Source organism: Pseudactinotalea terrae (genome assembly GCF_009733845.1).
In the GTDB taxonomy this organism is placed as follows: Bacteria; Actinomycetota; Actinomycetes; order Actinomycetales; family Beutenbergiaceae; genus Pseudactinotalea; species Pseudactinotalea terrae.
In genome coordinates, this window is record NZ_WNXZ01000001.1 from 282,261 (window position 1) to 339,931 (window position 57,671).

The following is a 57,671-nucleotide window of genomic DNA, read 5'->3' on the forward strand; positions in this document are numbered from 1 at the left end:
ACCGCCGTCGTCAACACCCTCGCAGCCCGGCGTGCGGCCGGGGGTGAGGTCGTCCTGGTGTCCTCCGGTGCGATCGCCGCGGCGCTGCCGGTGCTCAAGCTGGCGAGGCGCCCGAAGGATCTCGCGACCCAGCAGGCCGCTGCGAGCGTGGGGCAGGGGTTGCTCGTCGCGCACTACACGCGGGCCTTCGCCGCGCACGGGCTCCGGGTCGGGCAGGTGCTGCTGACCGCTGAGGACGTGATCCGGCGCGGGCACTACCGCAACGCCCACCGCTCCCTCACCCGGCTGCTGGAGCTCGGCGTCGTCCCGATCATCAACGAGAACGACGCCGTCGCCACCCGCGAGATCCGCTTCGGTGACAACGACCGGCTCGCTGCGCTCGTCAGCCACCTCGTGCATGCCGACGCCATGGTGCTGCTGACCGACGTCGACGCGCTCTACACCGCACCCCCCACGCGGCCCGGGTCGCAGCGGATCGCCGTGGTCGACGACATCGAGGCGCTGGCCGACCTGGAGATCACCGCGAGCGGCTCCCACGTGGGCACCGGTGGCATGGTCACCAAGGTCGACGCCGCCGCGATCGCCTCCGGTGCCGGCGTCCCGGTCGTGCTCACGCACGCCGACACCCTCGGCACCGCGCTCGCCGGCGAGGATGTGGGCACCTGGTTCTCGCCGGCCGGCAAGCGGGTCACCTCGCGACGCCTGTGGCTGGCGCACGCTGCCGACACGCAGGGGCGGGTCGTCGTCGACGCCGGCGCGGTCCGCGCGATCACCCACGGCAAGAAGTCGCTGCTCGCCGCCGGTGCGATCGCCGTCGAGGGCACGTTCGAGGCCGGGGACCCGATCGAGATCGCCGGTCCCGACGGCACCGTCGTCGCCCGTGGCCTGGTCTCCTACTCCTCCGACGAGCTGCCGGCGCACCTGGGCCGATCCTCGGCCGAGCTGCGCGAGACCCTCGGCGAGGGCCATGACCGCGAGGTCGTCCACCGCGACGACATGGTGATCACCCGCCGCTGACCCGCCCCGCCGCCGACCTGCCCGTCGCCGAGTTCGTCGCAGAACGCCGAGTTCGGTGGGTGCTCCCAGCGAACTCGACGTCCTGGAACGAACTCGGCGCGCTCGGCAGCCGGGCACGGCATGACCACCTCCCCTACGCTGCCGCAGAGACGAGGTCGGGACAGGGAGGGCACGTCGATGATCGTGGGCGTCACCGGGCACCGCTTCTACGATGCGCCCACCGCCGCGTGGCTGCGTTCCCGCGTGCGCGAGATCTTGGCGAGCTGGGCCGATGACGGCGACGTCCGCCTGGTGAGCTCGCTCGCCGAGGGGGCGGACCAGCTCGTGGCGCGGGTCGCCGTCGACCTCGGGCTCCCGCTCGAGGTCGTCATCCCGGCGACGGGCTACCGGGACAGCCTCCAGGAGGCATTCCGGTTCGGGCTAGACGAGCTGCTCGCGGCCGCCGAGAGCGTGAGGACGCTCGATCACGACGCACCGGGCGAGGCGGCCTACCTCGAGGCCGGGCTCGAGGTGGTGAGCAGGAGTGACAGGCTGATCGCCGTCTGGGATGGTGAGCCCGCACGGGGGACCGGAGGGACCGCAGAGATCGTCGAGGCTGCCCGCGACAGGGGAGTGGCCGTCGTCGTGCTCTGGCCCGACGGCTACGAAAGGAGCCATCAAGGATGAGGGGACTGCTGACCCGCGCCGTCACGGTGGCAGCGTTCGCACTCGCGACGCTGACGATCGGTGCCCTGCCGGCGAGCGCCGACGCGGGGGAGCCGCCCGTCGACCCGGGTGACGACTGGACGTTGGCGTCCTCGCGGGAGGACCCCAGCACCTCGGCGGAGGAGTGCTCGACGGCGTCAGAGTGGGTCTGGAGCTCCGCAGAGGCTGAGCTGACCCTGCTGCACGTGCCCTGCACCGACAGCGCCGCGTCCTCGGGCATCTACGAGTGGCTCGCGCCGGCCGGTGACCCTGTGGGCGGCGCCTCCGAGGAGGGCGAGGCGGTGCACTGGGGACAGGACAGCGTGACGCGCGCCTGGATCACCGACGGTGGCGGGGACGATCGGGGGCTGGCGGTGCTCACCGTCGGCTGCGCCGGTCGGACGCACGAGCAGTGCACCGCGGACACGCACGAGCTGATGCTCATGGCGATGGGCGCGCTGCCCGGCGGCATCCCGGGTGTCGACACGCCTGGCTTCAACCCGGAGGCGATCGTGCTGGGGCTGATCGTCCCGGTCGTCCTCATCGCGCTCGTCGTCGCGCCGTTCCGCCTGGTCACGATGCTCGCGCGGGCGCGGTACACGAGCAGCTCGACCTCGCCCCGCTATCACGACGTGGCACGGATCGTCACGAAAGCGCGGTGGCTGCGCCTCATCCGGCGGCTGGCGTGGTCGGCCATCGGCTTCGTTCTCGTCGTCGGTGGATTGGGTGCGGCTGCAGGCGACCTCTCGATCCTGTGGGGGACGCTGCTGATCTGTGCGATCCCGGTGATCGTGCTGATCATCGGTCAGCGAACCTTCCTCAAGCCGAGCCCGGTCGAGCGTGGCCGCGCGAACGTCTCGGGACAGGGTGTCGAGGCCGGGGTGGGTGCGACGCTCTCGGTGCTGTCGTACGCGCTGGTGCTGCTCGTCCTGGTGGTCTACGTGCTGCTCACCCTCTACGGGGGCATGTCGGCGGGCTGGCCCTCGCTGACGTCAGAGGATGTCCGGCGGATGGATCTCCCGCTGCTGGCGAACCTGCGCTCCCTGGTGACGTCCCTGGGCAGCGACGCGATCGTCACCGCGACCCTGCTCGTGATCCCCGCGCTGATCTTGGTGGCGATGGTCGACGGCCTCGGTCAGCGGCTCCGCACGGCATCCCTGGACGAAGCGCTCTCGCAGGACACCCGACCGCACTACCTGTACCTGCGCAGCTTCGACGAGGACAAGCTCGCGGTCGTCGGGCAGCTGCGCAGGCGCAGCCTGATCGCGGCGCTCTCGCTGCGGCGGAAGGTCCGCTTCGAGGAGGTGATGGTGCGCCAGCTCTCGGCCACCGGCCCGGTGATCGCGATCGCGCCGCCCGGCTCGAACATGCCCCCGATCGGCGCGGCGCGCGCGAGCTTCAGCAACGACGAGTGGCAGCAGCACGTGCACCGGTACGCCGAGACCGCGCGAGCGGTGGTGCTCTCGGCGACCCCGGGCGAGATCCGGCAGGGATACGGCTGGGAGCTCGACCTCATCGCCAACCGGATCAGCCACCAGCGGGTGCTGGTGGTCCTCGGTCCGTGGTCGCTGAGCTCGTTGCGACGGCGGTGGACCCAGTTCTGCATGGCGGTCTCGGCTGTGCCGTTCTTCGCACCGATCACCATGCCCTGGGTGCCCGACGGCATCCACGTGCTGGCGCACTCCACGCAGCGTGGCTGGCAGGGCTGGGGGGCCACCCGGCGGTCGGACTGGACCTACTCGGTGGCGATCGACCAGGCCACCCGGGAGTATCTGCCCGACTGGAGCTAGCGGGATTCGTCGACGCTGAGACGGTACGTCTCGACATGTGAACCGGGTAATTGACATCTCACTCAGTTGCGACCTACCTTCTACTCAGGTCTTGAGTGTCAGTGACAAGCCCCGGCTAGCTGACCGGCAACCCTCCAGATGCGGTGGGGTGCCCTGGGTGACGACCTGGTTCCGCGCCACAAGGTGCGGAGCAAGCGCACAGGTCCCGTTCTCGGGAGTAGAGAGAAGGAATCACGGACATGGCACAGGCCAAGGTTCTCCGTTTCGGTCGCACGACGCGTTCGAACATGGGTGCCTGCATGTGCATGTGTCCGTGCACGAAGGCCTGACCTCCACGGTCGGACCAGCACCCAGCAGGCACCTCGGGCCGTTCGCTGCAGGCATCTGAGCCGCAGCACCGCCCCTTCGGCTGCCGCCCTCGGTAGGTAACCCTCCCGTCGTCGTCGAGTGGCACGACAAGGACGCGGTGAGCGGCTACCGAGCGTCCTTCGAACCTGCTCACAAAGGCACCCTCGTGACCATCTCTTCCGCGAACCACCGTTCCTCCTTCCTGGCCCTCGACCTCTCCGGCACCGGCGCCCCGCGCTCGTGGGCCGGCTCCGGCGACAGCGAGTCGGAGGCCTTCATCATGGGCCGGCTCGCCGGCCTGGCGTCGCTCGCCGACAAGGGCGGCGTCGATCTCATCACCCTCGGCTCCACCTTCCGGCTCGGCAGCGGTCGTCGCCGCGACGACTGGCTCGACGGCGCACTCGCCGCTTCCCGGCTCGGGCGCCACACCAGCAACCTCACCGTGGCCGCGTCGGTCCCGCTCGGCGTGACCGACGTCGCGCACGTGGCCAGCGCCGTCGCCAGTGTGCACAAGGCGACCGCGGGCCGCGCGGCCTGGCAGGTGGAGGGCGGTTCCCGCCCGCTCTCGGCGCGCGCCGTGGAAGGCGTCATCGGTGCCCTCGCCGCTCCGCGCGTCAGCCGCCGCACCGGCCGTGACGTCAGCACCAGGGCTGCCCAGGTGGTCGTGACCGTGCGCGAGCCGCTGGATCTCGAGCTGGCGGCCGCGCGCGCCGATGTCGCCCGCATCCGCGTCGCGACTCTCGACGAGGCCGTCGCTGCTCGCGCGGCGATCCGCCAGGCTGCCGCCGACTGGGGCCGCGACGCCGACGAGATCCGGGTGCTGGTCGACGTCCGCACCGTGCTCGGGGCCGACGACGAGGGCGCACGCGCTCGGGCGGATCTCCTCGCCATCCTCGACGACGAGAGCGAGAGCGGCACCGACACCTCGCTGCTCGCCTTCGTGGGCACCTCGGCGGGGCTCGCCGAGCTGTGGCAGGAGTGGGTCGCCGCCGGTGCCGCTGACGGCTTCACGGTGATCCCCGCCTCGGTGCCCACCGATGTCCTCGCCGTCGTCACCGAGCTCGTCGGGGAGCTCACCGCGCGCGGTTTGCGTGGCGCGGTCGAGCGTCAGGCCCCGGTGGCGCCGCGCAAGCGCGTGGCCGCAGCCCACGGGGCTCGCCGCCGGGTCGCCGTGGGCGTCTGAGCGGCGTCGGTAAACTGGTGAGCATGACCGCAGCAGACGTCTCGGACGCCACCGTCGAGGTGGAGTCGGCGGTGCGAGAGGTGGCCCGGCGCGCCAAGGTGGCGGCTCGTTCGCTCGCGACCGCCACCCGTGCGACGAAGGATGCCGCCCTGCACGCGATGGCGGACGCACTGGTGGCTCACCAGGCGGAGATCGTGGCAGCGAACGCGATCGACTGCGAGCGCGAGAGCGCCGCAGGCATGGCGCCGTCGCTCGTCGACCGGCTGCGGCTCGACTCGGGGCGCGTGCACGCGATCGCCGACGCGCTCCGCGAGCTGGCGGCACTTCCCGACCCTGTCGGTGAGGTGATCCGTGGTGAGCGGCTGCCCAACGGCCTCACGGTGCGCCAGATCCGGGTGCCGATGGGCGTCGTCGGGATGATCTACGAGGCCCGGCCGAACGTGACGGTCGATGCAGCTGGCCTTGCGCTGAAGTCCGGCAACGCCGTGGTGCTGCGGGGTGGTTCGGCCGCCGCGGAGTCCAACGTGGCGATCGTGCGGGTGCTGCAGGACGCACTCGCCCGTGTCGGGCTCCCTCGCGACCTGGTCGCGTCGATCGATGCCTGGGGGCGGCCCGGCGCGCAGGCGCTCATGCAGGCGCGGGGTCTCGTCGACGTGCTGGTGCCGCGGGGTGGCGCGGACCTGATCCAGACCGTGGTGCGGACCTCGACCGTGCCGGTCATCGAGACGGGCGTCGGGAACGTCCACATCTACGTGGACGCGAGTGCCGACGTCGAGCAGGCTGTCGCGATCATCCTCAACTCCAAGACGCAGCGCACCGGTGTCTGCAACGCGGCCGAGACGCTGCTGGTGCACGCTGACGCCGCTCCCCGAGTGCTGCCCGCGGTGCTCGCCGCGCTCACCGGAGAAGGCGTGGTCCTGCACGCCGATGAGGCTGCTGCGGCGCTCGCGCCGGCGGGCGCGCAGGTGGTCCCCGCGCAGGAGGCGGACTGGCAGACCGAGTATCTGTCGCTGGACCTGGCGGTCAAGGTGGTCAGCGATCTCGACGAGGCGTTGGAGCACATCCGCGCCTACAGCTCGGGTCACACCGAGGCGATCCTCACCCGCGACACCACGGCTGTGCGGCGTTTCACCACCGAGCTCGACTCGGCCGCGATCATGGTCAACGCCTCCACCCGTTTCACCGACGGTGGGCAGCTCGGCCTGGGCGCGGAGATCGGCATCTCCACGCAGAAGCTGCACGCTCGTGGGCCGATGGGGCTGGCCGAGCTGACCACCTCGACGTGGGTCGTCGAGGGGGACGGGCACGTACGCCCCTGATCGTGCAACACACCCCGACCGGCGTGCACGCTCGCACCGCCGGGTGCACGTGCCAGAATGCTGTGGGTCCCGAGATGAAAGAGGTTGCCGCCGATGAGGAGTTCCCTGGTGAGCTTCGCCGCTGAGGGCGGGCAGAGCTTTGGCGAGATGGTGCCGATCGGCTACGGCATCGTCGCCATCGTCATCCTGCTCTCGCTGCTGATCGTCACGTTCGCCTTTCGCAGTGTGGGCACGCGGCATCGCGATCGCTGACATGTTCCACCCCCGCACCTTCGGGGTGACCGCCCGATGATCGCGGCTTCGTCAGCTCCGGCACGAATCGGGATCATGGGCGGCACCTTCGACCCGATCCACCACGGGCACCTCGTGGCTGCGAGCGAGGTCGCCTCGGTGTTCTCGCTCGACGAGGTCCTGTTCGTGCCCACCGGCGAGCAGCCGTTCAAGGCCGACCGTGAGGTCACGGTCGCCGAGCACCGTTACCTGATGGCGGTGATCGCCACGGCATCCAACCCCCGGTTCTCCGTCTCCCGCGTGGACATCGACCGCCCGGGCGTCACCTACACGATCGACACCCTGCGCGAGCTTCGCGCCCAGCTGCCCCACGCCGAGCTGTTCTTCATCACCGGCGCCGACGCGCTCAGCCAGATCCTGCAGTGGAAAGACGTCGACGAGCTCTGGCAGCTCGCCCACTTCGTGGGTGTGACGCGACCTGGTCACGACATGGACATCGATGAGCTGCCCGCGGGGGAGTACTCGCTGCTGGAGATCCCGGCGATGGCGATCTCCTCGACCGATTGCCGCTCCCGGGTGGTCGCCGACAAGCCGGTCTGGTACCTCGTGCCCGACGGCGTGGTGCAGTACATCGGCAAGCATGGCCTCTACCGTGACCCGGAGACCTACACGGTCGGTGGCCGCGACCGCCAGACAGGTGGTGTCCCGGTATGACCGAGGAGGAGAGCGTGGGTGAGCGCCGCCGTCGGCGCGAGGCCGAACGAGCCGCCCGCCAGGCCCAGCTGACACGCCGCGAGCTCCGTGCCCGTGAAGCCGCGCTGCAGACCGGCGCGATCGAGATCGACGCCACCGGCGAGGTCCGCGTCATCAACGACGAGGTCATCCAGGAGCTCTCGCCCACCCCGGAACCGCCGGTCGACCTCGAGAACACCGACACCTCCGGCTTGACGCGCCGGCAGCTCCGCGAGCTCCGCGAACGTCAGTCGGGTGCGTCCGCGGCGTCGGCAGCCTCGGCGGCGTCCGCTGCTTCGGCCGCGGAGCCGACACCGCCACGAGGCGTCGCGAGGCCCGAGCCGACCGGTGAACCCACGAAGCCGGAGCCCGCCGAGCAGGAACCGGCTCAGCCTGGAGCAGGGAAACCCGGGGCTGCGACGGCTGAACCAGAGCCCGCCGAGCCCGAGCCCACCAAGCCCGAGGCAGCAGCGCGGTCGGCGTCCACGGCGGTGCCGCCGGTGCGACGCCCGGTGGTGCGCCCCCCCGCGACCACGGGAGCGATCCGCAGTCTCGCTGAGGACGGCACCGGTCTGACCCCGGTGGTGCGTGACGAGCCCCAGCGGCGTCGGGACGACCCGGCGTTCACCGGGTCCCTGACCGCCGTCGACGACGCGATCGGCATCGACGTGACCGGCGTCCTGATGGCGAGCCCCTCGCGGCAGGACCCGGCGGAGTCGGTGCCATCGGCTGGACCGCTGCCCACCACACGCCGGTCGCGTCGAGTCGCAGGCGAGGCCGCCACCGCCGCGACGCCCGCGGAGGCTCCGAGCCAGGAGCCCGAGCCTTCGCTGGACCAGGTGATCGCGGGCGCGACCGATGAGCCGGAGCCGTTCGACGCGCGTCCGAGCTGGGTCGAGCTGCCGCCCCCCACCCCGGCGGCACCGATGGCCGCCGTTCCGGAGCCCGTGCAGACGCCGGACCCCCCGACCGAGGTGGTCGCTGCGGTCGCGCCACGGCCTGAGCCGGAGCACGACGACCCGGACGAGGACGAGGACGAGCACCGCACCCCGATGTGGCTGACGGCCCTCATGATCCTGGTGCTGGCGGTCATCGGCATCGTGCTGGGGCTGCTGGTGTGGCAGCTGGTGCAGGGCGACGACGGCGCCGCTGCTGCCGTAGCCGCTGTGATGAGCCCTGTGGGGCCGAGAGGATGGTTGACATGATGGTGGGTACTGCGTGAGCGCCGACGAGCGAGCGATCGAGCTGGCGGTTCTTGCTGCCCGTGCAGCAGCGGACAAGAAGGCACGTGAGGTGATCGCCCTCGACGTCTCCGAGCGCCTGGTGCTCACCGATGTCTTTCTGGTGACCTCGGGCTCGAGCGAGCGGCAGGTCGGCGCGATCGTCGACGGTGTCGAAGAGGCGATGCACGGCGCGGGCGTCAAGGCCCTGCGCAAGGAGGGTGTGGGCGAGGGGCGCTGGGTGCTGCTCGACTACGGCGACATCGTGGTGCACGTGCAGCACGACGAGGACCGTGAGTTCTACGCACTGGAGCGGCTCTGGAAGGACTGCCCGGTGGTGCCGCTGCCCGAGGACGTGACGAGCTCCGTCGGGGCCGACGACGATGCCCAGGCCGGCGAGGCCGAGCGCGCGTGAGCGCAGGCAGCGTCCTGCTCCTTCGGCACGGCCAGACCCCCTGGAACCTGGCGCGCCGACTGCAGGGGCAGGCGGACATCGATCTGGACGACGACGGGGTCGCTCAGGCAGAACGCGCGGCCGCAGCGTTGGCCAAGCTCCGGCCGGCGGCGATCGTCTCCTCCGACCTGACCCGCGCGCGCCGCACCGCCGAGGCCGTCGCGGACCTGGTGGGTCTGGATGTCACGCTCGACGAGCGGCTGCGCGAGCGTGCGTTCGGCACCTGGGAGGGGCTGAACCACGCCGAGATCGAGACCGGGTGGCCCGAGGCCTACGAGATCTGGAGCCGAGGCGGGCAGCCCGACGGGATCGGCTTCGAGGCCCGGGGTGAGGTCGGTGCACGGGTGGCGGCCGCCGTCGTCGAGCATGCGGAACGACTCGGCGAGGATGAGATGTTGCTCACGGTGGCGCACGGTGCTGCTATCGGCGCGGGGATCTCGACGCTGCTGGGCCAGGACGCAGGGGGGTGGAACGGCATATCAGGCCTCAGCAACTGCCACTGGTCGTTGCTGCGCCCCAGCACGAGCGGGCACCCGCCCTGGCGGCTCCACGCGCACAACGTGGGTGCCGCCGGCTGAGTTTCGTGTTCGGGTCGGTCATCGTCTACACTCGTTGAGGCCCAACAAGGGCTGCGGGGCTATGGCGCAGTTGGTAGCGCGCTTCCATGGCATGGAAGAGGTCAGGGGTTCGAATCCCCTTAGCTCCACGAGACGAGAGGAACCCCGCCAATCCTATGGTTTGGCGGGGTTTCGCTCGTCTGGTGACGGAACGGAAGTTCGAACCCGCACCGCAGCCCAGCGAGGACTACGGAGGGGCTCAGGCCGAGGGCTGATCGTTGAGATCCCAGGCCCTCTGGCCAGGCTCTCGCAGGTGCCCGCCCTGGCCCTGCTGGAGTAGGCGCGCTCCGATCAAACCCTGCATGAGAGCAAAACTGGCACATAACTGGCACACGTGCGCCGACCCCAGAGCCGGGCGTGCTGGCGACGTCGACGGTAGCGGTAGGGGACCGTCCCAGTCGCTATTGGGCGCCAACCTCAGTGGAGGCGGCTTCGGTTCCACCCGGTCGGATCCGCACCGAGGCCGCCTTCGCCCAGATCGCGGGCGCCGCGCCGATCCCCGCGTCATCGGCGAACACGATCCGTCACCGCTTCAACCGCGGCGGTGTCCGCTAGCTAGCTAGCTCAACCGGGCGCTGAAATCATCGTGCTAACCCGGCCGCGCACCGACGCGGGCGCCCGCGCCTACTCCGCGCCTGTCCGAGGGCAACACCACCAAGGAAACCCGCCGCTGCCTCAAGCGCTACGTCGCACGGTAGATCTTCCGCCCCTAGCGGCCGCCCACCCCGCGCTCGAGGTGCTCGCCTAAGCGGCTTGACAAGGCATAGAAACATCCCGTGGAGCGAGCGGCCCGTGGCCAGGGGGTACAGGCTATCTGGTGCCGGCACGGAGGTCGGGGTTACGCCACAGCGGGCGGGGACATGCTGAGGAGGTGTGGTGGTCGTCAGGTCGCGGTGGGAGGGTCGGGGTTGGCGCGCGGCGATCGGTTGGGAAGGGTAGTGGCTGCTCGCCAAGCTCACCGCGTCGGGCTTCCTCCCCTTGGCAGGCCAGTGCCGGACTGCTAGGGCTGACTCGGCCGCTCTCGCTCGCGCTTGACAGGACGCGCGGCGGTATCTCTCTGCGACCGCGGTGCACGACCCTGTTCCTATGTCACCGGGCGCGGACTGGGTCGTCACCGCGGCAAGAGCGCCCGGCTGGGCGGAGCCTGTGCCATCCCGTGCCTAGCGCTCAGCCGGGCTGCGCCGTTGAGCCCCGTGGCACGAGGTGCGGCCGCGGTGCGGTGTGGGAGAGCGCGGGCCCGCCGGCGAGCACGTTAAGCACGCAGTCGGCGGCGAGCGCGCCAATGCCATGCACGTCCAGGCTCATGACCGTCAGCGGTGGCGAGGCCAGACGGCACAGGTTCGAGTCGTCCCAGGCGACGATCGAGAGCGAGGTGGGCACGGCCACGTCCATTTCCGCCGCAACGCCGAGCCCGGCCACGGCCATGATGTCGTTGTCGTAGACGATCGCTGACGGCCGCCCCGCGCGTCCGAGCAACGAGCGGGTAGCGCTGGCGCCGCCCTCCTCGGTGTAGTCGGCCTCGAGGACCGCGCCCGTCAGGCCCAGCGAGGCGCACTGCTCGTGGAACGCCTCGACGCGGGCCTGGGTGTGCGCCATTCCTCCTGGGCCGCTCACCTGCGCCAGGTCGGTGTGGCCCAGCCCTGAGAGGTAAGCGACGGCGTCGCGCATCGCCTGCGCGTTGTCGATCCACACGTTGGTGAAAGGCAGGTCGCGCCGCGGGCCGCCGACCACGACGGTGGGCAGACCGATCTCGCCGAGCACGTCCAGTCGGTCGTCGTCGCGAGAGAGGTTGGTGAGGATGACGGCGTCGACCAGCCGGCCCTCCGCCCAGCGACGGTACGTCGCGATCTCGGCCTCGGTGTCGGGCACGACATACAGCAGCAGCGAGTGCCCCTCGCCCGCGAGCCGGCCCTCGATGCCGGCGATGAGCTCCATGGTGAATGGCTCGATCCCGAGGATGCGCGCGGGGCGCGCGAGCACAAAGCCGACGGCCCCGACAGCGCCGCGAGTCACCCGGCCCACACCAGTTGCGATCGAACCCGCCCGGGGCTTGCAGCAGCGACCACCTCGTCTGCGTTGATCAGCACGTCTCTTAGACGTCGCTGACGGACTGGCCGGTGTCCAGCCAGCGCACCGCGACACCGGTCTGCTCGGTGAAGGCGTCGAAGACGCGCTGGAGTGCGTCGCCCTCGGCTGTGCCGCGGGTCCACACGGACTGGATCAAGAGCTCGTTCCCGTTGCTGCCGCCGCCGCTGTCGCACGCGACGAGCGCATGAGCAGCGCGGCCGTCGCCGCGAGCGGGATGATCTTGCGTAGTTTCCTGCTGTGCCTCCTTGCACTTCGGTTGAGGTGCAGATTGGATTCGGACCCGTCACGGCCTCTTGGGTTGGTAGATGCATCTCTCCTCGTTCTCACACGGCGCGGCGTTCCAAGACTTGGACGCCGTATGGCCGGAGCCGCACCCCTCGGACCACGGCTCCGGACGGTTCGACGAGGATCGACGGGCCGCTGTGGACGTCCACCTTGATCTCTTCGTCGGACTGGCTGATAAACCAGGTGAAGCGGCGACCGTCCTCATGGGCCAGCTCACCGACGATCACGCGCGGGTCCTCGACCCGGACAGGGGGGCGCGCTGCGGCCTCCGCGGCCAAGGCGTCATACAGGCGCCAGGTCGGCTCGGGGTTGACGAACGGAGTCTGTGCCGCCATGTACTCGATCGGGAAGGTGCACAGCACCATCGCGCCGGTCCCAGTGCGTCGACGCAGCAGCGCGGGACGGCCAAGGGCGTCCTCGGCGATCACCTCAGCATCCACGGGCACTACGGGTAGATACGCGCGGGCGTGCTCGTTTCCGGCGACGGCGAACACCAGTTCCTCGCCCGCGGCAATGCCGCCGAAGTCGCGCCGGAACACCATCCGCAGCTCGTCGTCGGCAATCGGTGCCGGCACGCCGTAGCGGGACTGCTTGCGCACGCCGAACGTCTCGTCCAGGTTCGGCCACCAGGGTCCCCGCTGGGTCTTGTGCGCGCCCTGGAAGTACGAGCAGTAGACCGTCGCGCCGGCCTCGGCAAGCCCGCGCAGCGCCGTCCATGTCGGTGCGGTCAGCTGCTTCGTCGAGGGCACCAGATAAAGGCGGCAGTCCTCCGGCAGCCCGTCAGCCTCGCGCGCCACCCCCACCCGCAGGTCAGCCTCGCGAGCCGCGACGTATGCCTGCCGGCAGACGTCGAAGACGACGGTGGCGTCCTCTGGCTGGGTGAACGGGTACTGCCGCTCCAGGAAGGACGAGACGACCAGTGCCACGTCGGCGTCCGGGCGCGAGGTGTGGGCGATGTCCAGGCGCTCGACCTCGCGGGCGAAGTCCCGCACCTCCAATGCTTGCGGCTTGGCGCGCCCTGCGGCGTCGAACAGCCCGAAGTGCATCTCGAACGGGTGGTGTGAGTACGGCTCGACGTCCTCCAGCGCGTCGTAGTCGGTGTTGTTCCACGCGAGCCAACCGGTTGCTCCGGCGAGCAGTGTGTGGTGCAGCAGCTGCCGGTAGTAGTGCGCTGCGTGCTCCTCGCTGACGTAGTCGCTGGTGACTCCGAATTCCTCCATGATCACCGGCAGCCCGCCGATATCCAGCAGCTCGCAGACGAACGCGGCGCCCAGGTTCTGGCGCACCTGGTCGGTTTCCATCCGGTACACGTGGGGGCCGAGGAAGTCGACCAGCTCGGCGATCTCCCGCACACGGAACCCGTTGTCGCTGCCGGTGACCTCCACCCCCCACGCGCCATCACCCACCGAGACGGGCTGGCGGCCGCCACCGGCGCGCACGGCGTCGATGAGCAGCTGCGCCCAGCTGCGGACCTGCTCCGGGTCCAGGGTGCCGATTCCACGCGAACGCCAGTCACCGTAGATGGGAACCTCGTTCGTGAGCAGCCACGCAGCAACGGCCGGGTGATCGGCGAATCGCGCGGTGAGCTCGCGCACGTACCAAGCCTGGCGCGCCACGAACCACACGTCGCCGAACAGGTCCCGGCCGCCGCGCCACTCCGGGTCCCAGTTCTGGCCCGACATGTGTCCGACCAGGAACGTCGGGATCGTCGCCATGCCTAGCCGTGCGTGCTGGTCGAGGAAGTCGCGGTAACGATCCACCATCGTCTCGTCGAGAGTCTCGGGCGTGGGCATGAAGTCCGGCCAGTAGAAGAAGCTTCGCGTCAACGTCATCCCGTGAGCTCGGAGCGACTCCAGCTCCTCAGCCACGACTGCAGCGTCGTAATCCCGCCACATACGCGGGCCACCCGCGCGGGACCAGTAGTTCACGCCGATCCACGTCAGTGGCTCGCCGTTCGCGTGGAGCTTGGCAGCGTTTCGGTGCATCCGGGATCTCCGATGAAGTCGGTGGCAACAAGACCAATGTGGAACGTTCTACCGCATGATTCACCACGAGCACAAGAGGTTCTGTGGAACGTTCTCGACACGTGGACGCCGCTGCTAACGTGTCGACATGCCACCGCGTCAGCGAACAACCATCCACGACGTCGCGGCACTCGCCGGCGTGTCCCGCTCGGCCGTCTCGAAGGCCATGAACGGCAAGACAGGGCTGGCACCGGCGACGCGCGAACGGATCCTCAGCGCCGCCGAGGCACTGAGCTGGTCACCTTCACCCGCCGCCAGCACACTGCGCGGCAGCCGCACACGGTCCGTCGGCCTCGTCATCTCGCGCGGACCCGACCTGCTAACCGCCGACGCCTACTTCGCCGTCGTCATCGCCGGCGCCGAATCCGTGCTGGCACCCCAGCGCTACGGCCTGCAACTTCACCTCCTGACCGGTTCACAGACCGCTGAGGCCGACGTCTACCGGCAACTGGTCCGCGACCGCCGGGTCGACGGATTCATCCTGACCGAGTCCCGCATCCGCGACGCGCGATTCGAGCTACTCCGCGATCTCGACATCCCCTTCGTGCTTATCGGTGAGCCATGGGGCAAGGAGCAGGTCACGCACGTCCAGCCCCAAGACGCGATGGCCGGACTCATCCAGTTGGCCCAGCACCTCGTCGCGGCAGGTCACCAACGCATTCTCTACATCGGCGGCCCAGACGACTTCGTACACACGGGTCAGCGCCGGGAGAAATTCGTGCGGGCGATCGAGGCTGCCGGCGGGCCCACGCCATCAGTCGTCTCAGCAGCATTCGACGCAGACGACGCACGGAAGGCGACCCGCGCGGCACTCGCCCGCCCCGACCGACCGACCGCAATCGCCTACGGCAACGACACGATGGCGATCGCCGGGCAGAGCGAGGCCCAACGGCTTGGCTTCTCGGTGCCCCGCGACCTCGCCATCGTCGGCTACGACAGCCTACCCATGGGCGAGTGGGTATTCCCCACTATCACCACCGTCGCCCAAGACCTGCACGGCCTCGGGGCCGCCGCCGCCTCCGCGCTGTTGCGGGAACTCGGAGATGAGACCGTGTCGATCCCACCGGTAGCAGATTCGCAGCTCATCATCCGCGAGTCGACCCAGCAGCAGACCTACTCTGAACCGCCCGGAAGCCCCCAGGTTTGATGCCGTAACAACGACCCTCCGGGAGACTCAGGGCGGGCAGGCCGGCCCACGACCTTCCTCAAGGTCCCACGTCGGTTCGCCTGCGTCGCGCCAAGAAGACGCGACACTTCGTGAGGTCTCCCTGCACCATACGGCTGACCGTCAGTCGAACGTACGGTCGAGAGCGAGCATTGCAATGCCGTGAGATCGCAAGGCCACGCCGACCTGATTCGCGGCTCCTTCACTCGTGTGCAGCCCGCGCGGCAGGGAGAGCTCCACCGTCCGATCGGCGCCGGTGAGTTCCTGGAGCAGGAGGGTGAACTCGTTGTCATCGCGCTGGACGAGCTGGATGTCCACGCCCTCTGGGACGTCTCCGAGTAGTCGCCCCTCGGCATACGTGGGCACTGTGTCGGGGAGGAACCGGTCTAGGGGGAGGATCTCGGCGATCTGGGCGCCCACGCGTGCGCGACGGCCGAGCCTATGCGCACCGAGGTCGTCGACTTGGTTTGTGACAGTGATTCGGTAGCGAAGCCGCACCGTTCCTTCCTGGGCGGGCGGCGTGTTGCAGGGCCAGAAGTTGTTCATTGCGAACGAGTACAGGTGTGCAGCGCCCAGCTTGAACCGGTCGGGCCAGGCACCCCGAACGATGTCACCCACGGTGAACAGCGGCGCATCCAGTGGGGTCCAGACGATGGAACCGGACTCATCGCTCACGACGACGGCGTCGGTCGCCGACGCCCACTCGTTCGAGGCACCGGGTCCGTGGTCGCGTTCGGGATCGACCCATCCGAGTTGCCGGTCGTATCTGACTCGCGGCTCGCGAGCAGCGAACGGGAACGACACGTAGATCCCTTCGGCGTCATGGCAGGGCGCCTTGACGAATGCGATGTCGAGGTCCGCGCTGCCATCGTCACGGAGCAAGAGATCGACTCGCACGTCACGTAAGTTGGCCCCGGCGCCGCGCCAGCGCAGCCGGATCCCGTCGAAGGTCGTCGCGACCCCGGAGAAGGAGAGTTTAGGCGACTCGCGAGCGATCGAACCGTCGGCGTCTTGTGCGTAGCGGTCTTCGACGAGATCCATCACTCGTCGGGAGTGCATGTGCACGTCCGCGACGTCCAGCATCGCGACGCCGTCGTCCGCCGGCGCGTTAGGGTGCGCCGTTCGAAGAAGCTGGCCGAGGGCGACCCCGGCTGTTGGGTCGATCACCTCCCGGCCCGTAGGCAGGTGTCGGAGCCCGATCGGGAGCGTGGACGAGGGGTCCAAACGCACGTCCCACGTTGACGACGAGATCGGCTCAGAGGTCTCCACCGGCGAGAACAACCCGACCGAGACTGCCTGTTCTGGCGGTGCCTCTTCGCTCGCCGCGTCGTGTCCTGTCACGTCGACGGCGACCATACCGCGGGTCTGCGCCCCCTCACCACCGGGCACCGTGGTGCGACCGGCGCTTGCCGGAAAGTAGCGGTAGGAGTGAGCGGGCATCGCCGGCAGGGAGATGCGACACCGTCGCATCCTGTGACAGCTGCTAAGAACCTCCAGCGGCACGGCTCCATCGGGACCGAGCAGGTCGACGCCCTCGATCACGTCCAACTCGGCTTCGAGATCGGCGGGCCACGGGTGCGGGTTGTAGGCCAGATAGCCGGGACCAGTCACACCGACTACCTCAGCGAGCCGCGCGAGTTGTCGGCGCATCTCGTCGCTCGCCACCCGCTCGGCGCCCTGGATGTGACGTGCCTTCCACCCCAGCTGGTCGGCAACAGGGAACGCGTGTGGATGTGAGGTCGAGCGGGCCCACGTGAACGTGTGCTCAGCACCGATCGCCAGGTCGGCCCAGGCACGGTCGAGCTCAGCACGATTCGTTCGGGTACGAGGGTCGAGGACAGCGAGTGCGGCGCCGAGTGTCTCGACCGCGGGCACGTGAGCCTGCGCCCGGCGGTGGAGCGCGAAGAGCGCGGTCACCGAGCCGACGCCGTCCTCCCAGTAGCTGCCCTCATCGGCGGTCCAGACCGGGAGCTGGTCGTCGAGCGACGCGACTCGGGCGAAGTACTCCTCAAACGAGGAGATGCGGAAGCGGGGATAGGCGAACCGTGCGTTCCAACGCACAACGAACGAGGTGTCCCCGTCGGCTAGGTCCTCGTTGTCGGCGTGGGTGCCGATCACGGGTAGATCCGTGGGAAGGTAGTCGGGCCGCTCGAACCGGCGCAGCAGCCGGTCGAGTCCATCGGTGGCGGCCGATACAGCCTGCGGGTCCGCTGCGATGAACCGCAGCTGGGAGTAGTGGTCGGCGAAGTAGGCGAGCACCTCGCTGCCATCGGGTCCGCGCCAGCGCACGGGCGACGCGAGGTGGATCGCATCGCTGGAATCCGTGATTGCGCGGCCGTGATTCGACATATTGACGAACGCATCGATGTCAAGTGCGCGCAGCACGGTCGGCAGCGCGCTGGTGGCGGTTGGCACGTCGGTCAGGTTCGCGACCCGCATCCTGGTCACCTCCGAGTGCGGTAGGCCGGCAGCAGCATCGCCCGAGTGCAGCAGCTCGGCGAGAGACATGACGCCTGTGAGCTGATTGCTGTGCAGCGCATTGACGGAGATCCCGCCGCCGCGGATCGCGGCTAGCATCCGTTCGCCCTGAGCGCGTGATCTGGTGCGGAGATACTCCTGGGCAATCATCGCGCCGTCCAGGTGGAATCGGAACGCCGGATCGGACTCGAACCGATCGATGGCGCGATCGATGTTGCGGCAGTGCAGTTCGAGTACCTTGCCCTGCGCATCTGTGAATCCGAGATCGAGGTGGATGTGCGGGATCAGGTGCAGTGTCCACTGTCGTGCAGGCGTGACGTGGGTGGTGTGCTCGATCCCGCCGCCTTCCACGTCCACCCTGGTTGCCCCGACCATTTCAGGGGCAACGAATCGCCATCGGAACATGCCGAAGTCACGGTCGGCGGGCACGGACGGGACCTTGAGCGTGGCGTCGCCGATATGCATGACCAGACCGTCAGGCGCTTTGGTGCCCGCGCTCCACGTGAGGTTCAGGTCGATCAGCTCTCGGACGCCGTCGGGAGTCTCGACAAAGAAGGGTGTGGCGCGCACATCAGCCCGTGGGGCTCCATGCGGGCGGGTCTCGGCGGCGGTGAGCGCGATGCGGGACCATCGGATGAAGGAGCCGAACCAGGTGCCGTAGTGCTCGCGCGCCGCTGGCAGGTCCTCGCGCGGCGCTCGTAGTGGAATGTGGCTGGCGTCGTCGCGCTCGCCCGTCGAAGACGCCTCGTCCAGCACCGTGGCGATGGACAGCACGTGTCGCCCTGCACGAAGCCACTCTGCGGGTATTTCGACCACGAGGTCGACGGTGCCTGCGACCGGTCCGGGTTCGCCGGATCGGGTGCGGTCATTCCGCTCGACCGTGGGATGAAGTAGTCCACGGTGCTCGTCATCGAGGACCACTTCCAGGTCCGGGCATGGTCCGCGTTCGACGGCGAACTCGAGGTGCAGCACTGTAGGCGCCGGTTCCCAGGTCGTCTCGAAGTGGATCTCGACGCGGTGGGAACGAAAGCCGCCGGTGGCGTCGAAGACGCCGGGGTGTACCTGCGGAAATGCGGTGCCGTCGCTGCGGGCGGCGTCAACGATGGCTGTGCGTCCGTCGCTGTCTTCGCGCCATCCTGTGGTGCCATCCTGCGAGCCCTGCGGGTAGATCTCCCAGCCAACGGCGTGGTTCATGGGTGTCTCCTTGCTCTGTCGTTTGAGAGGTAGGGATCGATGGCTACGGAAGAGCGCTGTCCGCACGGACGGCGCGTCGGAGCAACTCGATCGGCGTGGGGGCCCTCAACTGCTGCTCGGTGCTATGCGATGCCGGACGCGCCGGTCGGCGTACAGGCGACGGACGGCGTCCGCGTCGTTGTCGCGGGTGAGGAAGTTCGTCCACGTCATGAACCACGCCCACATCGGCTGCGCTGTGAGGATCTCGGGTGTCGGCATGATCCCGACCTCCCCGAGCGCGATCGGCCTGCCTTCCCCCAACGCCACAAGCTCGTCGTGGTGGGATTGGCGGTAGTCGTTGCCGTAGACATCCGCTGCGAGGACGTCCACGACATCATGGCCCGGGTAGAAGCCGGCGTATGCGGCTGCGTCCCCCCGCGGTGCGTTGGCGTTCCAGACCCAGAGCAGGTTGTCGAGGCCGTGCTCCCGCACGAGCCGATCGAAGAGCTGGCGGTACAGCGCTTGGTAGCCGTCCTCGCCCTCGCGCCCGCACCACCAGAACCAGTCGCCGTTCATCTCGTGATAGGGCCGCCATAGGACCGGAACGTCCGCCTCCTTCAGGCGCATCAGGAACGCGGCGACGACGTCGACCTGCTCCGTCCAGCGACGATGCACGGCCGTGCCCGGCGTCAGGAGGTCCGTCCAGGCGCGGTCCGGGAGCGGGCCGTGGCAAACGTGGTCGGTGAATGTCCCGGGCTCGTCCATGGTCGGCGGCACAGCGTGCCACATGAGCGTCACGATCGACCCCGCGGCGTGCTGAGCCAACGCCTCCTCGATGACGGCGGGTCGGAAGTTCACACCGTCCATGTCCCCGTCCTCGGCGAAGCCGAAGTCCTGACCCCAGATGGCCGGATAGGACCCGGTGATCTCGTACGCCTGGTCACTGTAGAAGGAGAGCTCGCGCGGCGTGTTGTGCTGGCCAGAGAAGGTGGCGCGGCCGCCGAGGTCCTGGATTCGGAGCAGGAGCTTGCGCGCCGCGGGGGTCGCTGAGCGATTGACAGGGTCAAGATTCGTCATGGCGTGCGGTCCTCTTGGTGAGATGTCGGTGTGGACGGGATCGTCCGAAGCTGAGGCTCAGGCGACGCTGGTGCGCCCACACGGGGCGAGGGCTCCGGTGGCGCGCTGAAGGCGTGGCGAGCCGACCGCCACGGACAGGGCGAACTCACGCTGCAGGACGAGAGGAGCAGCGCCGAGCGATGCCGCCTCGGGCGCAACGTGGGCCAGCTCCACGGTCCTCGAACGTCGTGGGTCGTGTCTCATTCGTTTCAAACCTGGGCGACGGTCAAGCTCCACTACACCGCGCGGGTGGGAGCACTCGGCTGGAGTGCCGGAGGGTCGTGCGGTCATCGGGGCTCCTCGGATCGGTCCCGGTGCAGCGACACATCGGTCAGGGTGCCCACTGACTCGTGCGATACGACGGCGAATCGGGCCGCGGAGTAGCTGGCGGAAGCCTCGGCCGAGACCAGCCGCGCAAGTCCAGTGCCGATCTTCACCCAGGCGGCTCTCCTGTCGTCGGCGTCTCGGGCAGCGAAGCTGTAGTTCGCTCCCTCTGCTGTGATGCGCAGTCCGACGGCACCATCGCCGGTCAGCGTCGTGAGCCGGCGGTCGGTCAGGTCGCCCACCCTCTTGCTCAGCGTGAGACGCCGCTCCCCGTCCTCAACAGAAACGAGTAGGTCGTAGTGGTGGTCCGGCGCGGCGTACACCGCGATGCCGGCCGCGGCCGGCGCGGATGGCGGGGCGGGCACGGTGGCGCTGAACGCGCAGTCAAACTCGGGTTGGGGCAGGAAGACGGCTGGGCCGGCGCCGCCATCGTCCAGCCGTCCCGGGTGCTGGGGGAGCCGCACGGACACCGTCTGCCCAGTGTCGGTGAGTTCGGAACCGTCGACCGGCGGCTGACGGCTTGACCAGCCGGCCGTCCAGACCGACGGCCGGTGCGGCCACGTCGTGTTGCCGCCGGGGGGCAGGACGGCCGCGACGTCGAGCTCGGTGCCGCGGTCGTCTCCCATCACCGGCCACCCTTCGTCGTCCCAGCTCACCGGGGTCAGGAAGGTTTCGCGGCCGAGATGGTGCCATGCGGTCGGACCTAGGTGCCGGGTACCGAGGAAGACCGCCCACCAACGGCCGTCGGCGTCGTCGACTAGGTCGGCGTGACCGGTGCTCTGGATCGGGTGCCCGACCCGGTGACGGTGGGTGAGCACCGGGTTCCGGGGGCAGCTCTCGAACGGCCCCCAGGGGGAGCGGCTGCGAGCCACCGTCGCCATGTGACCCTTCCAGGTCCCGCCCTCGGCGGCCAGCAGATACCACCACTCGCCGATCCGATACAGGTGCGGGCCCTCAATGTCATTGGAGCACCACCCCGCCTCTCCGACGGTGATTGGCCGTGTGGTGCTGAGCAGCCGTCCGGTGTGGATATCGATCTCGGCCTGCACGAGCGGGCCTGATCCCTCCTTCCCGGGGATCACGGTGCGGCGGGTGTAGTAGGCGGTGTCTGCGTCGAATGTCAGGGAGGGATCGAAGCCCTCGCCGTCGACCCACATCGCATCGGACCACGGTCCGGCCGGGTCGTCGGCATACACGATGAAGTTGCCCTGGTCGTCGGCCACATTGGTGCAGGCCAGATAGAACCGGCCTTCGTGATAGCGCAGCGTGGGGGCGTAGAGCCGGAGCGGCCCCGGACGTCCATCGCGCCGATACTGCGCGGGCCGGGTCACCGCGTGCCCGATCACCGTCCAACGCACCAGGTCGGTGGAGTGCCGAATGGGGATGCCCGGCCAGAAGTCGAGGCTGGATGTCGCTAGGAAGAAGTCCTCGCCCACTCGACAGACGCTCGGGTCCGGGCTGACCCCTCGGACAACTGGATTGCGGTAGGTCGTCACACGTGTTCCTCGCTTAGCACTCGAGGCGGGAGTTCGTCGACGCTGAGCTTTCGGCCGTCCAGGTCGATCGCCGGGTCTCGGTCTGGATGGGCCGCCTCGCCGAGCAGACCGCGCACCCGCAGCTCAGCGGTGGCCACCACGGTCAGCGCGGGGCCCATATCCTCGGCGCGGTGCTCCGATGGCGGGAGCCATACCAGTTCGCAGTCGCGCAACGTGACGTCGTCCGCACGCTCGACATGGATGCCGCTGGTCCGGTGGGGCACGAATCCTTGCGAGGGGTGCGGGCGCAGGTCCCAGTCGCCGCCGGGTCGTCCGCTCCACCGGTCGATCTCGACCCGGACGTCCTCGAGTAGGACGCCGGACAGATGTCCGGGTTCCTCCGAGCGGATCAGGACGCCGTTCTCCGAGCGGGCCAGAATGTGGCGGAACCGGATGTTGCGGCCCGTCCCGCTGCCTCCCCGCCACGGATAGCTTGAGATGTAGATCGGCTCGCCGTGGCCCCACCACCGTTCGTCGCAGAATCGGGTCTGCACCACCATGTCGGTGAAGGTGATGTCGCGGACCAGTCCCGGCTCGGCGAGTTGCAGGGCCAGGCCGCGGTTGCTGTCGGAGATGACGCAACTGCTGAACAGGCAGCGCTCGATCGGTGCGGCCACCTCGGAGCCGATGCACAGGCCGCTGGAGCGGCTGGTGATGGTGCACCCGGTGACCACCACGTCGTGGCAGCCGCCGTAGACCGCGGACTCGGCGCAGGTCTTGACACAGATGCCATCGTCGCCGGTGATGATGGCGCAGTCGCTGATCCGTACCCGTTGACAGGTGTCGATGTCGATGCCGTCGGAATTCGGCAGCCTGAGGTCGTTGTCGATGCTGACGCCACGGACGACCACGTCCGCGCAACCCGAGAGCCGCAACGTCCAGTAGGCGGCATCGCGGATGGTTAGGTCGCTCACCCGCACTCCGGTGCAACCCCGGAAGAACACCGTGTACGGACGCACCGGGCGCATCTGGAGAATCTCACCCAGGTCGGCGACCACGAAATGCCGTCCGCCGCCGTCGATCGTGCCGGTCCCGGTGACGGCCACATCGCGGCAGTCCTCGGCAAGGATGAACATGATGCTGAGCTGGCTGTCATTCTCGGGCCGGCCGTCGGTCAGCCCGCTGGTGGCTCGTCGGACGGTGTAGGCCGATTCGTCGGGATGGGCGGCCAGCGTGGCTCCGGTCTCCAGGTGCAGTTCCACCGCGGATCGGAGCTGGATGGTGCCACTACGGAAGATCCGTCCGCCCGGAACGATGACGCGGCCACCTCCGGCCCGATGGCAGGCGTCGATCGCGGCCTGGATAGCTGCAGCGTCGTCGGTTCGTCCGTCGCCGCGCGCACCGTAGGCCGTGATGTCGTGATTGCTCATCTCCGAGGCACCTCAGCGTGCAGCGGAGGTCAGCCGCCGACCGACCCTGGTGTGCGGTGTCACTTCTTGCTGGAGCATCCGGGCCGCGGCCCCCAGCGCGGCGGCCTCGGTGCCGATGTGGGAGATCCGAACTGCAACGCTGTGCACGTCGCGCGTGAACGGCAGCTGGTCCAGCTGCTGTTGGATGACCTGGGCGAAGAGCGCGCCTCCGTCGGCGAAGCCTGGGCCGGACAGGGAGATCTCGTCCAGGTCGAGGACGTTGCCCAGCGTTACGATGCCCTGACCCAGCCGCCTGGCGGCTTCTGTCACCAGCCGCAGACTCGCGTCGTCACCGTGCGTGGCAGAGCGGACGATGCGGGCGAAGTCGCTCCGCGTCCGCACCGGATCCCCTCGAAGATCCAGCGCGGTGGCCAGTTCTCGGTCGGCCAGAGCAGCCGCTACCACGGCTCGGGGTGCGGCGTAGAGCTCAACGCAGCCGCGGGCCCCGCACGCGCACGGAGGGCCGTCGACGTCCAGACTGAGATGACCAAGCTCGCCAGCATTGGACGACGCGCCGTGGAAGACGCGACCGTCAACAATGATGCCGCAGCCGATCCCGTCGGCCATGTAGACCGTCGCGTTGACCGGGGACGTCGCCCCGTTCCTGGTGGTCCAGAACTCTCCCAGCGCGGCACAGCTGGCGTCGCTGTCCAGCATCACCGGCAGACCAGTGGCCTTCGCCAACTCCTCCCGCAGCGGAAAGTCTCGCCAGGCCGGATTGGGCTGACGTCCCAGCAGCACGCCGGCCGGGCTGTTCAGCGGACCCGGACTAGCAACCCCGAGCCCGACCACGGACGACGGATCGATCTCAGTCAGATCGAGTAGAGCGCGCAGTTCGGTGGCCATTCTCGGCACCACCGCCCCCGGCTGCTCCAGGCCCGTACCGGCTGCGCTGATCCGGCCGACCATTTGGCCGGACAGGTCGCAGGCGACATAGATCATGCGCTCTTGGTCCAGGGACACCCCTAGGGCGTGCCGAGCGGAGACGTTGATCTCCAGCAGCGTCCTGCGCTTGCCCCCAGTGGACTCCCCGAACCCGGTTTCGATCACGAGGCCGTCGGTGATTGTCTGCCGGACAATGTTCGAGATGGCAGTTTGGGTCAGACCGGAGGCCTCGGCGAGCTCGACCCTGCTGATCCTCCCGGCGACCCTGATGCGGTCCAGGATCATGCTCCGGGTCAGGGCCCCGCCGCTGGGGACCACCACTCGACTCATCGCCACTCCCTTGTCGCCCGACTCTGCATCGGCTCAAGCTGCACTGTAGCGCGCACTCGTTTACTTCGTGAAGTTTCTTGGGTAAGTTGCCCTTCGAGGAGGTCTCTCCTCGTCGACCACTTCAGCGCGGAGGACAGGACGATGAACGACGATGAGCAGAGCCCGCGGCAGCGGCTGAGCCGGCGTGCTCTGGTGCAGGGAGCAGCGGCAGCCTCGCTCGGCGTGATCGCCACCGGCGGGGCCATGGCGGCGCCTGCGCGTGCGGATTCTGGACCACGGATCTACGAGGCCGAGGACGCCGAGTTGACCGGGGTCAGGGTCAGTTCGGAGGGCGCCGGGTACTCGGGCCGTGGCTTCGTGACCGGCTTTGATGCAACCGGCGACGCGGTGACGTTCACTGTGGACGCCAAGCGGCGGGGTCTGCACGAGCTCAGGATCCGATATCGCGCGGATGCAGAGAAGTACACCAGGCTGGCGCTGAACGGTGAGCCGTGGGAAAGCATCCGACTGCCGGAGTCCCAGTCCTTCACCGAGACAGCGGCAGGAAGGCTGATGCTCGACGCCGGCTCCAACACCGTGGTCGTGCAGAGCAACTGGGGCTACTACGACATCGACGCCATCAGGCTCACCCCGACCCGCGACCGTCCCCGGCACAAGGTGCGCAAGCAACTTGTTGACGCCGACGCTTCAGTCGAGGCCCGTGCCCTGCACAGCTACCTGGTGGACAGCTACGGCCACCGCATCCTCGCCGGCCAGCAAGAGCTGAGCGCTGTCGGCGTGGTTGAGGAGTTGACCGGAAAGAAGCCCGCAGTGCTCGGCCTCGATCTGATGCGGTACTCGCCCACGTTCACCGAACGTGAGACCCCGCCTCCGATCATCGAGGATGCCATCGCGTGGTCGGCGGCGAACGGTGTTGTCACGTTCTGCTGGCACTGGAACTCCCCGATTCCCGTCAAGCCCGGCGCGCTGTGGTACCAAGGGTTCTACACCGAGAACACCGACTTCGACGTGGAGCACGCGCTGAGCCATCCCGACTCGGCAGAGCACGCGCTGCTGCTGCGCGACATCGACGCCATCGCCGTCCAGCTGGCCAGACTCCAGGACAACCGCGTCCCGGTTCTGTTCCGCCCGCTGCACGAGGCCGAGGGCGGCTGGTTTTGGTGGGGCGCCAAGGGCCCGGAGCCGGCCAAGGCGCTGTACCGGCTGTTGCACGAGCGGCTCACCGGCCAGCACGGAATCCACAACCTCATCTGGGTGTGGAACTCGACCTCACCAGACTGGTATCCCGGCAGCGACATCGTCGACATCGTCTCCGCCGACGTCTACGAGCCTGACTTCAACCACAACCCGCTCAGCAGCCACCACGAGGCCCTGGTGTCCCTGGTCGACGATCGGAAGCTCGTGGCGCTGTCGGAGAACGGTCCGATCCCTGATCCGCGTTTGTCGCAGCTGTACGGTTCGATGTGGAGCTGGTTCAACGTCTGGAGCGCCGGGCGGCTGACCGGACAGAACAGCGCCGAGCACGTCCGTGACGTATACAGCAGCCCGTACGTGGTCACCCACGATGACTTGCCCGATCTGGCGAGCTACCCCCACCCACGGTGAACAGTCACCGAGTCCCGGTATCAAGTGCCCGCGTGATAGAGGTCGCGGTCGCGGCTCCGTACATAGCCTCCCGCACGGTGCGCGCCATGCGGGAGGGTGGCCTCAGTTGCAGGAAGGTGGGCGCTTGCAGCGGTCGACGAGGCTTGTGGCCCAGGACCTGGGGTCGGTCCGAGGAGCCGGCCCCGGATGAGTTGAATGCTGCGGACGAGCTCGCCTGAGGTGATCGGGTCCCGCCCGGGACGCAGCTCGCGGGTGTGTTCGATGCCTGGCTCGTGAGCCGCTCCCAGCGCTGATGTGCGGGTTGGAGGTCGCGACGGACGAGGGTCACCGGGTTCAAGACCGAAACCAGCGAGGGGCTCCCGCAAGTGACTGCGGTGATGGATCCCTTCGACGTGGTCCGTACTCGCCGGCAAGGCGCCTGTCAGGAGTGCCGCTGCCGGGTGCAGCGGGGTCTGCACGGCCACCGCGCAGACCCACCGACCTGCTTTGCAGCAGCCGACGCACAGTGCTCACCGGCACAGGGTGCTGACCGAGCGCCTGTGCGACCGCAACCGTGCTGTTCGCCAACCAGGCACACAACCATGCGGGGTGACCTGGCGCGCCCCACCACCGGCCCATGGTCGCCGCCTACCGAGAGCAAGAGTCGCCTCAGCAAGACCGCCATGCAGGCCGCGATCGAAGCAGGCACGACTGGCGTCCCAACCAGAGGTGACCAACTTGGTCGCGCCTGGGCCGGAGGTCGAAGAAGCGAATCACCGACGTCGGAGGCGATGAAGCCTCTTTACTTCCTCAAGTTGATTGAGTAGGCTGGTCCGCTACGTGCCGCCGAGGCCACGTCCACCTGGTCCTAGGACGGATCGCGGTGGCTCCCCAGAGTGAGGAATCGACGATGATCTTCAGCAAGCGCGTTGCCCGATTGCTCGGCGCAGCCAGCCTGACCGCCGTGCTGGCGGTCTCCGCCTGTACTGGCTCCGGACAGGAGACTGGCGACGACGACACCGCCGGCGAGGGCGTCATCCTGCAGGCTTACGGTGGCGCCAGCGGCCAGTTCGTGGAGAACTACAACCCGCTGTCCCCAACAGTGCTCGAAGCCATCCGGGGCATGGTGTACGAGTCGCTGTTCTACTTCAACCCGCTGCAACCCCTCAGCGCGAAGCCGGAGCCGCTGCTGGGTGAGAGCTACGTGGTGAACGAGGACGGCACGGTGGTTGACGTCACCATCAAGACCGGAGTGACCTGGAGCGACGGCGAACCATTCACTGCCGAGGATGTGGCCTTCACCTACAACACCGTTCGTGACAACCCGGAGCTCAACACGACCGGTAACGGCCCGGCCGCCGAGGTGACTGGTGAGAACACTGTCCGGCTGAGTTTCGACAGGCCGGCGTTCCCGGACGTGCCCAACGTGCTGGCCGTGTCGATCGTTCCCGAGCACATCTTCTCGGAGATGGAGAACGTGGTCATTGACCCGAACCTGGAGCCGGTTGGCACTGGACCGATGGTGCTGGGCGAGTTCACTGCGCAGTCCTACCTGCTGGAGAAGAACGACAGCTATCGCAACGCCGAAGACGTGGCCGTCCCCGGCGTGCGCTACTTCTCGCTGTCGGGAAACCAGGCTGCCACCGACAAGCTTCTGGCCGGCGAGCTGGACATGGCGGGGATCGCCATCCCTGACGTGGAGACTGTCCTCGCCCCGTACGAGGACCTGCACATCTTGACCACCACATTCCAGCAGGTGGTACTGACCACATGCTCCGACGAGGAGATGGGTTGTGAGGGTCCCCAGACCGACCCGACGGTCCGCCAGGCCATGGCGCTGGCCATCGACCGGGAGCAGATCAACCAGTTGGCCTACTACGGCCGTGGCCTGGAGATCTCGCCGACGTTCGGTGTGGTGGGTCGTGACGACGAGCAGATCTCCGACGAATTCCCGCCGATGTCGATGGAACCGGACGTGGCCGGGGCCAAGGAGCTGCTGGAGGATGCCGGGTGGGAGCTCGGTTCCGATGGCGTCTACGCCAAGGATGGCGAGCGGCTGAGCTTCGACGTCATTGTGACATCGGGATACACCGACTACATCTCGACGCTTGACATCCTGAAGCAGCAGCTGGCCGAGGCGGGGATCGAGATCAACCCGCAGCAGCAGGCCAACGCCGAGATCCTCAGTGCTCGTTCGCAGGGGAACTTCCAGGTGGCCATCGACGGCATCTTCGGAGGGCCGACTGCCGACCTCTACTACATCTACAACAACAACTTCAGCTCGGCCCAGGCAGCGCCGGTCGGTGAGAACGGTAACCCCTACGGGAACGTGTCGAAGTTCTCCGACCCGACTGTCGACGCGGCCATCCAGGCTGCCGCGGCGACCCAAGACCCGGCGGAGAAGGTGCGGCTCTACGGCGAGATCCAGGACGTCATCGTGCCGGCCATGCCGTACATCCCGCTGATCAACAATCAAGGCTTCGGGACGTACAGCACGGCCAATTACACCGGCTGGCCGACCGAGGAGGACCCCTACGTCCAGGACTTCAGCATCGGATTGCTGCTGGAGCGGCTGGAGCCGGTGAACTGACCGTCGCTGCCGCCTCGGGGTAACGCCACGAGGGCGCAACTCCCTCCCCGGCCCGTATCGGCTGGGGAGGGAGATCGGCCAAGAGAGGAAGCCGCATGTCGATTCTGAGGAAGCTTGCCTTCTATCTGGTGGCGCTGTTCGCCGCGCTGACGTTGAACTTCGCGATCCCGCGCATGCTGCCGAGCAACCCGGTAGACGTGCTGCTGGGAAAGCTCCAGGCCCAGGGGCCGGTCACGCCGGAGACACGCCAGGCACTGATGCTGTTGTTCGGTACCGACACCTCGGTGCCGATCTGGCAGCAGTACCTGGACTATCTGCAGAGCCTGGCCACCGGAAACCTGGGCGTCTCGGTCACCTACTTCCCGACTCCAGTGACCGAGGTGATCGCCTCCGCGCTGCCCTGGACCCTGGTGCTGGTCGGTCTGACCACGCTCATCACCTTCGTCATCGGAATGGTGATCGGCACCATCGCTGGATGGAAACGCGGCACGTGGGTGGACAGCCTCATCCCGTCCACCACGATTCTGGCGTCGGTGCCCTATTTCTGGCTGGCCATGGTGCTGGTCTATCTGCTCTCGGTCACCGCCGGGATCTTCCCGCTCGGCGGCGGCTACGATGTCCGGCGCACCTCACCGGAGCTGTCATTCGAGTTCCTGTCGAGCGCCCTCTACTACGCTGCCCTGCCGGCCCTGACGATCGTGATCAGTTCGATCGGCGGCTGGATCCTAGGCATGCGCAATATGATGGTCTCCACCTTGTCGGAGGACTACGTCATCACTGCGCGGGCCAAGGGCCTCAGCCCGAAACGGGTCATGATCACCTACGCCGCACGTAATGCCGCGCTCCCATCGATAGCAGGGTTCGCGATCTCATTGGGTTTCGTGGTCGGCGGCTCGGTGGTGATGGAGCAGGTGTTCTCCTACCCCGGAATCGGCAATGCCTTCCTGCTGGCCGTGCAGAACAACGACTACGCGCTGATGCAGGGCCTGTTCCTGGTGATCACCATCTCGGTGCTGGGCGCGAACCTGCTGGTCGACCTCCTGTACCAGTTCATCGATCCGCGCACCCGCGCCCGCGGGGTCTGAGGGGAGTGTCATGGCTGAGTTGATCACCGAGAGCATCGCGGTCCGTGCCGACGCTGCCGACGAGGAACCGGATGATTCCCAGCGACGCCGGGGGCGTTCCGCCTTCTGGCGCCGTCTGCTGACCCCCAAGTTCGTCGTCGGTGCGGTGGTGGTGCTGCTGATCGTCCTGTTCGGTCTGATCGGGCCGCTGATCACCCAGGACCCGAACGCAATCGACAATATTGGACTGTCGTCTCCCAGCGGTGCCCACCCGCTGGGCACCACCTCTGTCGGGCAGGACGTGCTGGCCCAGCTCGCGCACTCCACCCGCGGCTCTCTCACCGTTGGAGTGCTCGTGGCCGCTTTCACCTTGGGGTTGTCGGCGTTCTTCGGCATCATCGGTGCGTATATCGGGGGCATCACGGACGAGGGGTTCTCGCTGCTTTCCAATGTGATGCTGGTCATCCCGGGTCTGCCGCTCGTGATTGTCATCGCCAGCTATGTGGAGTCACAATCGGTCTTGCTTGTGATAGTTGTGCTCGCGCTCACGGGCTGGGCTGCCGGAGCGAGGGTGCTGCGTGCGCAGACTCTTTCACTCCGCAACCGTGAGTACGTTCTGGCCTCGCGGGTCGCAGGGGAACGAACCTGGCGGGTGATCTGTGTCGAAATCCTGCCCAACCTGCTCCCGGTGATGTCCTCTGGATTCGTCTTCGGAATCGTCGGCGCCGTGCTGGCCGAGGCGGGTTTGTCGTTCATCGGGATCGGAGCCACAGGTTCCCTCACCTGGGGAACGATGCTCGCCGATGCCCAGAACGGCCAAGCGTTGCTGTTCGGTGCCTGGTGGTGGTTCGCCCCGCCCGGGCTGCTGATCGCCGCGCTGGGGGCGGCTCTGTCATTGATCAACTTCAGCATCGACGAGGTGATCAACCCGAAGCTACGGACGACCAACATCGCCAAGGTTGAGCGGAGGACCAAGCGTGAGCACCAATCCTGAGATGTCGTCGGCAGCCGGCGTGGCCACTCCCGGAAGGTCCGGGTCTGTCGCGCCGGACTCACCGCTGCTGTCGATCTCCGGACTGAGTATCGACTACCTGGGCGAGCGGACCGTGCATGCGGTCGCGAACGTCAGCCTCCAGCTGGGCCGGGGCGAAATCATCGGCCTTGCGGGAGAGAGTGGCTGCGGCAAGAGCACCCTGGCCTATGGCATCAACCAGCTCCTCGTGCCGCCCGCGGTTATCACCGAAGGCGGGGTCACCTTCCACGATCGGTCAGGTGACGACATCGACGTGCTGGCCCTGGAGGACAAGGAACTGCGACGCTACCGCTGGAACAAGGTGTCGATGGTGTTCCAGGGCGCGATGAACTCGCTCAACCCGGTCATCTCGGTCCGTGCCCAGCTCAACGACGTCTTCGCCACCCACCGACCACAGATGAGCAAAGCGGAGCGACGGCTGCGCTCCGGAGAACTGCTGGAACTGGTCGGAGTGGACCCAAAACGGCTAGACAGCTACGCGCACGAGCTGTCAGGCGGGATGCGCCAACGGGTGATGATCGCGATGGCGCTGGCCCTAGACCCCGAGCTGATGATCATGGACGAACCCACCACGGCGCTCGACGTGGTGGTGCAGCGCGACATCCTGCTGGAGATCACGCGGCTGAGGGAGGAGCTCGGCTTCGCCGTCATCTTCATCACCCACGACCTGCCGCTGCTGCTCGAGATCAGCGATCGGATCGCCATCATGCGCCACGGTCGGATCGTGGAGATGGCCTCAGCCGAGGAGATCTTCTTCGCCGCGCAGGACCCATACACCCGCCAGCTGCTCCGGTCCTTCCCCAGCCTGACCGGCGAGCGAGGCGACTTCATCCGGCACGGCGCCCAGCTCGAGAACGAAGAGGTTCGGTGATGGCCACACTCGAGGTCAAGAACTTGTGCAAAGACTTCCACGTCCGCGAGGGCGGCAATAGACGAATCCTGAACGCGGTGCAGGACGTGTCATTCGAGCTGGTCCCGGGCGGCACGGTCGCGCTGGTCGGTCAGAGCGGCAGCGGGAAGTCCACGGTGGCACGGATGATCGCGCACCTCGAACGTCCGACGTCGGGACAGGTGCTGCTAGACGGCGCTCCGGCCCCGACTCGCGGCCGAGGAGTGCACAAGTACCGCTCCCAGGTACAAATGGTGTTCCAAGACCCGTTCGCCTCGCTGAACCCGTTCCATAGCGTCGGCCACCACCTGGAACGCCCGCTGCGTCTGCACGGTGTGGCGACCAGCAAGGCCGATGTCCACGCACACGTGATCGAGCTGTTGGAGCGAGTCCAACTCAGCCCAGGCCGCGACTTCCTCGCCCGACGACCGCACGAGCTGTCGGGCGGGCAGCGGCAGCGCGTGGCCATCGCTCGCGCGCTAGCCCCCCAGCCATCGGTACTGATCGCCGACGAGCCCGTATCGATGCTCGATGTGTCGATCCGGCTCGGGGTGCTGAACCTGCTGGCACGGTTGCAGCGGGAGGAAGACCTGGCAGTGCTCTATATCACCCACGACCTGGCCACCGCACGCCACTTCTCGGACCGGATCATGGTGATGTACCAGGGGGAAGTGGTCGAGGACGGCGCACCCGACGACGTAATCCTGCGTCCGCAGGCAGACTTCACCAAGCGCCTGGCCGCTGCTGCACCCGAACCCGCACGGAACGAGCGCATGATCGCCGCCGCGTCTCGCTACGCGAAGGATACGACCAATGACCGGTGATCACCACGGGCCGGACACCGCTGCCGGATCCCGAATCGGATTCGTCTTCGTGAGCCACGTGGGCGCTCCGCGGTCAGAGGCGTTCTTCAACCAGATCATCGCCGGCCTCGACGACGTGTTGGCGGGCTCGGGAAGCGAATTGGTGGTCCGGGTGGTCGACGAGGCCGAGGAGGAGCTGGCGGTGTACCGCCACTGGTCGCAAGCCGGTTTGGTGGACGCCGTGGTGATCAAGGACCTGCAAGCCAACGATCCTCGGTTCGACCAGCTTGCGGATATGGGTCTGCCCTTCATGGCCCTCACCGACGTCACGCACTCCGGTCCGTTCTCGGCGGTGCGGTTCGACAACGGTCAGGCGATGAGGGACGCCGTGCAGTTCCTGCTCCGGCTCGGGCACCGGCGGCTGGCACGGGTCGCCGGTCCGGAGTCGCTGATCCACACGCAACGGCGCACCGAGGTGTTCTGGCAGGCGGTGACCGAGGCGGGTGTGAGCGCGGCGGTGCAGGTCGGCGACTACTCGCGCGCCAGTGGGGAGGCTGCCACCATGGATCTGCTCCGCTCGGAGCACAGCCCCACCGCCATCATCTACGACAACGACCTCATGGCTCTAGGTGGTCTAGAGGCGGCCGACGCCCTCGGTCTGGAGGTGCCCGGGGAACTTTCACTGTTGGCCTGGGACGACTCGGTCCAATGTCAGCTGGCCGTTCCCGCCCTGTCCGCGCTGAGCCATGACGTGCATCAAATGGGTGTCCAGCTGGGTCACGCTCTGGTCGAGCAACTGAGCGGCGACGGACCGATTTCGGCGATCGCCTCCGGGTTGGTCGTCGTCGAACGTCAGACCACCGCCGCACCCCCAGACAGCGCAGAGTCGCCACTTCACCCCAGGCTGCACCAAGACGGAAGTGGGAACGACCCGACCGTTGTCACCGAGGCGGACCGAGCCGAGACGGTAGCCCGTCAAACGACGCCGAACACGGACGGACGGCCATGACGAGGACGGGGCCCGATCGACCTCACGAGATCGTCCGAGCCGCTACGGTCAACCCGAGCGCAAGCACAGCCGCGCGATCACTGTTGGACCTGCTCTACCAGGTGTCCGGCAAGTTCACCTTGAGTGGGCAGCACAACACTCCCCGGGAGATCTCGGCCTACAGCGAGCAGGCGTTCGAGATCACCGGTCGCCGCCCTGCCGTGTGGGGCCAGGATTTCGGGTTCGCCGCCCCCGGCGACATGGACGGCATCGACTACCGCGATGCCGTGGTGGCAGAGGCGATCCGCCAGCACGGGCAAGGCTCGGTCATCACCTTCATGTGGCATGCCGTACCGCCCACGGAGGACGAGCCGGTCACCTTCGACGGCCACATCTGTGTCGGCCCACTGGAGGACTCGAGCTGGCAAGAACTGCTCACGCCCGGCACGCCGGTGCACCAGCGCTGGCAGGGCCAGGTCGACGTGGTGGCCGAACTGCTCGGGCGGCTGCGCGACGCGGACGTCCCAGTGCTCTGGCGTCCTTATCACGAGATGAACGGCACCTGGTTCTGGTGGGGCGGTCGTCCCGGGCCGGACGGCTCCGCCGCCCTCTACCGGATGCTGTACCAGCGACTCACCGAGGTTCACCGGCTGGACAACCTGCTTTGGGTGTGGAACCCGAACGCCCCCCGCGGCGACGCCGGCCCCTACGCCGAGTTCTACCCCGGCCACGACGTCGTCGACGTACTTGCCTCCGACGTCTACGGCAACGACTACCGCCAGTCACATCACGACGACCTCGCGGCGTTGGCCGAGGGCCGTCCGATCGCCCTGGGTGAGGTGGGTGCGATGCCCACGCCGGAGATCCTCGACTCCCAGCCGGCCTGGACCTGGTTCATGACCTGGACCGGCCGCCTGACCAGCGACAACACTGCCGAGGAGGTGGTGAGGCTGTACGACAACGCGCGAGTACGCCACCGAGGGACCTGACGATCAGCCCAGACCGGTTTCCAACGCGGCCTCTTGACTTCCAGCACACAGGTCGAGGTGACGGGTCGCTGTCTTCGATCGCTCTCGGGGGTTCAGGCAGCAATGTGCCGGATGCGGGCGAGGAGGTGGGTCGGCGTGGTGACCGGGTGTCGGGTTCGAAGGGTTCCCAGATCCGAAGCGCCAACCACTGATCCTGCTCCGATGTGGAGCATCGGGGTCACGCTGCCACCATCGGTTCCGCAAGCGAGCACAGAGTATGGCGTGCTCAGCGCGCGCGCCATCGCGCTCGTCTCCGTCTAAATCTCCTAGTGCTGCCGTCCCGCCGTGTGGAGGGATGCGCTCATCCAAATCGAGAGCTGATCCGCGGGACCCGTCCCTCGGATCCCAATCACCACCCAACAACCACTGGAAGGGGACCACGTGTCTTCCTACGACATCCGTAACTACGGCGCGGTCGGCGACGGCGTCACCAAGGACACCGCGGCGATCCAGGCGACCATCGACGCCTGTCACGCGGCGGGCGGCGGCACCGTCGTGGTGCCGGCGGGCGCCACCTTCCTCACCGGATCGATCGAGCTGCGCTCGTTCGTCGAGCTGCATGTCGAACGCGGCGCCGTGCTCGCAGGCAGCGACGACCCCGCGGACTACACCGCTCGCTTCCACGTCAGCGCGTTGTCCTCCGGCGTGATGCGCCAGGACAGCGACGCGACGCTGATCCTGATCACCGCGAACGACGCACGCGACATCGCGATCACCGGCGCAGGCACCATCGACGGCGCCGGAAGGCACTTCATCGAGGAGGACCTCGGTTATATCTACCGGTGTCCGAACCAGCGCCCCTTCACGGTCTTCCTCATCGGCTGCACCCGTGTCACGATGCGCGACGTGCGGCTGGTGGACGCCGGTCTGTGGTGCGTGCGCATGACCGGCTGCGAGGACGTGCTGATCACCGGCATCACGATCGACGCCGATCTGAAGTATCCGAACGCGGATGGCATCGACATCGACCGGTGCCGGCGTGTGCGGATCAGCGACTGCGAGATCTCCTGCGGCGACGACGCCATCTCGTTGAAGACGTGCGAGGAGTTCCCGGAGCACGGGCCCACTGAGGACGTGGTGATCACCAACTGCACGCTGCAGACCACCTCCAGCGCCGTCGTCGTCGGCGTCGACGCCGTCGCGGACATCCGCAACGTCGTGGTCTCGAACTGTGTCATCCGTTCCTCCCACCGTGGCCTGTCGGTCAACCTCGGCCAGGAGGGCAACTTCGAGAACATCCTGTTCTCCGACTGCGTCGTCGAGACCCGGATCTTCCACGACAGCTGGTGGGGTCGTGGTGAACCCATCTATGTCAGCGCCCAGCCGTGGCACGACAAGGTCGGCAAGATCCGCAACGTCCGCTTCCGCAACATCTTCGCCCGCTCGGAGAACGGCGCCTACATCAACGGACTGACGGCCGAGCACGTGACCGGGGTCCTGCTCGAAGACGTCCGGATCGAGCTCGACCGGTGGTCCAGCTGGCCCGGCGGCCAGTACGACCGGCGCCCCTTCACCACCGGCGAGGCCATCTACGCCCACAACACGTCGGGCATCCACGTCGACAGCGCGACCGACGTCACGCTACGCAACTGCGAGGTCGTCTGGGCGTCCCGGCCAGAGAACTTCAGCCACGCCGTCGAGGCCATCAACGTCGACGGGCTCGTGATCGAGGGTTTGCGCGGCGAAGCCGCACACCCCGGCCTCGACGCCGTCAACGTGCACTGACCGGAGGAGAAACCTGATGATGCACACCATCGACATTCATGACGGCTGGTCGCTCTCCGCCGCTCAGCTGCCCGACGGCGCCCCCGACCTGGGCGAGTCGGTAGTGCCGGCCACCGTTCCCGGCAGCGTGCACACCGACCTCATGGCCGCTGGGCTGCTGGCCGACCCCTACCTGGACCTGAACGAGACCACCCAACACTGGGTGGGCAACTCCACCTGGCGTTACCGCACCACGTTCGACGCCGACCCACAGCCCGGCACCCAGTACGAGCTGGCGTTCGACGGCCTGGACACGGTCGCCGTCGTCACCCTCAATGACACCGAGGTGGCGCGGACGGCGAACATGCACCGTGGCTACCGCTTCGACGTGACCTCGCTGCTGCGTGCTGGCGCTAACGAGCTGACCGTGACGTTTACAGCAGTGCGGGAGTACACCGACGCTGTTCGTGCCGAGCTGGGGGAGCGACCCAACGTCTACCCCGAGCCCTCCCAGTACGTGCGCAAGATGGCATGCAACTTCGGCTGGGACTGGGGACCGACCGTCGTCACCGCCGGCATCTGGAAGGACGTCCGGCTCGAAGCGTGGACGACCGCACGGCTGGCGCGAGTTCGCCCGATCGTGCGCGTGGACGGCACCACCGGCCAGTCCCGCGTCGAGATCGACATCCAGCGCGCCCCCGGCCAGGACGGCCTGCTCACGGTGGAGGTCACCCTGGCCGGGCAGCGACGGAGGGTCGATGTGCCCGCCGGCGCCAGCCACGCCGTCGCCGACCTCTCGGTACCGGACGCCGAGCTGTGGTGGCCACGTGGCCACGGCGACCAGGCGCTGTATGACCTGGCGGTCGACCTGATCGACGGGGCCGGTTCGGTCCTGGACCAGTGGAACCGCCGCATCGGCTTCCGCACCGTGACGCTCACGACAGAGGAGGACGAGGCAGGAACCTCGTTCGTGCTCGCCGTCAACGACACCCCGTTGTTCGTTCGTGGTGCCAACTGGATCCCGGACGACTGCTTCGTCTCCCGCGTGGACGAGGCTCGCTATCGCGAACGCATCACCCAGGCCGTCGACGCGAATATGAACCTGCTCCGTATCTGGGGCGGCGGAATCTACGAGAAGGACGAGTTCTACGACGTGTGCGACGAGCTCGGCGTGCTCGTCTGGCAGGACTTCCTGTTCGCATGCTCGGCCTACCCGGAGGGGGAGCCGATCGGCTCCGAGGTCGAGGCCGAGGCGCGCGAGAACGTGGTGCGGCTGATGCCGCACCCCAGCCTGGTGCTGTGGAACGGCAACAACGAGAACATCTGGGGCTACTGGGACTGGGGCTGGCAGGACAAGTTCGACGGCCGCGACTGGGGTTGGGGTTTCTACTCCGAGCTGCTGCCCGCCGTGGTTGCCGAGCTCGACCCGAGCCGGCCGTACTGGTCCGGCTCGCCGTACTCGGGGACACCGGATCGCCACCCGAATGATCCGGACCACGGCAACCACCACTCGTGGGAGGTCTGGAACCGGCAGGACTACACCACCTACCGCGAATCGAGACCGCGGTTCGTGTCCGAGTTCGGCTACCAAGGCCCACCGAACTGGGCGACGATCGACCGCGCCATCTCCGACCAGCCGCTGACGCCGGACTCGCCGGGGATGCTGCACCACCAGAAGGCGTTCGAGGGCAACGAAAGACTCAAGACAGGCGCAGCGCCCCACTTGCCTGCAGCCACGTCGATGCAGGACTGGCACTACCTCATGCAGCTCAACCAAGCGCAGGCCGTGACCTTCGGGATCGAGTACTTCCGCTCGCTGCGCCCACGCTGCATGGGCGCGATCGTCTGGCAGCTCAACGACTGCTGGCCGGTGACGTCCTGGGCTGCCGTGGACGGCGACGGCCGCCGCAAGCTGCTCTGGTACGCGCTACGCCGTGTTTATGCCGAGCAGCTCGTGACGGTGCAGCCCGATGGCGAGGGCCTGCAGGCGGTCCTCCTGAACGACGGCGTCGCACCGGTGGGTGGGCCGCTGCGGCTCACACGGCGTGATCTGGGAGGCAACGTCCTGGCCGAGGCATCCCTGACCGCCGACGTGCCTGGCGGCAGCCAGCTGGCCCATCCGGTACCGGACGCACTTGCCGTGCCGGACCAGACTGCTGGGGAGGTGCTCGTGGCGGAGTGGGCAGGTATGCGCACGCTGTCGTTCTACGCCGAGGATCTCAACGTCGCATTCCCTGCAGCCGCCTTCGACGTGGACGTGCGCGACATTCCCGAGGGGGTGGCCGTGCGCGTCCGTGCCCGGTCTTACCTGCGCCACCTCACGCTGCTGAGCGACGTGGTGGACCCGAGCTCGGTCGTGGACTCCCAGCTCGTGGACCTGTTCCCGGGCGAGGAGCACACCTTCACGGTGCGCACCGAGGTGCCAGCTGCCGATCCGCGTTGGATCTCCGCACCGACGCTGCGCGCCCTGAACGACCTGGACGTCTACGCACAGGAGGCACTGGCGTCACCGCGCCAGGGCTGATTGACCGGACCAGAGGAGTCAAGGTGCGCGCTGCACGCTGGCACGGCCGCCAAGACGTCCGTGTCGAGGAGGTCCCGGATCCTGAACCGGCCCGGGACGAGCTGATTCTCGACGTGCTCTGGTGCGGCATTTGCGGCACCGATCTGGAGGAGTATCGCGAGGGTCCGATCACGATCCCGATCGACCCTCACCCGCTGCGCGGCACCCGGGCTCCGATCGTGCTGGGGCACGAGATCGTCGGGACCGTTCGGCAGGCGGCGGCCGATGGCTCCGGTCCCGCCGTGGGAACCCTGGTGGTCCCGGACGTCGTGATCGGTTGCGGTGACTGCTGGTGGTGCCTGCGACACGAGGAAGGGCTGTGCCCCAACCTTGCCGTGCGCGGTCAGACGCAGGACGGCGGCCTGGCGCAGAGGATGGTCGCGCGAGCCTCGACGTGCCTGACGGTTCCGGAAGGGACACCCGCAGCCGACGCCGCGCTGGTCGAGCCGGCGTCGGTCGCGGTCCGGGCGCTGCGCAAGGTACCCGACCTGATCGGGGCCCGCATCGGCGTGGTGGGGGGCGGCACCGTCGGCCAGCTGGTGGCCCGCACCGCGCTCGCGCTCGGGGCACAGGTCACGGTCGTCGTCGACCCACGGCAGTCGCGGCGCGACCGGGCCCTGGCCCACGGTGCCGCGACCGCGGTGCCACCGGCGGAGGCCGCCGGGCTGGGAGCGGTCTGCGACGCGGTCATCGAGTGCAGCGGCGCCGGTGGGGCATTGACGCAGGCACTGGCGCTCACCCGCCCGGGCGGTACCGTCGTCGCCCTCGGGATCAAGTCCGAGGCGGACACCATCGGTACCACCGCGCTCGTGCTCTCCGAGAAGCACCTCGTCGGCTCCGCAGCTCATCTGTGGGATGTCGACTCCCGACCGGCGCTTGCGCTGATCGCCTCCGGTGCGGTGCCCGTGGAAGACCTGGTGACCCACCGGGTGCCACTTGCCGACGTCGTCACCGCCGGCTTCGGCGCGCTGGCCGATCCCAGCGACGATGTGCTGAAGGTGCTCGTTGACTGCCGGTAGGTCCACGCGGATCGCCCGCGTGGAGACGTTCACGACGTTTGGTGGCGCCCGCAACTGGGTGTTCGCCCGGGTTGAGACTGAGGGCGGCATCCATGGTTGGGGCGAAGCCTCGACTGAGCTGTGGGAGGCGACGGTTGCCACCGCGATCCGCGAGCTGGGCGCTCGGTTGGTCGGCATGGACGCGATGGCGACCGAGCAGGTATGGCAGCGTGCCACCCGCCACGGATTCTGGCGCGGGGGAGTGGTGCTCGGCTCCGCCGTGGCCGCGATCGATCAAGCGCTGTGGGACATCCGCGGCAAGGTGCTTGGGGTACCGGTCTACACGTTACTGGGCGGGCCGACCCGGGACTGGGTGCCGACCTACCGGCACGTGGGCATCTACACACCCGACTCGCTGGCGCAGCAGGGGCAAGCACTGGTCTCCCAGGGGGTGCGCACGATTAAGACCGGTGCCTGGGTGCTCGACAGCGCGCTGCCCGAGCGTGACCGGCTCCGCAAGGCGCAAGAACGCCTCACGGCTCTGCGGGAGGCTGTCGGCGAGGAGATCGAGATCCTGCTCGACCACCACGGCCGCGCGGAGCTCGACGAGGCGATCCGGATGCTCCACGTGGCCGCACCGTTCCGACCACGCTGGATCGAAGAGCCCACCCCACCTGAGCGCACCGACCTGCTCGGCCCCTGGGCCCGTGAGGCACGCGGCCTGGGGATCTCGGTGGCGCTCGGTGAACGCCTGTTCTCTCGCTCGGAGTTCCGGCCGGTCCTGCAGCAGGGTCTGATCGATGTCGCACAACCCGACCTGTGTCACGCCGGTGGCATCACTGAGGTCATGAAGATCGCCGCGATGGCCGACACCTTTGGTGTCGCCCTGGCGCCGCACAACCCCGGCGGTCCGGTCTCGACCGCCGCGTCCGCACACGTGGCGATGGCGGTACCCAACCGCGTCATTCTCGAGCTGTGTCCCGACGAGCCCCGACGCAGCGAGATCTGCATCGAACCGTGGCAGCTGCAGCCCGACCGGCTGCTGGTCCCGGACCGCCCCGGACTCGGGATAGATCTGGACGTCGATGCGATCAAGGCAGTGCCAGCCAGGCAGATCAAGGTCCCCACCCAGGCGTTCCGTCACGACGGCTCCGTCGCCGACATCTGACGACGGACAGTGCACTGTCAGGAAAGGGCAACCCCCGATGCGAGCTGAACAACTCACCGATGTCGTCACCGTCCACGGGGAGGGTCCCGCCTGGTCACCACGGTGGGCAGGCGTGAGATGGGTCGACATGCTCGACGGTTCGCTGCTCGAGCTCACCGACGACGGTCAGGTGCACCGCAGACGATTCGACAGCGACGTGGCGGCCCTTCACAGGGCACGCGGCGGCAGTGGCTGGCTGCTGGCCACTCGACACCATCTACTGCTCGCGGACTCAGACGAGCTGCATGCACCAGTCCGCCAGGTCGCCCGGTTGTGGGGGGAACGAGCCGGGGTGCGAAGCAACGAAGGTGGGTGCGCCCCCGACGGGACCCTGTACCTGGGGTCGATGGCCGATGACGCCACACCCCGCATGGGCCAGGTCGTTCGAATCCCCCCAGATGCCACGATCACCGAGGCGATCGCGTCCACCACCATCTCCAACGGCATCGTGTGGTCACCCGACGGTGCGCGGGCCTACTTCGCGGACACCGTGCTGGACCGCTTAGATCTGTTCGACTGGTCGCCCAGCGACGGGCTGCACGCGCGACGGCCCTGGGTCCAGGTCGAATCCCCAGACGGCATCGCTGCCGACGCCGAAGGTGGAATCTGGGTCGCGAGGTTCGGCCACGGTCTCGTGGAACGCTACGCCCCCGACGGATCGCTCTCGGAGGTGATCGAAGTCCCAGCCCGCCAAGTCACGGCGGTCGCATTCGCCGGCGACGGCCGCCGCCTGGTCATCACGACCTCGCGCTACGGCATCGAGACCTCCGCAGAACCCGGAGCTGGGGCGCTGTTCGCCGTGGCCGATGCGGGTGTCGAGGGCCTGCCCCTCCATGAGTTCGCTGGCTGACACTCGCATGACCACCCCCGGAGGAAGTCGATGACTAGCACGTGGACCGGGCCCGCCGTGGGGATCCTTACGGTCGATGCCGAGGCTGCCGTTCTGTGGGCGGGTGTGGCTGGCTGGTGTCCGCCCGGCTGTCGTGGTGCTTCGCGACGGTGTCCTGTTCTACCTGTTTTCGAGGTTCCGACCGTGCGGGGTCTGACCGAGGCGATCGACGGCGTCGGTGCGGTTCGCGCGGAGGCGGGCTCCGCCGTCGGGAGCCTGGGGCAGGTGTGGCACAACACCGACCCGACCGTCGGCAGGCGGATCGGTCGCCCGCCGACGTGCTGCCTGAGGAGCTCCGCGACGGGCCGGTGGACATCCCGCGCCGGGTCGACGGCGCTGGAGCTCGGTAGTCGCTGACTCCTTCTAGCGAGCGCGCCCTCGGATTCCGCAAGCTCTGCACCGACATCGCCCGGCGCGCGTGGAGATCCGTGGCTTTGACCCTCCGGCGCCCTCGATTGTGAAGCGCCGCGCGCCTACGTCAAGTCAACCCGCGCGAAGACGTTCGCGGGCGCGTCGGTGAGTGTGGCCCAGATCGTAGGGACGCCGTCGAACGTGGTCTCGTCGATGCTCACCGTGCCAGGAGCCGGCGTGCCATCTGCGTAGGTCACCACTGCCTCTACCTGACCGGCGTGGTCGGCGGGCAGGTCCATCCCGACCCGGAGCGTGGCGGCGTGCTCGCCGGCGGTGCCGAAGCGAATCGTGGCCGTTTCCTCGTCGATGTGGGTCCAGGCCGTGCTGCTGCGGTCGGCGATGTCGTAGCGGGGTCGCAGCACGACGCGTCGGCGGGGCTCGGTGCGGGGTGACGGGGGAGTGCCGCCCTCGACGAGGACGACCGCTCCGCGCTCGAGGCGGAAGGTGCCCAGTTCGGTGAGCGGGTGCCAGGCGTCGTCGTTCCGTGAGTCGATGAGGGTGACGTTGGCGCGCTCGGTGGCGTGCCCGAGGTCGAGGTCGAGCTCGACGTCGGTGATCGACCGGTTCCAGACGAGAAGACTGCGGCGTGTGCCGTCGCTGGAGGCGAGCGCTCCGATGCCCTCGGGACCGGAGATCTCGACACGACGGCGGTCGATGGGCATGGTCTGGATGTGCTCGTAGGCGCGGAACAGCGGTTTGGCGTGGCCGGTGTCGGTGACCATGCCGGAGTAGTTGTCGTTGCCGCTGTCGAGGAACTGTGCCCAGCTGACGCTCGTGAGCCACGGGGTGGCGAGAAATCTCTCGACATCGGCGGCGAAGGCAGAGGCGAGCAGGAACGTGTCCTGCAGGCCGCCTCGGGGGTAGTCGATGGTGAAGGAGTTGTACTCGTTGAGCTGGATCTCGAGCTGGGACAGCTGCGGGAACTCGGACACGATGTCGCGGACGGTGCGCAGCACAGGTCCGATACCGTAGGTGCCGTAGTGGTGGAAGGACAGGAAGTCCAGCGGCAGCGATTCGGTGGTGACGACCTTCAAGAACGCCCGGAGCCAGTGGCTGTTGGCGTTGACGGAGGCCAGTGCTGGTCCGCCGATGCGGGCGTCCGGGTCGGCAGCCCGGATCGCTCGGGACGCGCGGCGGTAGAGGTCGAGGTAGTCCTGCAGGTCGCCGGCGTAGAAGACGGGTTCCTGGGTCCGCTCGTCGCGTAGATCGGGTTCGTTGTAGATCTCGTGGTACCCGATCTCGACGCCCCGCTCGCGGGCTCCGGCGACATAGGAAGCAACGGTGTCCACCCAGATCTGGTCGCCCTCGGCCATCGTGCGCCAGTCGCCGCCAGCCGGCCGGGCGGCCTGGGGGACATAGGAGTAGGACCAGTGCGGCCGCACCCCCACCTCCGTCAGGAACCGGGCGATGGCGTCGGTCTCCTCGAAGGCGAAGGAGGGGGCGCCGTCGTCGTCGATCGTGACGACCTCTTCCTGCCAGGGCATCCACTCGGCACCCCATCCCAGATCGATGCGCAGGTGCTCGGCTCCGGCGCGCACGAAGTAACCCCGGTCGCGTTGGTAAGCCAGCAGCGTGACGAGCCCGGAGTTGAACAGGGCGATCTTGTCGTGGGAGATGGGGTAGTCGGCCAGGGTGGTGAAGTCTGTGGTGACGCGCGCGGTCCTGCGGACGGGCTTCATGAAGTGTTCGAGCCTTTCGGTTGCTGGGCGGGTCAGTTCGCGAGGCCGCTGGTGACGATGCCGCGGATGATCCAGCGTTGGAAGATCAGGTAGATCACGATGATCGGGAAGGACACGAGCGTGACACCAGCCATGATCTCGCCGTACTGGCTGTTGTACCGCCCGACGAGCGACTGCAGCGCCTGGGTCACGACCCAGCTGTCTTGATCGGAGAGGTAGATCGACTGGACGTAGAAGCTGTTCCACAGCTGCACGAACGTGAGCAGCCCCACCGCCAGGAACGCCGGACCCGAGAGCGGGGTGATGACGGCGAAGAACGTGCGGAACGCGCCGGCCCCGTCGACGGCCGCGGCGTCCTCGAGCTCGCGCGGCAGGGTCAGATAGAACTGCCGGAAAAAGAAGGTGGCGATCGCGGAGCCGAAGAGCAGGGGCACGATGATCGGCAGGGGAGTGTTGATCCAGTCGAGCTGGCGAAAGACGACGTACTGCGGGATCAGGGTGACCTGCCCCGGCACCATCAGGGTGAGCAGCAGGACCGAGAGAAGCGCACCTCGTCCGGGGAACCGGAATCGTGCCAGCGCATATCCCGCGAGCGCGCTGGAGAACAGGGTGCCGGCGGTGCCGAACACGACGATCACCGCGGTGTTGGCGAAGTAGCGCAGCAAGTCCGGCAGGATCGCGAACAGGTTCTGGTAGTGCTCGAACGTGATCGGGTGGGGGAGGAGCTGGTCCGCGGCGAACATGTTCTCGTCGGTGCGCAGCGACATCGATGCCGCCCACACGACCGGGAAGATGTAGGCCAGCACGATGACGATCGTGACGGCGTGGTAGCCCACGCTGCGGGTCTGGGCGCGCCGCCGAGCACCGGACATCCTGCGGATCGGGGCGTCGGGATGTGCTCGGGTCGGGGCTTGCGCGGAGGTGAGTGCGCTCATGGTTGGGCCGCCTTCCGGGTGCGCCGCCGCCTACCGGCGCGCGCGGGTTCGGCTCCCTCGTAGTGGACGAACCGCCGGCCGAGCAGGAACTGGACGGCGGTGACGAGGAACGTCAGCAGGGCGAGCATCCACGCGATCGTGGCGGCGTAGCCCAGACCTGAGATCTGTTCGTTGTAGTTGAACATCTGGTTGTACATGTAGAGGACGATCGTGCGTGTGGAGTTGTCGGGGCCGCCGGCCGCGGCGACAGCCGAGCTAGAGGAGGTCATCGCGACCACCGGGTCGAACAGCTGCAGGGCGCCGATGAGGGACGTGACGACCAGGAAGAACGCCGTCGGTGAGATCAGCGGCAGCACGATGCTGAAGAACCTGCGCACGGCGCCGGCGCCGTCGATCTTCGCCGCTTCCAGCAGCGACTCCGGGACGCCGTTGAGGCCAGCGATGTAGAGGGTCATCCCGTAGCCGATGCCTTGCCAGGTGGTGACCATCGCGATCGAGATCATCGCGGTGGCGGGGTCCAGCAGCCAGTCGGGGCTGTCGAGGCCGAAGAGCTCGACAGCGAGGGTGACGGGTCCGGTCTGGGAGTTGAACATCCACCGCCATACGATGCCGACGGCGATCTGCGAGAGCACATAGGGCAAGAACAGCGCAGCCCGGTAGGCGCCGACGAACCGGCGTGGTGTGTGGGTGAGCAGGGCTGCCAGCAGTGAGAAGAGCAGGAAGCTGGTGGTGCCGACCAGGATGAACCGCACCGTGTTCCAGATGACCTTGCCGATGCGCGGGTCCTCGGTCAAGGCGATCCAGTTGTCCCAGCCGACGAACGTCGGTGCCGGGGCCACGAGATCCCAGTGCGTGAACGAGTAGCCGAAGGACACCGCGAGCGGGACCGCGGTGAACAGCAGCAGGCCGAGAACTACGGGCGCGACGAAGAGGTAGGCGACGCGGGCCTCACGCCGCCGTCGGGCGCTGCCGCGGCGCCGGTCCCGGCGACCGCCCTGCCGGGGCTGGTGCCCCGGCAGGGTGGCGCCGCCGCCGGGGCGAGCGGTCGCGCTCACTGGCCCGATGCCTCGATGATCGGGTTGATGGTGCTCTCGCACAGCCCGCCGAAGGCCGCCTCTGCCGTGGCTCGGTCGGAGATCAGGTCCTCCATCGCTGGGCCGAACCCGTCTTGGCCCGAGATTCCCGCCCAGACGTTCGACGGGTCGACGTTGACGTAGGTGAGCGGCCAGGACGCGGGCTCGATCTGCGCGGCCACCACGTTGCTCGGCGCACCCTCAGCCTCGGCGAAGTCCTCGCCCAACGCACGGTCCTGGTAGGCGGGGATCAGGCCCATCTGCTGCCCTGAGCCCTCGGTCGACATGTAGGTCACGAAGTCCGCGGCCAGGTCTTGCTTCTCGGACCCGCTGTACGCCGCCCAGACGTGGATCTGCAGCAGCGTCGCGTTGCCCGCCGGCCCCGCCGGCAGCGCGGCGATGTTGTAGTTCAGGTCGGGGTTCTGCTCCTCGACGATCGAGACCTGCTCGTAGGAGCCCTGCTGCATCGCCACCTGCCCGTTCACCCACCGCAGGTAACCGGGCTCCTCCTGCTCCAGCTGCGGAGTGATGGCGGAGTGGTCCACCCACATGAGGTCCTGCAGGTACTGCAGCGCATCGATGCTCTCAGGTGTGTCGATCGTGCACTCGTTCCGCTGCTCGCCGGAGAGCACCCCGCCACCCCAGGCGGCCATCACCGGACCGTAGCCCGGCTCGTTCGCCAGCGCGATCCGGTTGTAGTAGCCCCACTGCGCGATGTTATCCGGATCGAACTCCGGGTCCTGGGCGTTGTTGCCGTTCTCGTCCAGCGTCAGCTTGGCCGCCCAGTCCCTCAGGTCCTCGTAGGTGTAGGACCCATCGGCAGCGGGCTCCTCCAGCCCGGCAGCCTCGAACATGTCCGTGTTGTAGAACAGCGACTGGCTGTTGTAGCCCATCGGTAGGCCGTGCAACGCGCCGTCCGACGTCTCAAGTGCCTCGATCACGGTGGGCGTGAAGTCTGCAGGGTCGACGCCGTTCTCCTCCAGGTAGGGCGTGAGGTCGGTCAGCACACCGTCCGAGACCATGTCGAAGTAGTTCCAGCTGCCGGTGACCAGCACGTCGGCCATGTTGCCGCCGGCGATGAGCTGGCGGCATGCGGCATAGTCCGGGCCGCAGTCGCCGACCTCGAACTCGATGGTGATGTCGGGGTTCGCCTCCTGGTACCCGGCGGCGGCCTCCTCGATCGAGGCGATGTCGGTGTTCACGCCCCAGATCGCTACCCGCAGCGTGTTCGGGTCCGACTCTTCGCCGCCGCCCGAACTGCAGGCAGCCGCGAGAAGGACGGTGCACACCGTGGCCGTGGCGAGCGTTGCTCGGGTCCTGCTGCTCATGCTGATCTCCTTCGATCCGATCCTGGTAACCCGAATGCTTGGTGGGGTTCTACCACGTGGCAGGCCACGTGGCAAAGGGTTGATTCACTGATCTGCCGCGTGGCAGAACTCGGCGATCTGGCACGATGGGCTCTCCACGTCCCAGGCAAACCATGAGGAGGCCGCGTGTGCCGGTGACACAGCTCGACGTCGCGATCGTCGCTGGCGTCTCGCGCAAGACGGTCTCCAACGTCATCAACGGCTACCCGCACGTCACACCCGAGGTGATCACGCGGGTCAACGCAGCCATCGCTGAGCTCGGGTACACCCCGAGCCGCGCCGCCCGGAGCCTGCGTACGGGACGGACGGGCACGATCCAGCTGATCATCCCCGAGCTCGATGTCGCCTACTTCGCCGAGATGGGACGCTGGGTCGTTGCTGCGGCCGAGGCCCGTGGACTGGCGGTACTGGTCACCCAGACGCTCGGCGATCCCGCTCGCGAGGAGCAGGCGATCCACGGCGAGACAGCCGAGTACGTCGACGGGTCGATCCTCAGCCCGGTGTTCTCCGACGTGGCGACGATCCTTCGTGGACGTGCAAAGGCGCCGATCGTGCTCCTCGGCGAGCTAGCGGGAGGAGGATCACTGACCCACGTCGGCATCGACAACGTGGCAGCGGCCCGAGCTGCGACCGCGCACCTCCTCGAGCGTGGCTACGAACGTGTGGCTTTCATCGGCGCCCAGCACCACACACGTGCGCGGATGGCCCACATGCGACTCCAGGGCTACCGCGAAGCGCTCGAGGCGGCGGGCATGCCTTACGACGAGAGTCTGATCGAGACCACGCCGGGATACCACCGACCGCACGGCGCCGATGCGATGCAGCGACTGCTGGAACACGCACGTCCGGATGCTGTCTTCTGCGCCACCGACTTCCTCGCCCTCGGCGCGATGCGGACAGCCCGCGACCGCGGCCTACGCCTACCCGACGACCTCGCCGTCGTCGGGTTCGACGACATCGAGGAAGGTCAGTACTCCGCCCCGCGTCTGACGACGATCTCCCCGGACAAACGCCGGATCGCCGAGGTCGCCGTCGAGCAACTCATCGCGCAGATCGGCGGCGCCAACAGTGGTCGGCCCAGCGAGCTCGAGATCCCGTTCAGGTTGGTCGTTCGAGAGTCGAGCGGAAACGGGGCCCAAGACCCCCGGGCCGACGCGGCCACCTAGCTAGTACGCCCATGGCCGCGCGATCCGCGCGTCCGCCGCTGCGGGTGGATCGAGACGACGAATCGACGTCGTCCCTGGCGGCGGGAACACTCCGGGTCTGCGCTGTTCACAGGATCTCGGTGCCTTCGAAGGGCGGGGGGTTCCGGGCAGCCAAACGAGCCGCGCCGGATCATCGTGAGCGCCAGCACCGTCACCACGGCCGGCCGGGCCCGCCTGTCCACGACCAGGGGAAGACGTCCGCGTCGCGTCCTGACGTCCGCGCCGAGGGTCGCAACTACGATCGGCCCATGCCGCTCGCGTTCTGGGTCTGCGCCGCCGTCACGGCGATCAGCGCCATCGTCAGCCTCAGCTACTCGATCGTCGGGCTCGTTGCGGCCCCGGAGACCGATCGCACGGCCTCTATGTACGCCTCGGCGCGGAGTGCGGCACTGGCAGTCGTCGCCGTCGCTGCCGTCTTCGTAGGCTCGGTGCCGTTTCTGACGGCCGTCGCCAGCGCGATGGTCGTCGTCCAGGCAGCAGACGCCGTCGTCGGCAGGCGCATCCGCGACCGGCTCAAGACGATCGGTCCCGCCACGACGGCAGCAGCCAACCTGGCCGCCCTAATCTGGATGTGCACGAGCGCCTGAGCGGGGGGCCTTCCTCACCGGACTTCCGGTTCAGGTCCTGAGTCCGCTAGGAGCGGCCGCTGGAGAAGGTGCTCGGAGGCGGCGCGCTGCGGCGCCCGGGCGTTCATCCTCCGCTGGGCGCGTCGCGGAGCTCGTCCCGAGGCAAGGCGAGCAGGTTAAGGGCGACGACGTCGGGCGGGATGGCCATGCCACCGTAGAGACCGGTGGTCGAGTTGTGCGTGTCGGGCAGGCACCCATCGAACTGCCCAGCTCGGTATGCGGCGAGAGTGGCGGGCAGGTTGTGGGGCCGCCAGTCGTCCTGGGCGGAGTCCAGCAGCCACCGCACGGCAGCCCAGGTGATTCCCGCGTGGTAGCGCGGCCAGTCGATCTGCACGTCCACCGCCGCCAGGTCGATGCCGAGCTGGTGAGCCTGCCCGAATGTCTCCAGCACTTCCCACTGCACGTGGTCGCGGACCCAGTTGGCGTAGTACCAGTCGGAGGAGCACAGGCACGGCTTGGTGTTGTAGAGCATCGGACGGTGCTTCGGCTGCCACAGGTGGGTGAAGACCAGCAGGCTGCGCAGCCAGTGACGAGCAGCGAACCGGTCCTCCTCGCGACCCCACAGCTGCCACGCCAGCGTGTGCGCCAGCGCGCCGTAGCCGGCGGCGAGCAGGTTCGGTGCCTGCAGCGGGGTCTCCCAGTAGTCCCCGCCGGCCGGTCGGGTGAAGCGGCGGGCGGCGTCGAGCGCGGCACGCGCAGGGCGGCTGAACTCCTCGGGCGCGAGCGCGGCCGCGCGCACAAGCAGCAGTGCGGGCTTGGCCGTGAGCCCGAGCGCGGTGTCGCCCGGCTGCCCCATCGGCTCCACCAGGTCGCGGGCCACGACGAAGTCGTCTTTGCTGCGGTGCATCCCGTCGGGTTCGAAGGCGAATCCCCCGTCCTCGCGCTGGTGCGCGAGGAGCTCCTGCGCGGCGCCGATCAGCTCCTCGTCGGGTTCGACCCCCTCGCCTGTGCCGAGTCCGAGGTCCTCGAGTCGGGCACGCAGGGCAGTGGCTCCTGTCGAGGACGGCGAAGCCTGCGACAAGTACTCGTGTGCGAACCGCGGTGCGACCGGGCGTATGTCCCCTGGGGTCTGCCCCAGCCCGAACCCTTCGGGGCCGTGGGACAGCGTCGTCGCGTAGGTGTGCGCGATGCGGTCCAGGGCCTCATTCCGCGGCCAACGCGGTGGCGACGGCTCTGGAAGTCCGTGCTCGGTCACCCAGTCGACGACGGCGTCGAGCCCGGATCCGTTGCCGGTTCGCAGGACCGCGGTCAGCTCGATGCGTTGCCCGCGATGCAGCTCGTAAGTTTCGGCGGCCGTCCAGTCCCCACCCGTGCTCGCCTCCGGGATCATGAGGCCGATTAGACTCGAGTCGCTGCGCTCCACGAAGTTCGGCGAGGCCAGCACCGGTTGCGCCCGCTGGCGGGGCATGGTGAACCAGCCGGTGACCACCGCGTCCGGGCGCCACTGCAACGACACCCACCGGCCACCGTGTGAGACCGCCATCACCGGGACGGCGACGGAGTCCACCGGCGGCGTCGCGCGCATCGCCCAGGGGTCGCGGAACCAGTCGTCGCCCGAGGTCCACTCTCGATCGGTGGCCCACTCGACGCCGGGGAGAATAACGTCGTCACGTTGGGCGCCGAACGACCCTGCACCCACCCGCACCCATGGCAGCCGCAGGTAGCTGACGGGCACGTCGAGCTGGGACTCCAGCGACCAGGACAGCCAGAACCCGCCTGTCCGATGAGCCGCCTCGATCCGCACCGTACCGCGCAGCACCGGGCCCCGCAGCGCGGCACCGACCCACGGCTCGAACGACGATCCGGACAGCGCGTCGGCCAGGGTCACCGACTCCACCGTGAGCTCCAGGGCGGGCTGGCCGTCGCGTGTGGAGGTCGGGACGCACGCGCCGGCCTCCAGACGCATCGGGACCGCTTGACCTTGCACCATGAGCTCGCCGAGGTGGTCCAGCACGACTAACGGCTCACCGTCGGCGTCGAGCAGCTCGCCCCACCCCCATCCTGTCCGTCGGTCGAAGATCGCCAGCGTCGTGTTGCCGGAGCGGATCTCGTGACTGCTCCCGCCCCAGCTCGCGCGCCGATAGCTGGGGGTTCTCGTGGGCATGACGGATCTCCGGGTTGGTCGGGGGCGGGGCGAGACGGCGTCAGCCGACCTCGGACGTCCAGTCGTCGGTCCAGCCGTTGTCCTCGACCTGCTCGGCGACCGACTCGTCCCACAGCGCCTGCAGCTCGGCGAGCTGGTCCTCGAGGGTCTGGTCTCCGATGAGGAAACCGTCGATGACGGGCTGCCCGGCGGCGGAGGCGGGCACGGTCCCGAAGTCGCCCATCAGCATTGGCGAGGTCCAGTCCTCGTCCGCCGTCAGGCCCTCGAGCCCGGGAGCGGGTTCCGCGTCGACGATCGCCGGAATGCCGCCGCTGGCGTCCAGGAACGGCTGGATGCCCTCGGGTGAGCTCGCGAACTGCAGGAACGCGATCGCTGCCTCGAGCTCGGGCCCCTCGGTGGTCGCCGAGATCATGTACGAGGTGCCGCCGGCACCGAGCCCGGACTGGGCGCCGAACTCGGTGGACAGCGGCGAGTCCTCCTGGGTGACGGTCCCGAACGGCATCGTCCCGTACTCGAAGTCGAGCACCCCGTCGGCTGCCGCGAGGTTGGATCCCAGCGCCATCGCGGCGTTCCCCGCCGCGAAGTCTGCGGTGTTCACGAACCCACCCGCGGCTGGCGCAATACCCGACCAGTTGGTGGTCGCGCACCGATCCATGAACTCCTTGGCCAGCCGCAGCGTCTCGGCAACCTCCGGCGTCTCGACGGCGGAGTACAAGCCGAGCGCCATGGCGCGCGCCTCCGACTTCGCGGCCAGCTGCGTCGTCGCGGCGCCCTCGGAGCCGTCACCCGCGTAGACGTTCCACTCGTCGAAGTAGCGGCTCATCAGCATGTTGGAGATGAAGTTCGTGATCTGGCCCTGACCCTGTAGCGAGGAGTCCATCGCGAACCCGTCGTAGCCGGCTGCGCGCAGGTCGTCGCACGCGCTCAAGTAGTCCCCATAGGTGGTCAGCGGCGGCTCGATCCCCACCTCGGCGAAGATCTCTGCGTTGTAGAAGATGCCGAGGCCGATGAGGTTGAACGGGACCCACTCCAGGTTCCCTTGCCCGTTCACCGAGCCGGCGTCGTATCCAAAGAACTCGTGGTCGAAGACGTCGTACCAACGCTCGTTGCCCTCGACGAACGGGTTGGGCTGCTCCATGTACTCGTCAAGAGCGACGACCGTCTGAGGGTCGTGCGGCGGCTGGTTGAACACGAGCGCGGGGGCCGTGCCTGCCGCGAGCTGGGTGGAGATCGTCTGCGAGAACTCGCTGATCGGCAGCACCGTGGTCTGCACCTCGACGCCGGTCTCCTCTTGAAAACGCGCCGTCAGGTCCTCCCAGAACGGGCCGAACGACTGCGGGTCGGCGTTCCATTGGTTGGGTCCGGCGAGCTGGATCGTCACTCCGTCCAGGTCGCCGGACCCATCGGCTGCGGGTGGGTCTTCGCCGCTGCATCCAGCGACCAGCAGCAGTCCTGCCGCCGCGAGCGCACCCACTGCGCGCCCCGTTGTTGTCGTCGTTCCTCGCATGGTTGGACCTTCCTCTCGGCATTGAGTGTGGGGGTGAGTGCTCGGTGGTTGAAAGGTTTCAATAGATGGGCAGGGCAAAGTTCGCCCCTGGTTGACCTAGCACGCCGTCACGGCAGCCGCCGTTCGAGCTCGACCACTGTGCCGGACAGGGCACGGTGGATGTCCGCGAGCAGTGCGTCCGTCAGTCGCGGGGTCGGCACGGTGACCGACATCGCCGCGACGACCTGCCCGCTCGGATCCCGTACCGGCATGGCCACGCACTTGCACCCGATGACGAACTCCTCGTTGTCCTCGCCGTAGCCACGAGCCCGGATCAGGTCGACGTCGGTCATCACCTCAAGGAGGCTGGTGCGGGTCTGTTCGGTGAACCGCTCGAGATCGACTCCGTCCAGCCGGTGGGCGATCTCCTCGTCGGGAAGACCCGACAGCAGCACCTTGCCGAGTCCGGTCGCGTGAGCTGGCAACCGGCGGCCGACAGCGCTGGCGAGCCGCATCGGGTGCGGGGAGTTGACGACAGCCAGGTACACGTTGTGACGGCCCTCCAGCACCGAGAGCTGGGTGGTCTCGCCCACCTCGTCGACGAGCGCCCGCATCAACGGCTGCGCCAGCTCTGTGAGGTCGTCGGTGCGGCGGAACGCCTGGGCTACCGCCCACAACCGCGGTCCCAGCCGGTAGGAGCGGGCCTGCTCGTCGTGCTCGAGAAACCCGCCGTCCACCATGGTCGCGAGCAGCTGGTGGCCAGAGGAGTTGGGCAGGTCCAGATCACGCACGATCTGGGCGAAGGGCGCAGGGCCGACCTCCGCTAGGTACTCCAGCACGAGCATCAGCCGGCGCGCGGACTTCACGGACGTCACCTCGCCGTCGAGGGAAGCCGCCTTCACCATCGCGCCACCGCCTCACCACGCCCGGACCGCCCGGCCGACTGCTGGAGTCTTTCATATCCATGAAGACACTTGCAAGATGGCGAACTCTGTACAAGACTTCCGTTCGCCCCGGTGGTCGTCCGGGCGCACTCGACGGCGAGAGGGAGCATGGCGTGCGGGAACGGCACAGAGTTACCGAGGTCCGAGCGTGGGTACGTCCGGACCAGCCGGCCTCCTCCGAACCAGTGACCCAACCCGACACCGCGCCGTCGGAACTGCCTGACGTGATCGCCGACTGGCGCCGCAGCAAGGTCGCGAACCCGATGACCCGTTACCCCGAGTTTCGGGACAGCCGTTCAGCGGCGATCGGCCGCGACTCCGGTCGCACGGTCGTGGTGGAGGTCGAGAGTGCGTCGGGGCACGTCGGTGTCGGGATCACCAACGGCGGCCAGGTCGCGGCCGCGATCGTCGAGCTGCACCTGGCGGACATGGTCGAGGGACAGGACCCGGCGGCGCACGAGCGCATCTGGGACCGCATGTTCCACAGCACCCTGCTCTACGGCCGCAAGGGCGTGGTGTTGCACGCGATCTCGGCGGTCGACCTGGCCGTCTGGGACCTGCATGGGCAGATCACCGGCGAACCGGTCTACAGCCTGCTCGGCGGCCCCGTGCACGAGTCGCTGCCGGCGTACGCGACCGGTCCCGACGTGGGGGCCATGGCCCGGCTGGGGTTCGCAGGCGGGAAGCTTCCGCTGACGTGGGCGCCCGTCGAGGGTGAGGACGGGTTCCGCCGCAACGTCGAGAGGGCCGAGCAGGCACGCGCCGCGGCAGGCCCGGATATGCCGCTCTACTACGACTGCTGGATGTCTCTGGACGTCGACTACGCCACCCGGTTGGCGTGGGCGATCGAGCCGCTCGGGTTCCGCTGGCTGGAGGAGCCGCTGCCGCCGGACGACTATGCGGGCCACGCCGAGCTCCGGCGGCGAATGCCGCCGCGGATGATGCTCACCACGGGCGAGCACGAGTACACCGCTGCCGGGTTCCGGCTGCTGTGCGAGAACGGCGTCGACGTGCTCCAGCCCGACCCCGCCTGGTGCGGCGGACTGACCGAGCTTCGGCGGATCGCGGCCGTCGCCCGCAGCTACGGCAAGCGGGTGCTGCCGCACGTCGGGGGCGCCTACTCCTACCACTTCCTTGCCGCTTACCCCGAGGCGTTCCTCACCGAGTTCCCGCTCGTGACCGGCCGGTGCGACACCCCGGGCCCGTTGCACGGCGACCTCCTGACCGGCGAGCCGCTGCCCGTCGACGGCCGCATCCACGTGTCCGACGCCCCCGGCTTCGGCCTGCGGCTGAACCCCGACGCGGCCCTGGTTCGAGGCCTGCGCCGGGAAGGAGTGCCGACGTGAGGTCAGCACGGGTCGCGATGGTCGGCGCGGGCTGGTGGGCCCACACGGCGCATCTCCCGGCTCTCGCGGCGCACCCCTCGGTCAGCCTCGTCGCCGTCGTCGACCGCGACCGCGCCCGCGCCGAGCAGGGCGCTGCCTCCTTCGGCGTCGAGCGGACCGAGACCGATCTCACCGCACTGCTGCAAGAGTCGGCCGTGGACGCGGTCGTCGTTGCCACGCCACACACGACCCACGCCGCACTCGCCGAACAGACCCTGAGCAGCGGCGTCTCGGCACTGGTGGAGAAGCCGATGACCACAGACGCCGACGATGCCTGGCGCCTGGTCGACCTCGCCCGCAAGAACGGCCTGGTGCTGTCGGTGGGGGTGCCTTACCTGCACGCACCGACGGCACACCGGGTCGTCGCCGCGGTCCGCACGCAGATCGGGGAGCTGGTGAGCGTCGCGGGTGAGTTCTCCTCCGGCGCCGGCAGCCTCTTCGCCGTCACCGACGACGGCGACTCGGCGCACGACCCGACCGTGCCGCACGGCACCACCTACTCCGACCCATCCCTGTCCGGAGGCGGGCAGGGCCACACCCAGCTGAGTCATCTGGTCACCACGATGGTGGCGACCACAGGTCTGCAGGCCGTCGAGGTGAGCGCGTTCATGAGCTACCGGAAGCTTCGGGTCGATCTCGTGGACGCGTTAGCGTTCCGGCTCGAGAACGGGGCGCTCGGAACCCTCGGCTCCACCGGCACCACTCCACCGGGAGTCCCGGCGCGCCAGCTGCTGCGCTACCACGGGACCGCCGGCATGGTCGAGCACGACATCCTGCGCGGCACCGCCGTCGTGCACCGCGAGGGTGGCGACAGCACCATCATCGAGCCAGACCCCACCCGGGCGGTCTACCAGCTCCAGGCACCTGTCGACGCGTTCGTGCGCGTGCTGGTCGAGGGCTGCGCGGACCCGGCACCCGGCGCGGTCGGCGCTGCGTCGGCGTCGTTGCTGGACGCCGCCTATCGCGCCGCGACGAGCGGCAACCGCGAGCAGGTCCATCAGGGGGCGCTGCACATGATGCCGGAGGAGCTGGCCGATGCCCGCTGAGGATCTCGCCGTCGTCGTCGGAGCGGCCCAGGGCATCGGCGAGGCCATCGCCCGGCGCCTGGCCCGTGGCCGCCAGCTGGTCGTGGCCGACCTCAACGGCGACGGCGCCGCGTCGCTAGCGGCGGACCTCACCGCCCACGGGCACGCGTGCCGCTCGCTGCAGGTCGACATCGGCGACCCGGGGTCGGTCGCCGCGCTGGTCGAGGCGACGGCGGGCGCCGGTCAGGTCGCCATCGCCGCCGGCATCTTCGCCGCGTCGCCGTCGATGGATGTGACCCCTGACGAGCTTCACCGGATCCTGGCCGTCAATCTCGTGGGCGTCTACGACGTGGCCCGCTCCTACGCGCGCACGATGGCCGCCCGTGGCGGCGGCGCCATCTGCGCCGTCGGGTCGATCGCCGCCAGGATGCCGCGCATGCGGCAGGCCGCGTACAGCGCATCCAAGGCCGGGATGCGGCAGGCGCTGCGCGTGCTGGGCATGGAGGTGCTCCCGCTCGGGGTCCGGATCACCCTGGTCGCGCCGGGTCCGACTGCCACGCCGATGATGCAGGACTTGGCGGGCGACCACCACGGCATCCCGCTCGCGACCGGAGACCTCGCCGCGATGCGCCCACGGATCCCGGACGGGCGCGTCGGCACGCCCGACGACGTCGCCGCGGCCGTGCAGTTCCTGCTCTCGGCCGACGCCGCGCACGTGGCGCTGCACGACCTGTACGTCGACGGCGGTGAGTCGCTGGGGATGTGAAAGCCATGACCATCGCACGAGACGAGAAAGGAACGCCGCCATGACGAGCACCGGCACCTCCGCGCTCACCCCCGCGGCCCCCAGACGGGCCCGACGCCGGGTGCCGTGGCTGGTATACCTGGCGTTACTGCCACTCGTGGCCGTCCTCGGGGTATTCGCGTACTACCCGGCAGCCAGCGGGATCTGGCTGTCCTTCCAAGACGGCGTCCCAGCGATCGGCATGGAGTTCGTAGGACTGGACAACTACCGGACCATGCTGGACGACGCCCTGTTCTGGCGCTCGTTCCGCAACCTGGGGGTCATCTTCCTCTTCGGGATCACCGTCGGCTGGCTGCTGCCGATGCTCTCTGCCGAGCTGCTCATCAGCCTGCGCAGCGCGCGGCTGCAGTTCCTCTTCCGCACGCTGCTCATTGCCCCCATGGCCTTCCCCGGAGTGGTCCTGGTGCTGCTGTGGGCCGCGATGTACCAACCGAACGACGGTCTCATCAACCGGTTCCTGGAGTCAGTGGGGCTCGGTGCGCTGCAACAGAACTGGCTGGGCGACCCCGACCTGGCGCTGCTGGCGCTGCTCTTCATCGGGTTCCCGTTCGTCGCCGGGCTGCCATTCCTCGTCTTCCTGACCGCGTTGCAGAACATCCCGGTGGAGATCTTCGAGGCATGCGCGCTCGACGGTTGCGGCCGAATCCGCCGGCTGTTCCGCATCGACCTGCCGCTGATGGCGAGCCAGATCAAGCTGCTGATCTTCCTCACCACCATCGGCGTGCTGCAGTACGGGTTCGCCGCCTACCTGACCACCGGCGGCGGCCCGAACGGTGCCACCGAGGTGCCCGTGCTGCGGATGCTGGCCGAGGCCTTCCAAGGCTCGGAGTGGGGGTACGCGGCGGCGTTGTCCACCGTCCTGTTCATCCTCGCGCTGGC

General features: G+C 68.4%; 46 protein-coding genes, 1 tRNA gene, 1 pseudogene and 1 riboswitch (2 of these 49 cut by a window edge). Of the genes and pseudogenes, 33 read left to right on the forward strand and 15 right to left on the reverse strand.

Going from position 1 to position 57,671, the window contains the following annotated elements; translation table 11 throughout:
* The 12 genes and pseudogenes from proB to GPA03_RS23180 all read left to right on the forward strand — a co-directional run.
* A protein-coding gene (proB, locus tag GPA03_RS01355) for a glutamate 5-kinase (protein WP_170296866.1) crosses the window boundary here: on the forward strand, positions 1 to 1,017 show its 3' portion. 135 nt of this gene lie to the left of the window's left edge; 1,017 of the gene's 1,152 nt are visible here — the last part of the coding sequence; the start codon falls outside the window, past its left edge; the stop codon is at positions 1,015 to 1,017.
* Positions 1,018 to 1,137: 120 nt separating this feature from the next.
* Positions 1,138 to 1,683 (forward strand): hypothetical protein, encoded by a 546-nt coding sequence (locus GPA03_RS01360; RefSeq protein WP_156250210.1) that lies wholly within the window; start codon positions 1,138 to 1,140, stop codon positions 1,681 to 1,683.
* A complete protein-coding gene (locus GPA03_RS01365; RefSeq protein WP_156250211.1) occupies positions 1,680 to 3,491 on the forward strand; it encodes a hypothetical protein in 1,812 nt (603 codons plus the stop codon). Before GPA03_RS01360 ends, GPA03_RS01365 begins: the two co-directional genes overlap by 4 nt.
* Positions 3,492 to 3,578: 87 nt before the next feature.
* Positions 3,579 to 3,694, forward strand: a riboswitch (SAM riboswitch).
* Positions 3,695 to 4,005: 311 nt separating this feature from the next.
* Positions 4,006 to 5,022: an LLM class oxidoreductase gene (locus tag GPA03_RS01370; RefSeq protein WP_156250212.1), complete on the forward strand. Its 1,017-nt coding sequence runs from the start codon at positions 4,006 to 4,008 to the stop codon at positions 5,020 to 5,022.
* Between the two features lie 23 nt (positions 5,023 to 5,045).
* A complete protein-coding gene (locus GPA03_RS01375) occupies positions 5,046 to 6,341 on the forward strand; it encodes a glutamate-5-semialdehyde dehydrogenase (protein WP_156250213.1) in 1,296 nt (431 codons plus the stop codon).
* Between the two features lie 108 nt (positions 6,342 to 6,449).
* Entirely contained in the window at positions 6,450 to 6,593 is a 144-nt protein-coding gene (locus GPA03_RS01380; RefSeq protein WP_156250214.1) for a hypothetical protein, read from the forward strand.
* A gap of 36 nt (positions 6,594 to 6,629) precedes the next feature.
* Positions 6,630 to 7,286, forward strand: coding sequence for a nicotinate-nucleotide adenylyltransferase (gene nadD / locus GPA03_RS01385; protein ID WP_156250215.1), 657 nt, complete (start codon positions 6,630 to 6,632; stop codon positions 7,284 to 7,286).
* Positions 7,283 to 8,509 carry a hypothetical protein gene (locus GPA03_RS01390; RefSeq protein WP_156250216.1) on the forward strand — a complete coding sequence of 409 codons (1,227 nt, stop codon included), beginning with the start codon at positions 7,283 to 7,285 and terminating at the stop codon, positions 8,507 to 8,509. Before nadD ends, GPA03_RS01390 begins: the two co-directional genes overlap by 4 nt.
* Before the next feature lie 13 nt (positions 8,510 to 8,522).
* Positions 8,523 to 8,939, forward strand: coding sequence for a ribosome silencing factor (gene rsfS / locus GPA03_RS01395; protein WP_156250217.1), 417 nt, complete (start codon positions 8,523 to 8,525; stop codon positions 8,937 to 8,939).
* Positions 8,936 to 9,556, forward strand: coding sequence for a histidine phosphatase family protein (locus tag GPA03_RS01400; RefSeq protein WP_156250218.1), 621 nt, complete (start codon positions 8,936 to 8,938; stop codon positions 9,554 to 9,556). The genes rsfS and GPA03_RS01400 overlap by 4 nt, the downstream gene beginning before the upstream one ends.
* A 55-nt stretch (positions 9,557 to 9,611) precedes the next feature.
* Positions 9,612 to 9,684, forward strand: a tRNA-Ala gene (locus GPA03_RS01405).
* A gap of 355 nt (positions 9,685 to 10,039) precedes the next feature.
* Positions 10,040 to 10,293: pseudogene (locus GPA03_RS23180) on the forward strand (IS110 family transposase); the annotation flags it as partial.
* Between the two features lie 469 nt (positions 10,294 to 10,762).
* On the opposite strand, the gene GPA03_RS01410 reads toward GPA03_RS23180, so the two are convergent.
* The 3 genes from GPA03_RS01410 to GPA03_RS01415 form a co-directional block, all read right to left on the reverse strand.
* Entirely contained in the window at positions 10,763 to 11,608 is an 846-nt protein-coding gene (locus GPA03_RS01410; RefSeq protein ID WP_241681027.1) for a LacI family DNA-binding transcriptional regulator, read from the reverse strand.
* Positions 11,609 to 11,687: 79 nt separating this feature from the next.
* Complete coding sequence (locus tag GPA03_RS22970; RefSeq protein WP_277754854.1) at positions 11,688 to 11,819, reverse strand: hypothetical protein; 132 nt, start codon at positions 11,817 to 11,819, stop codon at positions 11,688 to 11,690.
* A gap of 187 nt (positions 11,820 to 12,006) precedes the next feature.
* Positions 12,007 to 13,953 carry a cellulase family glycosylhydrolase gene (locus tag GPA03_RS01415; RefSeq protein ID WP_156250220.1) on the reverse strand — a complete coding sequence of 649 codons (1,947 nt, stop codon included), beginning with the start codon at positions 13,951 to 13,953 and terminating at the stop codon, positions 12,007 to 12,009.
* Between the two features lie 127 nt (positions 13,954 to 14,080).
* Here GPA03_RS01415 and GPA03_RS01420 point away from each other — a divergent pair, with 127 nt between their 5' ends.
* A complete protein-coding gene (locus GPA03_RS01420; protein ID WP_156250221.1) occupies positions 14,081 to 15,139 on the forward strand; it encodes a LacI family DNA-binding transcriptional regulator in 1,059 nt (352 codons plus the stop codon).
* 141 nt (positions 15,140 to 15,280) lie between these two features.
* On the opposite strand, the gene GPA03_RS01425 is transcribed toward GPA03_RS01420, so the two are convergent.
* The 5 genes from GPA03_RS01425 to GPA03_RS01445 form a co-directional block, all read right to left on the reverse strand.
* The gene (locus GPA03_RS01425; protein WP_156250222.1) at positions 15,281 to 18,895 is read right to left on the reverse strand and encodes a glycoside hydrolase family 38 N-terminal domain-containing protein; all 3,615 of its coding nucleotides are present in this window, start codon (positions 18,893 to 18,895) and stop codon (positions 15,281 to 15,283) included.
* Between the two features lie 39 nt (positions 18,896 to 18,934).
* Positions 18,935 to 19,885, reverse strand: a complete 951-nt coding sequence (locus GPA03_RS01430) for a glycosyl hydrolase (RefSeq protein WP_156250223.1) — start codon at positions 19,883 to 19,885, stop codon at positions 18,935 to 18,937.
* 326 nt (positions 19,886 to 20,211) lie between these two features.
* The gene (locus GPA03_RS01435) at positions 20,212 to 21,744 is read right to left on the reverse strand and encodes a glycoside hydrolase family 43 protein (protein WP_156250224.1); all 1,533 of its coding nucleotides are present in this window, start codon (positions 21,742 to 21,744) and stop codon (positions 20,212 to 20,214) included.
* Entirely contained in the window at positions 21,741 to 23,153 is a 1,413-nt protein-coding gene (locus tag GPA03_RS01440; protein ID WP_156250225.1) for a glycoside hydrolase family 28 protein, read from the reverse strand. Before GPA03_RS01440 ends, GPA03_RS01435 begins: the two co-directional genes overlap by 4 nt.
* A gap of 12 nt (positions 23,154 to 23,165) precedes the next feature.
* Positions 23,166 to 24,407, reverse strand: coding sequence for an ROK family transcriptional regulator (locus GPA03_RS01445; RefSeq protein WP_156250226.1), 1,242 nt, complete (start codon positions 24,405 to 24,407; stop codon positions 23,166 to 23,168).
* 141 nt (positions 24,408 to 24,548) lie between these two features.
* Here GPA03_RS01445 and GPA03_RS01450 point away from each other — a divergent pair, with 141 nt between their 5' ends.
* The 14 genes from GPA03_RS01450 (at position 24,549) to GPA03_RS01515 (ending at position 42,104) form a co-directional block, all read left to right on the forward strand.
* Complete coding sequence (locus tag GPA03_RS01450; RefSeq protein ID WP_156250227.1) at positions 24,549 to 26,012, forward strand: glycosyl hydrolase; 1,464 nt, start codon at positions 24,549 to 24,551, stop codon at positions 26,010 to 26,012.
* Positions 26,013 to 26,901: 889 nt separating this feature from the next.
* Positions 26,902 to 28,581 carry an ABC transporter substrate-binding protein gene (locus tag GPA03_RS01455; protein ID WP_156250228.1) on the forward strand — a complete coding sequence of 560 codons (1,680 nt, stop codon included), beginning with the start codon at positions 26,902 to 26,904 and terminating at the stop codon, positions 28,579 to 28,581.
* Between the two features lie 95 nt (positions 28,582 to 28,676).
* The gene (locus GPA03_RS01460; protein ID WP_156250229.1) at positions 28,677 to 29,666 is read left to right on the forward strand and encodes an ABC transporter permease; all 990 of its coding nucleotides are present in this window, start codon (positions 28,677 to 28,679) and stop codon (positions 29,664 to 29,666) included.
* 10 nt (positions 29,667 to 29,676) lie between these two features.
* Complete coding sequence (locus GPA03_RS01465) at positions 29,677 to 30,639, forward strand: ABC transporter permease (protein ID WP_156250230.1); 963 nt, start codon at positions 29,677 to 29,679, stop codon at positions 30,637 to 30,639.
* Between the two features lies 1 nt (position 30,640).
* Entirely contained in the window at positions 30,641 to 31,549 is a 909-nt protein-coding gene (locus GPA03_RS01470; protein WP_156251285.1) for an ABC transporter ATP-binding protein, read from the forward strand.
* Positions 31,549 to 32,391 carry an ABC transporter ATP-binding protein gene (locus GPA03_RS01475; protein WP_156250231.1) on the forward strand — a complete coding sequence of 281 codons (843 nt, stop codon included), beginning with the start codon at positions 31,549 to 31,551 and terminating at the stop codon, positions 32,389 to 32,391. The genes GPA03_RS01470 and GPA03_RS01475 overlap by 1 nt, the downstream gene beginning before the upstream one ends.
* On the forward strand, positions 32,381 to 33,379 hold the full coding sequence (locus tag GPA03_RS01480) for a substrate-binding domain-containing protein (protein WP_156250232.1): 999 nt from the start codon (positions 32,381 to 32,383) through the stop codon (positions 33,377 to 33,379). Before GPA03_RS01475 ends, GPA03_RS01480 begins: the two co-directional genes overlap by 11 nt.
* Complete coding sequence (locus GPA03_RS01485) at positions 33,376 to 34,347, forward strand: glycosyl hydrolase (RefSeq protein ID WP_156250233.1); 972 nt, start codon at positions 33,376 to 33,378, stop codon at positions 34,345 to 34,347. Before GPA03_RS01480 ends, GPA03_RS01485 begins: the two co-directional genes overlap by 4 nt.
* A gap of 420 nt (positions 34,348 to 34,767) precedes the next feature.
* Positions 34,768 to 36,111 (forward strand): glycoside hydrolase family 28 protein, encoded by a 1,344-nt coding sequence (locus GPA03_RS01490; protein ID WP_162458218.1) that lies wholly within the window; start codon positions 34,768 to 34,770, stop codon positions 36,109 to 36,111.
* Between the two features lie 16 nt (positions 36,112 to 36,127).
* Complete coding sequence (locus tag GPA03_RS01495) at positions 36,128 to 38,614, forward strand: glycosyl hydrolase 2 galactose-binding domain-containing protein (RefSeq protein WP_206673426.1); 2,487 nt, start codon at positions 36,128 to 36,130, stop codon at positions 38,612 to 38,614.
* Positions 38,615 to 38,637: 23 nt separating this feature from the next.
* Positions 38,638 to 39,672, forward strand: coding sequence for an alcohol dehydrogenase catalytic domain-containing protein (locus GPA03_RS01500; protein ID WP_162458219.1), 1,035 nt, complete (start codon positions 38,638 to 38,640; stop codon positions 39,670 to 39,672).
* Positions 39,659 to 40,819 (forward strand): galactonate dehydratase, encoded by a 1,161-nt coding sequence (dgoD, locus tag GPA03_RS01505; protein ID WP_156250236.1) that lies wholly within the window; start codon positions 39,659 to 39,661, stop codon positions 40,817 to 40,819. Before GPA03_RS01500 ends, dgoD begins: the two co-directional genes overlap by 14 nt.
* Before the next feature lie 37 nt (positions 40,820 to 40,856).
* Positions 40,857 to 41,708, forward strand: a complete 852-nt coding sequence (locus GPA03_RS01510; RefSeq protein WP_156250237.1) for an SMP-30/gluconolactonase/LRE family protein — start codon at positions 40,857 to 40,859, stop codon at positions 41,706 to 41,708.
* Between the two features lie 183 nt (positions 41,709 to 41,891).
* Positions 41,892 to 42,104: a hypothetical protein gene (locus GPA03_RS01515; RefSeq protein WP_156250238.1), complete on the forward strand. Its 213-nt coding sequence runs from the start codon at positions 41,892 to 41,894 to the stop codon at positions 42,102 to 42,104.
* A 116-nt stretch (positions 42,105 to 42,220) separates the two neighbouring features.
* On the opposite strand, the gene GPA03_RS01520 is transcribed toward GPA03_RS01515, so the two are convergent.
* Genes GPA03_RS01520 through GPA03_RS01535 form a run of 4 tightly spaced genes read right to left on the reverse strand, consistent with a single transcriptional unit; the run spans position 42,221 to position 47,173 of the window.
* Positions 42,221 to 43,837, reverse strand: coding sequence for a GH39 family glycosyl hydrolase (locus GPA03_RS01520; RefSeq protein ID WP_156250239.1), 1,617 nt, complete (start codon positions 43,835 to 43,837; stop codon positions 42,221 to 42,223).
* A 32-nt stretch (positions 43,838 to 43,869) separates the two neighbouring features.
* Complete coding sequence (locus tag GPA03_RS01525) at positions 43,870 to 44,772, reverse strand: carbohydrate ABC transporter permease (protein WP_156250240.1); 903 nt, start codon at positions 44,770 to 44,772, stop codon at positions 43,870 to 43,872.
* Positions 44,769 to 45,827: a carbohydrate ABC transporter permease gene (locus tag GPA03_RS01530; RefSeq protein ID WP_162458220.1), complete on the reverse strand. Its 1,059-nt coding sequence runs from the start codon at positions 45,825 to 45,827 to the stop codon at positions 44,769 to 44,771. Before GPA03_RS01530 ends, GPA03_RS01525 begins: the two co-directional genes overlap by 4 nt.
* On the reverse strand, positions 45,824 to 47,173 hold the full coding sequence (locus GPA03_RS01535; RefSeq protein WP_156250242.1) for an ABC transporter substrate-binding protein: 1,350 nt from the start codon (positions 47,171 to 47,173) through the stop codon (positions 45,824 to 45,826). The genes GPA03_RS01530 and GPA03_RS01535 overlap by 4 nt, the downstream gene beginning before the upstream one ends.
* Before the next feature lie 167 nt (positions 47,174 to 47,340).
* Between GPA03_RS01535 and GPA03_RS01540 the strand changes: the two genes are divergently transcribed.
* Positions 47,341 to 48,378 carry a LacI family DNA-binding transcriptional regulator gene (locus GPA03_RS01540; RefSeq protein WP_156250243.1) on the forward strand — a complete coding sequence of 346 codons (1,038 nt, stop codon included), beginning with the start codon at positions 47,341 to 47,343 and terminating at the stop codon, positions 48,376 to 48,378.
* 287 nt (positions 48,379 to 48,665) lie between these two features.
* Positions 48,666 to 49,004 (forward strand): hypothetical protein, encoded by a 339-nt coding sequence (locus GPA03_RS01545; protein ID WP_241681030.1) that lies wholly within the window; start codon positions 48,666 to 48,668, stop codon positions 49,002 to 49,004.
* Positions 49,005 to 49,107: 103 nt separating this feature from the next.
* Here the strand turns inward: GPA03_RS01545 and GPA03_RS01550 are convergent, their stop codons facing one another.
* The 3 genes from GPA03_RS01550 to GPA03_RS01560 all read right to left on the reverse strand — a co-directional run bounded on the left by GPA03_RS01550 (position 49,108) and on the right by GPA03_RS01560 (position 53,538).
* Positions 49,108 to 51,147 (reverse strand): hypothetical protein, encoded by a 2,040-nt coding sequence (locus GPA03_RS01550; protein ID WP_156250244.1) that lies wholly within the window; start codon positions 51,145 to 51,147, stop codon positions 49,108 to 49,110.
* Positions 51,148 to 51,187: 40 nt separating this feature from the next.
* The gene (locus tag GPA03_RS01555) at positions 51,188 to 52,654 is read right to left on the reverse strand and encodes an ABC transporter substrate-binding protein (RefSeq protein ID WP_156250245.1); all 1,467 of its coding nucleotides are present in this window, start codon (positions 52,652 to 52,654) and stop codon (positions 51,188 to 51,190) included.
* Positions 52,655 to 52,761: 107 nt separating this feature from the next.
* Positions 52,762 to 53,538 carry an IclR family transcriptional regulator gene (locus GPA03_RS01560; RefSeq protein WP_156250246.1) on the reverse strand — a complete coding sequence of 259 codons (777 nt, stop codon included), beginning with the start codon at positions 53,536 to 53,538 and terminating at the stop codon, positions 52,762 to 52,764.
* 224 nt (positions 53,539 to 53,762) lie between these two features.
* On the opposite strand from GPA03_RS01560, the gene rhmD reads away from it, so the two are divergent.
* The 4 genes in view from rhmD to GPA03_RS01580 are tightly spaced (at most 40 nt apart) and all read left to right on the forward strand, a layout consistent with a single transcriptional unit that may run on beyond the window.
* Positions 53,763 to 54,923, forward strand: a complete 1,161-nt coding sequence (rhmD, locus tag GPA03_RS01565) for an L-rhamnonate dehydratase (protein ID WP_162458221.1) — start codon at positions 53,763 to 53,765, stop codon at positions 54,921 to 54,923.
* Positions 54,920 to 56,008 carry a Gfo/Idh/MocA family protein gene (locus GPA03_RS01570; RefSeq protein WP_156250248.1) on the forward strand — a complete coding sequence of 363 codons (1,089 nt, stop codon included), beginning with the start codon at positions 54,920 to 54,922 and terminating at the stop codon, positions 56,006 to 56,008. Before rhmD ends, GPA03_RS01570 begins: the two co-directional genes overlap by 4 nt.
* The gene (locus GPA03_RS01575) at positions 55,998 to 56,753 is read left to right on the forward strand and encodes an SDR family NAD(P)-dependent oxidoreductase (protein ID WP_156250249.1); all 756 of its coding nucleotides are present in this window, start codon (positions 55,998 to 56,000) and stop codon (positions 56,751 to 56,753) included. Before GPA03_RS01570 ends, GPA03_RS01575 begins: the two co-directional genes overlap by 11 nt.
* 40 nt (positions 56,754 to 56,793) lie before the next feature.
* On the forward strand, positions 56,794 to 57,671 hold the 5' portion of the coding sequence (locus GPA03_RS01580) for a carbohydrate ABC transporter permease (protein ID WP_156250250.1). Its footprint extends 58 nt past the window's final position; the window shows 878 of its 936 coding nt (coding positions 1-878); its start codon is at positions 56,794 to 56,796; the stop codon falls past the right edge of the window.

Excerpts from the sequence above, each read along its gene's own strand:
- GPA03_RS01360 (WP_156250210.1), top strand. The coding sequence starts at position 1,138 with ATGACCACCTCCCCTACGCTGCCGCAGAGACGAGGTCGGGACAGGGAG.
- GPA03_RS01365 (WP_156250211.1), top strand. The coding sequence starts at position 1,680 with ATGAGGGGACTGCTGACCCGCGCCGTCACGGTGGCAGCGTTCGCACTC.
- GPA03_RS01375 (WP_156250213.1), top strand. The coding sequence starts at position 5,046 with ATGACCGCAGCAGACGTCTCGGACGCCACCGTCGAGGTGGAGTCGGCG.
- nadD (WP_156250215.1), top strand. The coding sequence starts at position 6,630 with ATGATCGCGGCTTCGTCAGCTCCGGCACGAATCGGGATCATGGGCGGC.
- GPA03_RS01390 (WP_156250216.1), top strand. The coding sequence starts at position 7,283 with ATGACCGAGGAGGAGAGCGTGGGTGAGCGCCGCCGTCGGCGCGAGGCC.
- GPA03_RS01415 (WP_156250220.1), bottom strand. The coding sequence starts at position 13,953 with ATGCACCGAAACGCTGCCAAGCTCCACGCGAACGGCGAGCCACTGACG.
- GPA03_RS01420 (WP_156250221.1), top strand. The coding sequence starts at position 14,081 with ATGCCACCGCGTCAGCGAACAACCATCCACGACGTCGCGGCACTCGCC.
- GPA03_RS01430 (WP_156250223.1), bottom strand. The coding sequence starts at position 19,885 with ATGACGAATCTTGACCCTGTCAATCGCTCAGCGACCCCCGCGGCGCGC.
- GPA03_RS01440 (WP_156250225.1), bottom strand. The coding sequence starts at position 23,153 with ATGAGCAATCACGACATCACGGCCTACGGTGCGCGCGGCGACGGACGA.
- GPA03_RS01445 (WP_156250226.1), bottom strand. The coding sequence starts at position 24,407 with ATGAGTCGAGTGGTGGTCCCCAGCGGCGGGGCCCTGACCCGGAGCATG.
- GPA03_RS01450 (WP_156250227.1), top strand. The coding sequence starts at position 24,549 with ATGAACGACGATGAGCAGAGCCCGCGGCAGCGGCTGAGCCGGCGTGCT.
- GPA03_RS01455 (WP_156250228.1), top strand. The coding sequence starts at position 26,902 with ATGATCTTCAGCAAGCGCGTTGCCCGATTGCTCGGCGCAGCCAGCCTG.
- GPA03_RS01460 (WP_156250229.1), top strand. The coding sequence starts at position 28,677 with ATGTCGATTCTGAGGAAGCTTGCCTTCTATCTGGTGGCGCTGTTCGCC.
- GPA03_RS01465 (WP_156250230.1), top strand. The coding sequence starts at position 29,677 with ATGGCTGAGTTGATCACCGAGAGCATCGCGGTCCGTGCCGACGCTGCC.
- GPA03_RS01470 (WP_156251285.1), top strand. The coding sequence starts at position 30,641 with ATGTCGTCGGCAGCCGGCGTGGCCACTCCCGGAAGGTCCGGGTCTGTC.
- GPA03_RS01475 (WP_156250231.1), top strand. The coding sequence starts at position 31,549 with ATGGCCACACTCGAGGTCAAGAACTTGTGCAAAGACTTCCACGTCCGC.
- GPA03_RS01480 (WP_156250232.1), top strand. The coding sequence starts at position 32,381 with ATGACCGGTGATCACCACGGGCCGGACACCGCTGCCGGATCCCGAATC.
- GPA03_RS01485 (WP_156250233.1), top strand. The coding sequence starts at position 33,376 with ATGACGAGGACGGGGCCCGATCGACCTCACGAGATCGTCCGAGCCGCT.
- GPA03_RS01495 (WP_206673426.1), top strand. The coding sequence starts at position 36,128 with ATGATGCACACCATCGACATTCATGACGGCTGGTCGCTCTCCGCCGCT.
- GPA03_RS01510 (WP_156250237.1), top strand. The coding sequence starts at position 40,857 with ATGCGAGCTGAACAACTCACCGATGTCGTCACCGTCCACGGGGAGGGT.
- GPA03_RS01520 (WP_156250239.1), bottom strand. The coding sequence starts at position 43,837 with ATGAAGCCCGTCCGCAGGACCGCGCGCGTCACCACAGACTTCACCACC.
- GPA03_RS01525 (WP_156250240.1), bottom strand. The coding sequence starts at position 44,772 with ATGAGCGCACTCACCTCCGCGCAAGCCCCGACCCGAGCACATCCCGAC.
- GPA03_RS01535 (WP_156250242.1), bottom strand. The coding sequence starts at position 47,173 with ATGAGCAGCAGGACCCGAGCAACGCTCGCCACGGCCACGGTGTGCACC.
- GPA03_RS01545 (WP_241681030.1), top strand. The coding sequence starts at position 48,666 with ATGCCGCTCGCGTTCTGGGTCTGCGCCGCCGTCACGGCGATCAGCGCC.
- GPA03_RS01550 (WP_156250244.1), bottom strand. The coding sequence starts at position 51,147 with ATGCCCACGAGAACCCCCAGCTATCGGCGCGCGAGCTGGGGCGGGAGC.
- GPA03_RS01555 (WP_156250245.1), bottom strand. The coding sequence starts at position 52,654 with ATGCGAGGAACGACGACAACAACGGGGCGCGCAGTGGGTGCGCTCGCG.
- GPA03_RS01560 (WP_156250246.1), bottom strand. The coding sequence starts at position 53,538 with ATGGTGAAGGCGGCTTCCCTCGACGGCGAGGTGACGTCCGTGAAGTCC.
- GPA03_RS01575 (WP_156250249.1), top strand. The coding sequence starts at position 55,998 with ATGCCCGCTGAGGATCTCGCCGTCGTCGTCGGAGCGGCCCAGGGCATC.